We start from the raw sequence: 54,842 nt of genomic DNA, 5'->3' as shown, positions 1-54,842 counted from the left end.
AACGCGTCAGCATCCTGTTTGTTTGCATGGGCAATATCTGCCGGTCGCCGCTGGCGGAAGGAATCTTTCGCCATACCGCGGCAGGGGCCGGGCTCTCGGACAAGTTTGCCATCGATTCGGCCGGAACGGGCGGCTGGCACGAAGGCGACCCTCCAGACCGGCGATCGGCCGCAACAGCCAGACAGCACGGGATCGACATATCCGCACAGAGGGCACGCCGCATCCGCAGCGAAGACGTCGCGGCATTCGATCTGGTTATCGCGATGGACCGGAACAACGTGGCCGAGCTTCGGCGCGCATCACCGAACGCCCGCAACATCCCACCTTTTCGGCGACATCGCCCTCGGCACCGGCGAGGATATTCCGGACCCCTATTACGGTGGTCCGGAAGGCTTCGAGCATGTCTATGCCAGGCTCTTGGCAGGCTGCATGAAGTTGCTCGGCGAACTCGGCGCCGACAGCGCTTCATGGAGCGGGAAGACCTCTTCCGTCAGATAAGGCCCGCCGCCGACCGAATCCCGCGAAGAGAGCAGGACGAAGCGCGGCACGGTGAAGGTCGAAGTCTGGAAATTGCCGCGGCCCGACAGGTAGTGAACCACGTCATCGACGCGCGACGACTTCAGGCGGGCAAGCGTCACATGCGGCGTAAACTTGCGGGGATCGGGCGGAAGGCCGATCCTCTGGCAGATGCGCTCGATCTCGCCCTGAAGCGCATACATCTCGGGAGAGGGCGAAACACCCGCCCAAACCGAATGCGGCTTCTTGGAACCGAAAGCGCCGATACCATCGAGCCTGATCTGGAATTCCGGGCGGTCGATCCTGTCCAGCCGCTCGACGATCTCGTCAGCGGTGCGGCCATCGACATCGCCGATAAAGCGCAAAGTGACGTGGTAATTCTCCACATCGATCCATCGGGCACCGGGAAGACCACCGCGCAGCAATGAAAGGCTCATCGCCGCATTGCGCGGAATTTCGAGGGCGGTAAAAAGTCTCGGCATAACGAGCACTCCCCGAATCTTTTGCAGGTGCTAACACGGAATCACGCAATGGTGAGCCGCGCAAGCCCCTATTTCTTCACAGTAGAAATCGTCCCGATGAAATTTGTGACAGCAGGCTCCATCTTCTGAACCATGACATCCACTCCCTTGGAATTAGGGTGCATACCGTCCTCAAGCTTAAGGCTGGGGTCTAGCACAACGCCATCGAGGAAAAAGGCGTAGAGCGGAACCTGATGTTTTTGCGCCAGTTTCTCGAAGATGGGATTGAACCGAGCAGCATAGTCCGCCCCCATGTTCGGCGGCGCGATCATGCCAGCAAGCAGGACAGGAATACCTCTGTTCTTTAGCCGGGCAATGATTTCATCAAGGTTTCGCTCGGTTTCCTCGGGCGCAATCCCCCGAAGCGCATCATTGGCGCCAAGCTCCAGGATGACGCCGCTCGTTCCGTCGGGAACCGACCAGTCGACCCGTGCAAGCCCGCCGGTCGAGGTGTCGCCGGAAACGCCGGCATTGGTGATCGCGACATCGACTCCCTTCGCTTTGAGTGCGGCCTGCAGCTTCTCGGGAAAGCCGTCTCCCGGCGGCAACTGGAACCCGGCCATCAGGCTGTCACCGAAGCCAACGAGGTTGATTGTCGCGGCATTTGCCAGTGTAGCGGCAAGCAGAGAGCCCACAATGACAGCGATGTGAAGCAGGCCAACTTTAAATCTCATTCCGCTTTCCCTAAATTGTCGAAGTCTTTGGGATTTATATAGGGCTATTTTCTTTGGCAAAAACCATCATCGAGCTGAAGCACGCGGATTTGACCTTGGGCAACGCCGCGGCATCGGTCCACGTGTTGAAAGGCATCGACCTCACGATCGAGGCCGGCGAATCCGTCGGCATCGTCGGGCCATCGGGATCCGGCAAGTCGACGCTGCTGATGGTTCTTGCCGGTCTCGAAAGGCTCGATAGCGGCGAAATCCGCATTCAGGACACGCCGCTCCACGCTATGAGCGAGGATCAGCTGGCTGATTTCCGTGGTCGGAACATTGGCATCGTTCTCCAGTCGTTCCACCTGATTGCCAACATGACGGCGCTCGAGAATGTCGCGGTGCCCCTCGAGCTTGCAAACGTCCCGAACCCGTTCGAGATCGCTCAGCGCGAATTGCGCTCCGTTGGCCTCGGCGAGCGGCTGAACCACTATCCGGGCCAGCTTTCCGGCGGCGAGCAGCAGCGCGTAGCGATCGCCCGGGCGCTGGCGCCGTCTCCCGCTCTTCTGATCGCCGACGAACCGACCGGCAATCTCGACACCGAAACCGGCCGCCAGATCGCCGATCTGCTGTTCGCAAAGCAGGCCGAGCGCGGCATGACCCTGCTGCTCGTCACCCATGACAATGCGCTCGCCAGCCGCTGCTCGCGGCAGATCCGCGTGCGCTCCGGCAAGATCGAAGGCGACAGCCCGGCACGCCAGTCTGCGGCAGTCCTCGCATGACCCTGATCACGCCGCGCGCGTCACTCGCCTTCCGCCTGGCCCTTCGCGAGCTGCGCGGCGGCCTCAGGGGCTTCTACATCTTCCTCGCCTGTATCGCGCTCGGCACCGGCGCGATCGCCGCCGTCAATTCCGTCTCGACCTCGATTACCGACACCATCGCGTCGCAAGGGCAGGAACTTCTTGCCGGCGACGTCCGCTTCGAGCTCAACAATCGCGAGGCATCGCCGGATGAGATGAATTTCCTGCGCGGCTTCGGCAAGGTCTCGATCTCGACGGGGCTGCGTTCGATGGCGAGAAAACCTGACGGTTCCGACCAGGCGCTGGTCGAGGTCAAGGCCGTCGATGACGCCTATCCGCTCTATGGCACGTTCCAGTCGGAGCCCGATTATCCGCTGGCAGCCCTGCTCTCCGACCAGAGCGGCACCTACGGCGCGGTCGCGGCTCCACTTCTGCTTCAGCGCCTTGGCCTTGCCGTCGGCGACGAAATTCTGCTCGGCAACGCAACGCTCAGCATCACGGGAACCGTCAAGACAGAGCCGGACGCGCTCTCCGAGGGCTTCGGCTTCGCGCCACGGCTGATCGTCAGCCGCGCCGCGCTGCAGGCTTCGGGACTGATCCAGACCGGCAGCCTCGTCGAGCACGCCTACAAGATCAAGCTGGATGATCCCCGCGACCTTGGTGCGGTGCGCGACCGCGCCGCCAAGGAGTTTCCTTCCGCCGGCTGGTCGATCCGCGCCAGCGACCGCGCTGCGCCATCGCTGACGGAGAACATCACCCGTTTCTCGCAGTTCCTGACGCTGGTCGGCCTTACCGCGCTGATCGTCGGCGGCGTCGGCGTTGCCAACGCGGTCCGGGCCTTTCTCGACTCCAAGCGGACGACGATCGCCACCTTCAAATGCCTTGGCGCGCCCGCGTCGGTCGTGGTGCTCGTTTATCTGTTCCAGATCGCCATCATCGCCTTCGCTGGCATCCTGATCGGTCTGGCGCTCGGCGCCATCTCGCCTGTGATCGCCGCCCAATTCCTGGCACAGTTCCTGCCGGTCTCGACGGCACCGGCGCTCTATCCGGGCGCGCTGCTGCTGGCCGCTGTCTTCGGCATCCTGACGACGCTGGCCTTTGCCATCCTGCCGCTGGGGCATGCCCGCGAAGTTCCGGCGACGGCTCTGTTCCGCGAACAGGGCTTCGAAGCCCGTGCCCTTCCCTCCTGGCCCTATATCCTGCTGGCCGGCGTCTTCATGGCAGCACTTGCGGGGCTGGCGATCGTCACCGCCTACGACCGCTTCATCGCCGTCGTCTTTGTCGGCGCCATCGTCTTCGCCTTCGTGATTCTGCGCGCCGTGGCCGCCCTGATCGCCTGGCTGGCAAAACGCAGCCCGCGCGTCAGTTCGCCGGCGCTGCGTCTGGCAATCGGCAATATCCACCGCCCCGGCGCCTTGACGCCCTCTGTCGTGCTCTCGCTGGGCCTCGGGCTGGCGCTCCTGGTAACGCTGACGCTGATCGACGGCAATCTGCGCCAGCAGCTGACTGGCCGCATGGCCGGCGGCGCACCGAATTTCTTCTTCGTCGATATCCAGAGTGCCCAGGTGGAGAGCTTCCGCAATCTGATCAAGCAGCAGGCGCCCGAGGGCAAGCTGGTCGAAGTACCGATGCTGCGAGGCCGGATCCTGGCCTTCAACGGCGAAGACGTCACCAAGCGCAAGGTGCCGCCGGCAGGGCAATGGGTCCTGCGCGGCGACCGCGGCATCACCTATTCCGAAAACATCCCCGAGAATGCCGCACTCACAGAGGGCAGCTGGTGGCCAAAGGATTACAGCGGCAAGCCGCAGGTTTCCTTTTCCGCCGAAGAGGCAGGCGAACTCGGCCTCAAGATTGGCGATACCGTCACCGTCAACGTGCTGGGCAGAAACATCACCGCGCGGATCACCAACCTGCGCAAGGTCCAGTGGGAATCACTATCGCTGAACTTCGTGATGGTCTTTTCGCCGAATACGTTCCGCGGCGCCCCGCATGCCTGGCTGGCAACGCTGACCGATCCCTCGGCAAGCGCGACCGAAGAGACGGCGATCCTGAAGGCCGTCACCAACACCTATCCGACGGTGACAAGCGTCCGCGTCAAGGATGCGATCGATATCGTCAACCAGCTGGTCGGACAGCTTGCGACCGCGATCCGCGCGGCGGCTTCCGTCGCACTCATTGCCTCTATCCTGGTGCTGGCAGGCGCGCTCGCCGCCGGAAACCGGGCCCGGACGCACGATGCGGTGGTGTTGAAAACGCTAGGCGCAACGCGCGCCATGCTCATCCGCGCCTTCAGTTACGAGTATCTGATCCTCGGCGCGGCCACCGCCATCTTCGCGCTTCTGGCAGGCGGCGTGGCAGCATGGTTCATCGTCAGCCGTATCATGCGGCTACCCTCCGCCTTCCTCCCGGATGTCGCGGGTCTGACGATCGTCACCGCCCTGGTGCTGACCGTGGGGATCGGCCTGATCGGAACCTGGCGCATCCTCGGCCAGAAGGCGGCACCCGTTCTGCGCGAGCTCTAGGGCTGGCACTGGTAATGCAGCGCCCAATAAAATAGCTTCACCTTACGGCGATTTAACCCCGCCGCCGGTTGCAAGGGCCTTGTTTGCAAAGGGCGAAGGCCTCATATTGACCGCAGGCATGCTGGAGCTCCGCAGCGGCGCCCGGGTCGCAAAGCCCGACACCGTATTCACATCGGAGCTTGTAAGAGGAAACTATGGCTGACCTTCGTAACTACCAAAGCCGGGCGCAGACTGGCGAGATGATCGACCAGGGGCTGCGCTCCTATATGCTCAAGGTCTACAACCTGATGGCGCTGGGTCTGGCGATCACGGGTGTAGCCGCATTTCTGTCATTCCAATTCGCCTTTGCCGACGGTCAGCTGACCGCCTTTGGCCAGGCCATCTATCTGAGCCCGCTGAAGTGGGTCGTCATCCTGGCTCCTCTGGCCATGGTGTTCTTCCTGAGCTTCCGGATCAACCGCATGAGCGTTTCGGCCGCGCAGACCACCTTCTGGATCTACGCCGCGCTGGTGGGTCTGTCGCTTTCGTCTCTGCTGCTGATCTACACCGGCCAGAGCGTGGTGCAGACATTCTTCATCACCGCCGCCTCGTTCGGCGCACTGTCGCTCTACGGCTATTCGACCAAGCGTGATCTCTCGGCCATGGGCTCGTTCCTGGTGATGGGTCTGTTTGGCCTGATCATCGCGTCGGTCGTGAACATCTTCCTGGGCTCGTCTGCCCTTCAGTTCGCGATCTCCGTGATCGGCGTCCTGATCTTCGCCGGCCTGACGGCCTACGATACGCAGCGGATCAAGGAAATGTACTACGAAGCCGATGGTGCCGAAGTCATGGGCCGCAAGGCGATCATGGGCGCGCTGACGCTCTACCTCGACTTCATCAACCTGTTCATGTTCCTTCTGCAGTTCATGGGTAACCGCAAGTAGGACGGAACTGTTGACGGCCAGACCGTCTGGCCGAATGCGAGACAACCGAGCCGCCTGCAACAGAGATGTTGCAGGCGGTTTTGTTTTTCGGAGTGTGGATTGGCGCTGTGGTCACGCAGCTGGCAATTAGCGGCCAGCCTTGCGCGTCTTAAAGCTTGCGCGCCGCCAGGCGCCGACGGTCGAGCGCAACATGGTCGGAGCCGCGCTTCGTCAGGCGGAATTGCCGCTTCTGGAACTCGCCGCGAATCTCGATAAAGCCCTTCTCCTCGGCTTCGTTCAAGGTCTTCAGGCTGGTGCCCTCAGGGGGAGACTGCCAATCAATGCCGACGGCAGCGTGCAGCAAAACCAGAATCTTGATAATGGCGTTTCTCCATGGCTGACGCATGCGGCCGATCTGCCGCCTGACGCAAAGGCCTGTTCCGCGAAAGCTGTTCTCTAGAAGCTCCGGCGGGTTCGGTCAACTCGCCGGCTTGGCGGCCACCACGTCGCTGTCATCGGACAGCTTGCCAAGACAGGAAGTCAAGGAACGATCACAACAGCGACGGACCAGCGCGATCATTTTGAATGCTCCCGTGCGACCCCTTGCTTTTCCTGTTGCCAAATCTCGCGCCGGATGGTTTTCAGCCTGAACCACATTCCAGACATCGGCCGTCGAATGACCGTTCATTTCCGCAATATCTCCGCTTCCGACCTCGATGCCATCACGGCGATTTACCGTGAGGCGGTGCTGTCAGGCGTCGCCAGCTACGAGATTGCCCCGCCGGAACGCCAGGAGATGGCCACGCGGCTGGCTGCCATAACGGGCCAGGGCTACCCCTATCTCGCCGCCATTGACGAAGACGGCGTGCTGCTGGGCTATGCCTATGCATCCGCGTTCCGCACCCGCCCGGCTTACCGATGGATGGTCGAGGATTCGATCTATCTGGCGCCGGAGGCCCGGGGAAAGGGCGTTGGCAAGGCGTTGCTCGCGGAGCTGATTGCCCGCTGCACGGCGCTTGGCTTCCGGCAGATGGTCGCCGTGATCGGCGGAGCCCATCCGGCATCGATCGCGCTGCATCGTTCATTGGGTTTCGAGGAAACCGACCTGCTCAAGGGTACCGGCTACAAGCACGGCCGCTGGCTGGACACCATGCTCATGCAGCGGCAGCTGGGCGAGGGAAAGGATACCGATCCGGACCCGTCGGCCTATCCAGGCACCCTTTACAAGGGCTGACGGCTATTTGTCGACGAGCTTCAGCACCTTGTCGAACACCTTCAGAACCTGCTGCAGCTCGTGGCCGCGCTTCAGGATCATGCCGTTGGTGTTGACGACGGAATAGGCGCCCTGCTTGTTGGCAAGCTTGGGGTCTTTCTCGATGGTGAAGAGCGGCATTTCGCCGGAGCGCTTGAAGACGGAGAACACCGCCTTGTCCTTCATGTGGTCGATGGCGTAGTCTTTCCACTCGCCCTCGCCGACCATGCGGCCGTAGATCCACAGGATCGCATCCAACTCTCGCCGGTGAAAGGTCACCGGCAACGGATCCTTGTTCTGCTTGTATTCTTTAAGATCGACGACGACTGAGGAACTATTGTCGGCGGAACGGTGATCGCCATGCCGCAAATCCGGCTGATCTGTCATCAGTCTCTCAAGGCCTCTCGCTTATGACAGGAGAGTGACAGTTTGCCCGACCCGCCGCAAATTGCAAGTGCGGCCAGTCATCACATTAAGCATATGCTATGCAATCTCCGGAGCGCCGCAATTCAGTCAAAACAGCGCCTCATTTGCAGGGGAAATTCCGCTCACCGATTTGGCGCCAGCGCGCCAAAGGGCCCGGCTGAGCGTATCGACCTTAACCCCAGCCCCGAATACGATTAGCCGGGCCGCCCCGTTTTCCATCCTGAACGGATGAAACTTTCAGATATTTTTCCCGGCCATGACGACGGTTGCGCCCAGGATCGCGGCCGGATCACCGTCAGCCGTAGCAGCCTGTAACAGGATTGCACAGCCTTCGAGGTCGGCCTTTTGCAGAACCGTTGCAGGTAAAGTCAGGCTTGTTGCCTTTCCGTCCCACATTCCGACAGTTTCAATGTCGCTGACGCTGTTGATGTAGGAAATCTTCTGGCCGCTGTTTTCGCCCTTCTCGACGTCGATGGTCTTTTCCTTGTCGAAATAGACCATCACCACATTGGCTTTCCCCTGGCCGGCGCCAATCTTGATCTCAAGCTCATCGCCTCGCATCTGCGCATCGATAGGGACATTCAGCCCCTTGCCGTCGGTCGAGAAGCCGTCGATCTTTCCGTTGATCGCCGAGAGATCGGAACCAGTCATATGATCACGGCCGTTGACGACGACCTGCGGCGTGTAAACGTTGCTGCGGCCGAGCATGCGGGCATAGCCGTACTGACGCTCGGTGTTCTGCTTGGAACTCAGCGTGTCGGTCCAGCCGAGATAGTTCCAGTAATCGACATGATAGGCGAGCGCGATCACATTGCCCTGGCCAACGATCTTGCGAAATGCGGCATCGGCTGGCGGACAGGATGAGCAACCCTGCGAGGTAAACAGTTCAACGACGCCCTTCGGCTTGCCGTCTTCGGCTTGAAGTGGCGCTGCGAGCACCAGACCGGCAATCAGCGAAATCAAAAAACGCGGCGACATTGCAACCTCTTTATCCAGGACATCGGGCGAACGAAGGCCGCGCGGCCTGATTGACGACCGTAGAGATAATCCTTCCGGTTCCAAACGGGAAGTAACGAAGGGGTGAGACATCCCCACCCGCCATCGCAGCCGGAACACATCGCCGTGAGCCCCGTCCCCGCAAAGAAAAACCGCCGGAGATTGCTCCCCGGCGGCAATTATCGTGTGCTTGTCTTAAGAATTAAGCAGCGAGGTCGCGCAGAACCGTCTGCAGGATGCCGCCGTTGTTGAGGTAGATCACCTCGTCGAGCGTATCGACGCGCGACAGCAGCGGGACGTCCTTCACCGAACCATCGCCATAAGTGATCTTGGCGATCTTCTTCTCGCGCGGCTTGATGTTCTCGAGACCTTCGATGGTGACGATTTCATCGCCCTTGAGGCCGAGGCTTGCCCAGGTCGTGCCTTCTTCGAAGACGAACGGGATGATGCCCATGCCGACCAGGTTCGAGCGGTGGATACGCTCGAAGGACTGGGCGATGACGGCCTTGACGCCGAGCAGGTTGGTGCCCTTCGCAGCCCAGTCGCGCGACGAGCCGTTGCCGTATTCGACACCCGCGAAGATGACGAGCGGAACGCCCTCGGCCTTGTACTGCATGGCCGCGTCGTAGATCGATTCCTCTTCCTTCGACGGGTAATGGATGGTGTAGCCACCTTCCTTGCCGTTCGGGCCGAGCATGTGGTTGCGGATGCGGATGTTGGCGAAGGTGCCGCGCATCATCACTTCATGGTTGCCGCGGCGCGTGCCGTACTGGTTGAAGTCAGCAACACCGACATTGTGCTCGATGAGGTAGGCACCGGCAGGAGACGCCGCCTTGATCGAACCGGCCGGGGAAATGTGGTCGGTGGTGATCTTGTCGCCGAAGAGACCGAGAACGCGCGCACCCTTGATGTCGGAAATGCCCGTGCCGGTCTTGCCCATGCCGACGAAATACGGCGGGTTCTGAACGTAGGTCGAGTTGTCGTCCCAGGCATAAGTCTGGCCCGGAGGAACCTGAACGGCCTGCCAGTTGACGTCGCCCTTGAACACGTCGGCGTACTTGGTTTCGTAAAGTTCGCGGGTGACGTATTTCTGGATGAATTCCTGGATCTCGTGCGAGGTCGGCCAGATATCCTTCAGATAGACCGGGTTGCCGTTCTGGTCTTCACCGATCGGCTCCTTGGTCAGGTCCTTCTGGACCGTGCCGGCAAGCGCATAGGCGACGACGAGCGGCGGGGAAGCGAGGTAGTTCGCCTGAACGTCAGGAGAAATACGGCCTTCGAAGTTGCGGTTGCCCGAAAGGACGCCCGAAACGATCAGACCCTTGTCGTTGATCGTCTTCGAGACCGGTGCCGGCAGCGGACCGGAGTTGCCGATGCAGGTCGTGCAGCCGAAGCCGACGAGGTTGAAGCCGAGCTTGTCGAGATCGGCCTGCAGGCCCGACTTCGCCAGATATTCGCCAACGACCTGCGATCCAGGTGCGAGCGAGGTCTTGACCCACGGCTTGGTCTTCAGGCCCTTGGCAACGGCGTTGCGGGCGAGAAGGCCGGCAGCGATCAGAACCGACGGGTTGGAGGTGTTGGTGCAGGAGGTGATCGCAGCAATGGCGACGTCGCCATGACCAAGATCGAAATCGGTGCCTTCGACCGGGTAGCGGTTCGAGAGCTGGCCTGGCTTCTTGTAGTCGGCGTCCATCGAACCGGCGAAACCGGCAGCGATGTTTTCGAGCGGGATGCGGCCTTCCGGGCGCTTCGGGCCGGCCATGGCAGGTACGACGTCGCCGAGGTCGAGTTCCAGCGTATCGGTGAAGACGAGGTCGGAACCATCGCCATCGCGCCACATGCCCTGAGCCTTGGAATAGGCTTCGACGAGCGCGATACGCTCCTTGGTGCGGCCGGAAACGTTGAGATAGTTGATGGTTTCGCCGTCAACCGGGAAGAAGCCGCAGGTCGCGCCATATTCCGGACCCATGTTGCCGATCGTCGCGCGGTCGGCGAGCGGCATGTTGTCCATACCCGGGCCGAAGAATTCGACGAACTTGGAAACAACGCCCTTCTTGCGCAGCATCTGCACGACCATCAGCACGAGGTCGGTCGCGGTAACGCCTTCCTTGAGCTTGCCGGTCAGCTTGAAGCCGATGACCTCAGGCAGAAGCATCGAGACCGGCTGGCCGAGCATGGCCGCTTCGGCTTCGATACCGCCAACGCCCCAGCCGAGAACGCCGAGACCATTGATCATCGTCGTGTGGCTGTCGGTGCCGACGCAGGTATCCGGATAAGCGATCGTTTCGCCATCCTCTTCCTTAGTCCAGACGGTCTGGCCGAGATATTCGAGGTTGACCTGGTGACAGATGCCGGTGCCCGGAGGAACGACGCGGAAATTCTTGAACGCCTGCTGGCCCCACTTCAGGAAGCGGTAGCGCTCGCCGTTGCGCTGGTATTCCAGCTCGACGTTCTTGGCAAAAGCCTGCGGCGTGCCGAATTCGTCGACGATGACGGAGTGGTCGATGACGAGATCGACGGGAACCAGCGGGTTGATCTTCTCGGGGTCGCCACCGAGTGACACCATCGCGTCGCGCATTGCGGCGAGGTCGACGACGGCGGGAACGCCGGTGAAGTCCTGCATCAGCACGCGCGCCGGGCGATAGGCGATTTCGTTTTCGACGGTGCCCTTGTTGTTCAACCACTCGGCAACGCCGAGGATGTGCTCCTTGGTGACCGACTGGCCATCTTCGAAGCGCAGCAGGTTCTCCAGCAGAACCTTCATCGAATAGGGAAGCTTCGAAACGCCCGGAAGACCATTCGCCTCAGCCTTGGGAAGGCTGTAATAGACGTAGTCCTTACCATCGACAGTGAGGGTGGAGCGACAATTGAAGCTGTCAAGAGACTTAGACACGAGATACCCCGTTTCTGATAGCCAACACAGTCGTGCGAACGCCTATGCACTTAATGCACATCAGGATGCGGGTACGGCCATTTCCGCTGTCCGCACGTGGAAAGAATATTCCATGTTCGGCGCAAGGATGAAGTTCACGCCGACCGCTGGCGTGGTTGCGGGTCTTATAGATAATTTCTAAGAATGGTGCCAGATACTGCGTGGCCCATTTCGGACATTTTTTGCGTCGCGATGACTAAAATCTTAATCAACGGAAACGCCATGCGTCTGACTGCCGAAAATCTCTCAGCGCGCCGCGGCGAAGACCTGATTTTCAAGGATATCTCGTTCCGCATCGAAGCCGGCGAAGCACTGGTTTTGACAGGGAAAAATGGATCAGGAAAGTCCACTTTACTGCGTGTTATGGCGGGACTTCTGCGGCCCGAAACCGGCAGCGTCCGCTTCACTGATTCGCAGGGCTCTTCAGAACATCGCGCCAGCGAAATCAGCCACTATCTCGGCCACCGCAACGCGATGAAAAGCGAGCTCACGGTCGCCGAAAATCTGACCTTCTGGCAGGACTTTCTCGGCAACGCTTCCGGTGGCGAGGGGCTATCGGTTTCCGACGCCGCGGAGGCCGTCGGCCTGCCGGGCATCACCCACCTCCCCTTCGGCTATCTCTCCGCCGGTCAGCAACGCCGCTTCGCCTTCGCCAAATTGCTCGTCGCCTACCGCCCGGTGTGGATCCTGGATGAACCGACTGCTGCGCTCGACACGAGTGCAGACAAAATGTTTGCGGCGCTGATTGCCGCGCATCAGGAGAAGGGCGGGATCGTGCTGGCCGCGACGCATCAGCCGCTGGGGCTGGAAAATGCAAGGGAATTGCGGATGACCGGATTTGCCGGGGTGGATCAGGGGGTGTGGGGATGAAGAATACAGTCAGCCCCGGCGCCAGCATTACCCCCCTCTGCCCTGCCGGGCATCTCCCCCTCAAGGGGGGAGATCAACCTGTTGCGACGGCCCCGCTAAATAGTGACAAGAGAGCGAGCGGTCGCGCCCAGCCAATCTCCCCCCTTGAGGGGGAGATGTCCGGCAGGACAGAGGGGGGTACTCCACGCTCAACCGGCAACGAGGGCCACCTCCAATGACCGCCCTCTTCCTCCGCGACCTGAAGCTCTCCATCCGCGCCGGCGGCGGCGCGCTCATCGGCGTCTTGTTCTTCCTGACCGTCGTCGCCGTCATCCCCTTCGGCGTCGGCCCCGATCTCAACCTGCTTTCCCGCATCGGCCCAGCCATTGTCTGGATCGGCGCGCTGCTATCGGCCCTTCTCGGCCTCGACCGCTTGTTCCAGGCCGAGCGCGACGACGGATCGCTGGATCTTCTGCTGATGCAGGAAACACCGTTGGTGCTGACCGTCCTCGTCAAATGCCTCGCCCACTGGACCGCCACCAGTCTGCCGCTGGTTATCGCCTCGCCGCTGCTCGGCCTCTTCATGAACATGAACGAAACGGCGATCGGCGCCACGATGCTAACGCTGCTGGTCGGCTCGCCCGCCATCACCTTCATCGGTGCCGTCGGCGCAGCCGTCGCGGTTGCCCTGCCGCGCGGCGGGCTGCTGGTCTCGATCCTCGTGTTGCCGCTCGCCATTCCAGTGCTGATCTTCGGCGTCAGCGCCAGCTATGCCGCCGTCGAGGATCCGGCACCTTTCCTGCCGCCCTTCCTTATTCTCATCGCATTGACGCTGTTCTTTGCGGTCATCGGCCCGGCAGCGGCAGCGCTGGCACTCAGAAACACGTCGGATTGATCATGGCGTTGACCGGCATCAATTGCGGGAAGAACCCGTTCAAGGTAAAGAACCGCTCATGAGCGAAACAAGCCTTGCCATCAGCAAATTCAGCGACCTCGCGAACCCCACGCGGTTCCTGGCGCTGGCACAACGCGTCATTCCCTGGATGGCCGGCATCACAGCTCTCTGTCTGGCCGTGGGGCTGTATCTCAGCTTCGCGACCGAAGGCGACTACCAGCAGGGCGAAACCGTCCGCATCATGTACATCCATGTGCCCTCCGCCTGGCTGGCGATGATGTGCTACACGGTGATGAGCATCTCGGCGATCGGCACGCTCGTCTGGCGCCACCCGCTGGCCGACGTCGCAGCCAAATCCGCGGCACCCCTCGGCGCCGCCTTCACCCTGCTTGCGCTCGTCACCGGTTCGCTATGGGGCAAGCCGATGTGGGGGACCTGGTGGGTATGGGATGCCCGCCTGACTTCTGTCTTCGTGCTCTTCCTCATGTATCTCGGACTGATCGCGCTGAACCGCGCGATCGACGATCCCTCGAAGGCCGCCCGCGTCGTCGCCGTGCTGATCCTCGTTGGCTTCGTCAACATCCCGATCATCAAGTTCTCGGTCGAATGGTGGAACACACTGCATCAGCCGGCAAGCGTCATGCGCCTCGATGGCCCGGCGATCGATCCGGAATTCCTGCGCCCGCTCTTCGTCATGGCCATCGGATTCACGCTGCTGTTCTTCACGCTGCACATCATGGCGATGCGCAACGAGATCTGGCGCCGCCGTGTCGCCGCGCAGCGCAGGCTTGCGGCCCGTCTGGCAAGCCGCGAGGACTGATCGATGTCTCACGCTTTGTACGTCTATAGCGCCTACGGCTTTGCTGCCGTGATCACCATAGCCGTCACGCTCTGGATCTGGGCCGATGGCCGCGCCCGTCAGAAGGAACTCGCCGCTCTGGAAGCGTCCGGCATCCGCCGCCGCTCGGCACGGCCGAAGGGCAGCGAATGAGCGCGCCCGAAACCCAGCCGGCAGCCCGCCGCGGCCTCAGCCGCTATGTCGTGGCATTGATCCCGCTCGTCGTCTTCGGCGGCATCGCCGCCACCGCCGGGAAAATGCTCTACGACCAGGATTTCCACGGCAAGGACATTTCCGAGATTCCCTCGGCGCTGCTCGGCACCAAGGCACCATCGCTGAACCTCGCCCCGCTTGAAGGCTCGAACCTTCCGGCACTCACCGATGCGGCCGTGAAGGGCAAGCTGACGCTCGTCAACGTCTTCGCCTCCTGGTGCATCCCCTGCCGCCAAGAGCATCCGATCCTGAAGCAGCTGGCCGCCGACGGCAGGCTGAACATTGTCGCCATCAACTACAAGGACAAGAGTGCGAACGCGCTCCAGTTCCTGAACGAGCTCGGCAACCCCTTCAACGCCATCGGCGTCGATCCGAACGGCAAGGCGGCGATCGACTGGGGTGTCTATGGCGTCCCGGAAAGCTATCTCGTCGGCCCAGACGGCACGATCCTCTACAAGCGCGTCGGCCCCTTCGATGAGATCAGCATGAAGGAAGGGCTGTTTCCGGCAATGGAGAAGGTGCTGGGAAAACCGGCGTCCTAAACCGCACTCTGCCAGGCCTTCACGGCCTCGACCGGCCAGACCAGCATCAAGACATTGAGCGTCAGATTATCCCGGATCATATAGCCGGTGAAAATCTCGAAGAAGATGGCGATCGCCACCGTCAGCGCCACAGGCGCACGCGCCGCGAAGAAGAAACCGACGACCATGAAAACGGCATCCATCGCCGAATTGAGAATGCTGTCGCCGTAGTAATCGAGCGAGATCGTCGCGGCGCGATAGCGGTCGATAATGATCGGCGAATTCTCGAGCAGTTCCCAGCCGGATTCGATCACCAGCGCAAGCAGCAATCTCGCGCCGATCGGCTTGTTGCGCAGCACGAGATGCGCCAGCCCATAAAACAGGAATCCGTGAATGATATGCGACGGCGTGTACCAGTCGGAGAGGTGCTGCGAATTGCCGCTGGAATTGACGGTGCCTTCCCAGAGCTTGACGTAGCCGCAAGTGCAGATCGGCGTGCGGCCCATGAAATATTCGGCCACAATCTGCGCCAGAAGCACGCCAATGCAAGCGATGAACCAGAAGTTTTGATGTTTCGTCCGCTCAGCCGTGCCGTCGAAGCTCACTTGTCGGTTTCTCCGGCAGGCTGCACCGTGTGTTTCAGGATCAGCGGCATCTGCGCCATGGTGAAGATGATGGTAACAGGCATCGTGCCCCAGACCTTGAAGGCGATCCAGAAGTCATCGGAGAAATTCCGCCATACGACTTCATTGAGCACGGCCAGAAACAGGAAGAAGATGCCCCACCGCAGCGTCAGCTTGCGCCATCCCTCAGCATCAAGCTGGAAGGCGGCGTTGAACACATAGCCGAGCAAGGACTTGCCCAAGGCAAGGCCGCCCAGCAGCGCTACACCGAACAGCGCATTGACGATCGTCGGCTTCATCTTGATGAAGGTTTCGTTCTGCAGATAGATCGACAGCGAGCCGAAGATCAGCACGACGATACCCGAGACGAATGGCATGATCGGCAGATGGCCGAGGATGATCTTCGAGGCAACCAGGGAAATGACGGTCGCCGCCATGAACAGGCCGGTGGCGACGAACAGTGGACCACCAAGCTCGCTCAGAGCCGGAAACCGGTCGACCAGCCACTGGCCGCGCAGATTGGCGAAGAAGAAGATCAGCAGCGGCCCGAGCTCGAGCGCCAGCTTCAGCAGCGGGTGATGCCGCTCGGCGGAAGAGGGCGTGATATCGCTTTCGGTGGTCATGCGTGCGTCGAACCTATTCGTTTGTCAGGCGCGGCATGCGCGCCCTTCTCGTCATATCTGTGGCATCATTGCCCGAGACCGGCAATGGCATGGGCAAAATCCTCGGCCTCGAACGGCTCCAGATCGTCCACACCCTCACCGACGCCGATGAAATAGACGGGCAGCTTATGCTTGGCGGAGATCGCCACGAGGATACCGCCGCGCGCCGTGCCGTCGAGCTTGGTCATGATCAGGCCGTTGACGCCGGCGACATTGCGGAAGATTTCCACCTGGTTGAGGGCGTTCTGCCCTGTTGTCGCGTCCAGCGTCTGCAAAACGGTGTGCGGCGCGTCGGGATCGAGCTTGCCGAGCACGCGCACGATCTTTTCCAGCTCCGCCATCAGCTCGGCCTTGTTCTGCAGGCGTCCGGCGGTATCGATGATCAGCACGTCGCATTTCTTCGCCTTGGCCTGCTCGAAGGCATCATAGGCAAGACCGGCGGCATCGGCGCCCAATTTCGTGCCGATAAATTCCGACTTGGTGCGGTCAGCCCAGATCTTCAGCTGCTCGATCGCCGCAGCGCGGAACGTATCACCGGCGGCGACCATGACCTTCAGCCCGGCGCCGGAGAGCTTGGCGGCCAGCTTGCCGATCGTCGTCGTCTTTCCGGTGCCATTGACGCCGACGACAAGGATGACATGCGGCTTGTGGCTGAGATCGAGCTGCAGCGGCTTGGCGACCGGCTTCAGCACCTTGGCGATCTCGCTGGCCATGATCCGGCTGACGTCTTCGCCTGTTACGTCCTTGCCGTAGCGCTCGGACGCCAGCGTATCGGTGACGCGCATCGCCGTCTCGACGCCAAGGTCGGCCTGGATCAGCAGGTCTTCGAGGTCCTGCAGCGTTTCGTCATCGAGCTTGCGTTTGGTGAAGAGCGCGGCGATCTGGCCGGTGAGCTGCGAGGAGGTACGGGCAAGGCCGGCTCGCAGGCGCTGGAACCAGGTGAGCTTGGGCTGCGGGGCGAGTGGTTCGGGTTCGGAGGCGGCAGTGCCGGTGGCGAAGCCCTTGGGAAGGATGAGCGACTCGGCTGGTGATGCCTCGGCGGCCGTGGGTGACGATTCGTCGAGGTCGGTGGGCGGGGTACCCCCCTCTGCCCTGCCGGGCATCTCCCCCTCAAGGGGGGAGATCGGCTGGGCGCGCTCGCTCGCTTCTGGAGCTATTTCGTTTTCCACCGAAACCGCTGCAGTTTCCGGCTCGGCGCTGTCAGCGAGCTCTTCGGGCGCTATGCTGGCACCAGCGGCCGCCTCGACCTCCAGCTGATCTCCCCCCTTGAGGGGGAGATGTCCCGGAGGGACAGAGGGGGGTGTTTCCGCAGGTATTGTGCTTTGGTCTTCAGTTTGGGCCTCAGCTTCCGCCTGCAACAGCGACAACGGCACGACACCGATATCACCCAGCTGCTCGGCATCCGGCAGGATCGCTGGCTCTTCCTCCTCTGGAGCTACCGTCTCAGCCTCGGCAACATCCGCAACCGGCCCACCGGCCGTATCCACCTCTTCCGGCAGAACCGGATCGGCAGCGACAGGCAGCTCGTCCTTCACCGGCTCGACGACAGGCGCAAGCTCGTCGGGCTTTGCCTCCTCGAGCGGCTTGCCGAAAGTGAAGACCTTTTTGATGAAACTGAACGCCATTTGAATTCCGTAAACTCAGGCGGCTTCCGTCGCCGTCAATTGCATGTCGAGGTGCTTGCCGTTGTGGCCGGTGATCTCGGCCTGCAGTAGGGAGCGCGGGCGAAGGCCGGGAGCGGTGGCGAGCGTGAAGTTTTCCGTATGTGCCAGACCGTTGTTTTCCACCAGCAGCCACTGCCGCGTTCCGACCATTCTGTCCAGATGGGAGCGATGCAGCGTCTGTCCAGTGGCGCGCAGCCGCGCGGCGCGGTCCTTGATCAGCGAACGATCGAGCTGCGGCATGCGGGCGGCGGGTGTTCCGGGACGCGGGCTGTAAGGGAAAACGTGCAGATGCGCGATATCAGCCTCTTCCGCGAGGCTGGCGGCATTGGCGAACATCTCCTCGGTTTCAGTCGGGAAACCGGCAATCATATCCGCACCGAAAGCCATTTCCGGGCGCAGGCGCCGCACCTGAGCCACAAAATCGAGCGCATCGGCGCGGCTGTGCCGCCGCTTCATGCGCTTCAGGATCATGTCGTCGCCATGCTGCAGCGACAGATGCAGATGCGGCATGAAGCGCGGCTCGTCGGCGATCAGGTCGAAGAGATGCTGGTCTGCCTCGATACTGTCGATCGACGAAAGCCGCAGGCGGCGGATATCGGGAAGCTGCTTCAGCAATGTCTTGGCGAGCAGTCCGAGCGTCGGCTGGCCCGGCAGATCGGCGCCATAGCTGGTCGCATCGACACCCGTCAGAACGATCTCGCTGTACCCGCCCTCGACCAGGTTGCGGGCCTGATCGACGACAGCCCCCATCGGCACCGAACGCGAGTTTCCGCGGCCATAGGGGATGATGCAGAAGGTACAGCGGTGATCGCAGCCATTCTGCACCTGGATGAAAGCGCGAACATGGCCGTCGATGTGCTTGACCATCTGCGGCGCCGTCGCCTTGACGCTCATGATGTCGTTGACGCGCAGCTTCTCTTCCGCCTTGACGCCGAAATCCGGCAGCGCGCGATAGGAGGCGCTCTTCAGCTTTTCTTCATTTCCGAGGACAGCATCGACCTCGGCCATCTCGGCAAAGACTTGGCTTTCGGTCTGCGCCGCGCAGCCGGTCACGATGATGCGGGCATGAGGATTACCGCGCCGCGCGCGGCGGATCGCCTGGCGTGCCTGGCGCACGGCCTCGCCGGTGACGGCGCAGGTATTGACGAGGATGGCATTGTTGAGCCCGGCCTTCTCGGCCTCCGCCCGCATCACTTCGGATTCGTAGGTATTGAGACGGCAGCCGAAGGTGATGACCTCGACGCCGCTCACCGCGCCTCGGCTCCCTGCTCCGCATCGCGTGCCCAGCTGCCTGTCTTGGGATCGACCATGCCTGACCATTCCCATTCGGCCGGGCCGGTCATGATGACGTGATCGTCGCGCTCGCGCCACTCGATCGAGAGCGATCCGGCATTCGGGCTGCTCGCAACCTTGATCGTCACATCTCGGCCCGTGCGGCCGGTGCGGGCGGCGGAAACGGCAGTGGCGCAGGCCGCCGAACCGCAAGCAAGCGTCAGGCCAGCGCCGCGTTCCCACGTGCGCGTGGTGATCGAAGACGGCGAGGTGACCTCAGCCAGGGTGATATTCGCCTTTTCAGGGAACATCGGGTGGTTTTCGAGCAGCGGCCCGAAACGGCCGAGATCGAAGGACATCACGTCCTTGTCGACCCAGAAGATCGCATGCGGATTGCCCATCGAGGCAACCGACGGTGAATGCAGCACCGGATTGTCGATCGGCCCGATCTGCAGTTCGATCCGGCTCGTATCGTAGAATTCTTCGGCAAGCGGGATCTTGTCCCATTCGAAAACGGGCTTGCCCATATCGACGGAAATCGTCCCATCCGCCTGCTCAACGGCATTGAGGATCCCGGCCACCGTCTGGAAGGTGAAGGCCTTCTTGCCGGTCTCGGCGGCGAGTGCCTGCACGACGCAGCGCGTGCCGTTGCCACAGGCCTGGGCCTTCGAGCCGTCGGAATTCAGGATATCGATCCAAGCGTCCGTACCCTGAGCCTTCGGATCATGGATCGCCATGATCTGATCGAACTGCGTTGCCGGATCGGCGTTCAGCGCAATCGCCGCAGCGGGCGTCACGGCATCCGGACGTCCACGCATATCGACAACCAGGATCTTGTTTCCAAGCCCGTTCATCTTCGCGAATTCGACCGTTGTGCTCATTGCTGCTGCTTCCATTGCTTTCGGCCTGTATATGGCGGAAATGCGGGGGAATTACCAGTAGGCCGCCGATAGCTCAAGCCTTGGGAACGTCGAACACTTCGCCTGCCCTCAGCGGCCGAAAACGGCCAGGCGCGATGCCGCGCGCCGCAAGCGCGGTCTCCAGCGCCTCGACTGGCGCATCGATTGCCTCGTTCGTCAGCTGGAACGTCGCGAAGTGGTGCCCTGCCACATAGGCGGCATTGGCGAGCTCCATGCCCTCCACCGCCTCTTCCGGGTTTTGATGCTGCCCCTTCATGAACCAGCGCGGCTCGTAAGCGCCGAACGGTAGGATGGCGAGCCGGAAGCCACCATGTTTCTCGCGGACGGCGCGGTAGTTGATGCCATCGTGAAAGCCGGTATCGCCGACATGGTAGATCTTGCCTGCCGGCGTCGAGATGACGAAGGCCGCCCAGAGCGCCATGCGCCTGTCACGCGTGCCGCGCGCCGACCAGTGATGGCAGGGCTCGGCATCGATGGTGACGCCCTCCCGATAGGAAAGCCGGTCGCCCCAATCCATATCGGAGATCTTCGCCTCGGGAATGGCGCGGTAGATGATCGTATCGTTGCCGAGAGGTGTCACGAAATGCGGGCCGTGCACCTCAAAGAGCCGCTTCAACGTCCTGATATCGAGATGATCATAGTGATTATGCGAGACGAGCACGATATCGATGGGTGGCAAATCCTCGAAACGGATGCCGGGGGGTGAAACGCGCCGCGGCCCGGCGAAGGAGAAGGGGCTGGCGCGATCCGACCAGACAGGATCCGTCAATATATTGAGCCCAGCGACCTGGATCAGCATCGTCGCGTGGCCAACCATGGTCACCCGCAAATCCTCGTCGCTGACGCGTTCTACGGGCTTGGCGGGCGGAAACGGGCTCTGCACCGCCTTCGGCCAGCGAAAACGCCCGCCGCCGAACTGCCAGCGCATCAATTCGCGAAAACCGAGCGGCTCGATCCCATCAGGATTGAAAAAATGGACGCCATCGAAATGGCCGGAGACCGGGCCGTGGTAATAGGCATTGCGCATCTTGGCGTCGGGCATGAACGGATGGACTCTCGTGTCGGGAGGATGCATTTGGGAAGGCGCAGGCGGTTTGAGAAGGACCGGAAGCGTGAATTTGCCCGCTCTGGCTTGACTTTCCGGCCGCTTTCCTGTTTACCGCGCCTCAATTCTGCGACGAGCGACATGACTCCGAGCCGCCGACCGGGACCTGATCCCGGAGGTCCACACCCGACAGCGCGATGCGCCCTCGGGTGCTTTTTGGCTTTGCGTCTTGTTTTCGTCAAGGAAAAGCACGAGGTTTCCGGCATATCCGGAAACACAAGGAAGAGCCTATGTTTGAAAACCTCCAGGACCGTCTTGGATCCATTCTCAATGGACTGACAGGCCGTGGCGCGCTTTCGGAAGCCGATGTTTCCGCTGCGCTGCGCGAGGTTCGCCGTGCCCTTCTGGAAGCCGACGTTTCGCTCGAAGTCGTCCGTGGCTTCACTGACCGCGTTCGCGAAAAGGCCGTCGGCGCCGAAATTCTGAAATCGATCAAGCCCGGCCAGATGGTCGTCAAGATCGTCCATGACGAGCTGATCGAAATGCTCGGCGGCGAAGGCGTGGGCGTCGATCTGCACGCCGTTGCCCCCGTCGTCATCATGATGGTCGGCCTGCAGGGCTCCGGCAAGACGACGACCTCGGCAAAGATCGCCAAGCGGCTCACCGACCGCGACAAGAAAAAGGTGCTGATGGCGTCGCTCGATACGCGCCGTCCCGCCGCCCAGGAGCAGCTGCGCCAGCTCGGCGTCCAGACCGGCGTCGATACGCTGCCTGTGATCGCTGGCCAGTCGCCGACCGATATTGCCGCCCGCGCCGTCCAGGCCGCCAAGCTTGGCGGCCACGACGTCGTCATCCTCGACACCGCCGGCCGCACGCATATCGACGAGCCCTTGATGGTCGAGATGGCCGACATCAAGAAGAAGTCGAACCCGCATGAAATCCTGCTGGTCGCCGATTCGCTGACCGGTCAGGACGCCGTCAATCTCGCCCGCAATTTCGACGAGCGCGTCGGCATCACCGGTCTCGTGCTTACCCGCATGGACGGTGATGGCCGTGGCGGTGCCGCCCTTTCGATGCGCGCCGTCACCGGCAAGCCGATCAAGCTCATCGGCGTCGGCGAGCGCATGGGCGAGCTGGAAGAATTCCATCCCCGCCGTATCGCCGACCGTATCCTCGGCATGGGCGACATCATCTCGCTGGTCGAGCGCGCCGCCGAAAACATCGATGCCGAAAAGGCAGCCGCCATGGCTGCCAAGATGGCCAAGGGCAAGTTCGACCTGAACGACCTCGCCGACCAGCTGCGCCAGATGCAGAAGATGGGCGGTATGGGCGGCATCATGTCGATGATGCCCGGCATGTCGGGCATGAAGGACAAGATGGCTTCGGCCGGCCTCAACGACAGCCTGTTCGGCCGCCAGCTCGCCATCATCTCCTCGATGACCAAGGCCGAGCGCGCCAATCCCGATATGCTGAAGCATTCGCGCAAGAAGCGTATCGCCGCGGGCTCCGGCACCGATGCCTCCGACATCAACAAGCTTCTGAAAATGCACCGCCAGATGGCGGACATGATGAAGATGATGGGCGGCAAGGGCAAAGGCGGCCTGATGAAGCAGATGATGGGCGGCCTCGCCGGCAAGATGGGTCTTGGCGGCATGGGTGGCGGAATGGGCGGCATGCCCGACCTCTCGAACATCGACCCGAAGCAGCTGGAAGCGCTCCAGAAGCAGGCTGAAGCGGCGGGTCTTGGAAAGCCGGGCGGCGGCATGCCGGGCCTCGGCGGACTTCCGGACCTGGGTGGCGCGAAGCTGCCGGGTCTGGGTGGCGGTTTCCCGGGGCTTCCCGGTTTGCCCAAGAAGAAGTGAAAGGGTCGCCTGAACGATGATTGATCCTGAAATCAAAGCCCAGCTTTCGAGCTACCGCCAGTCGATCGACAATATCGACGCGGCACTCGTCCACATTCTGGCCGAACGCTTCCGCTGCACCAAAGAGGTCGGCGTTCTCAAGGCCAAGTACCAGCTGCCGCCGGCCGATCCGGCGCGCGAGGAATACCAGATCGAACGCCTTCGCCGCTTGGCCAAGGATGCCAATCTGGATCCGGATTTCGCCGAGAAGTTCCTGAACTTCATCATCAAGGAAGTCATCCGGCATCATGAGCAGATCGCTGCGGACCACGCCGCAGCAAAATGAACCTGCCGCCCTACGAAGCGGTCAAGAAAAGCCTAAGGAGTAAATGACATGGCACTGAAAATTCGTCTCGCACGCGGTGGTTCCAAGAAGCGCCCGTACTACCACATCGTTCTCGCTGACGCCCGTTCGCCGCGCGATGGCCGCTTCCTGGAGAACCTCGGTTCCTGGAACCCGATGCTCGCCAAGGACAACGACGCGCGCATCAAGCTCGACAACGACCGTATCAAGCATTGGCTCGATCAGGGCGCACAGCCGACCGACCGCGTTCTGCGCTTCCTGAACGAAGCTGGTCTCGCCAAGCGCGACACCAAGAACAACCCGGAAAAGGCAAAGCCAGGCAAGAAGGCTCAGGAGCGCGCTGCTGAGAAGGCTCAGAAGATTGCTGACGCCGCCGAAGCTGCAGCTTCCGCAGAATAATCCGCAAGGATTTCGTTTCGAACGGGCGGCATGGCGACATGCCGCCCGTTTTCGTTTTCATTCCGGCGCACTTCGTTTATGAGAGGCTTGAACTCGGATCGATGCAGACTTCGGATGAAGGACACCATGACAAAGCTTGAGAACCCCGTGCTGATGGGCACCATAGGCGGCGCGCAGGGCATCCGCGGGGAAGTTCGTGTCAAGCCTTATACGGCCGACCCGACGGCACTCGGCGATTACGGCCACCTGCACAGCCTCGATGGCCGCGTCTTCGAGATTCTCGAGCTGCGCGAGATGAAGAACATGGTCGTCGTCCGCTTCCGCGGCATCAACGACCGCAACGCCGCCGAGGCGCTGAACGGCCTCGAGCTCTATATGGAACGCGACAATCTTCCGGACGACGAACTGGAAGAGGACGAGTTCTACTATGCCGATCTCGAAGGCCTGGAAGCGCTCGACGACAAGGGCGTCAGCTACGGCACGATCACGGGCGTTTTCGATTTCGGCGCCGGCGATCTGCTGGAACTCAAGGGCCCCGGCAAACGCCCGGTGCTGATCCCCTTCTCCGAAGCTTCGGTGCTGGAGATCGACCTCGAAGGCGGCACGATCCGCATCGACCCGATGGCAGCCGGCTTGATCGACGATCCGGAAGACATCTCCAAGCTCGCCACCGGCAAGCCGAAGAAAAAGAAGTAAGCCATGGCCTTCCGGGCAAGCGTGCTCACCCTCTACCCGGAGATGTTTCCGGGCCATCTCGGCTTTTCGCTGTCAGGCAAGGCGATGGAGCGCGGGCAGTGGTCGCTCGATGCCGTCCAGATCCGCGATTTCACCGCCGACAAGCACCGGACGGTCGATGATACGCCCGCTGGCGGCGGCGCCGGAATGGTGCTGAAGCCGGATGTGCTCGCCCGCGCCATCGATACGGTCTCGGAAAACGACACCCGCCCGCGCCTGCTGATGAGCCCACGCGGCAAACCGCTGACGCAACAGCGCGTCCGCGAACTTGCCAGTGGCGATGGCGTCATCATCATCTGCGGCCGCTTCGAAGGCGTAGACCAGCGCGTCATCGAGGCACGCCAGCTCGAGGAAGTCTCGATCGGCGACTATGTGCTCTCAGGCGGCGAACCGGCGGCGCTGACGCTTCTCGACGCCATCATCCGTATCCTGCCCGGCGTCATGGGCAACGATCTCTCGGGCCTGCATGAAAGCTTCGAAGGCGGTCTGCTGGAGCATCCGCATTATACGCGTCCCCAGGAATGGGAAGGCCGCGAGATTCCCGCGATCCTGACCTCGGGCAATCACGGTGCCATCGAGAAATGGCGGCATGAACAGGCCGTCGCCCTGACCAGGAAACGACGGCCCGACCTCTTGGAAGAATAGGCGCCCGGAGACCAGGCGCCTTGTTTGTCAGGTGGCGGCGCCAACGGCAGAGCCGCGCGTGCTCATCCTCAGCACGTAATAGACCAGGCCACCGATGCCGACGCCGAAGAACCAGCCATAGGTACCCCACCAATCCGGCAGGATCGATGTGAAGGTCGGCAGGATCGACGAAAACACCACGCCGACGATGAATGCGATGAAGGCGTTCGCATGCCAGCCGTTCTGGAAGCGGAATTCGCCGTCTTCCCGGTAAAGGGCCGCGACATTCAGTTCGCCCTTCCGGATCAGATAGTAATCCACCATCATCACCCCGAAGATCGGCCCCATCGTCGAGCCGATGAAGTTGACGAAATGCGCCGCACCCGTCTCCCAGGGCGCGAACGGATAAAGCACCAGCGCGATCAGAGCCGCGATATAGCCGCCCCGCTTGAAGCTGATCTGCCGCGGGAAGACGTTCGAGAAGTCGAAGGCCGGAGACACGAAGTTGGCAACGACGTTGATGCCGAGCGTCGCGACCGCAAAAGTCAAAGCCGCCAGCAGCGCCAGGAACCAGCTGTCGAACTTCGCCGAGATCGCTTCCGGATGCAGCAGCACCTCGCCATAGACGGTGAAAGCCGCCGTCGTTGTCACGCCAGCAACGAGGCAGAAGGCGAGAAGATTGATCGGAAGGCCCCAGAGGTTGCCCTTGCGCAGGGTCTTGGTGTCCTTGGCGTAGCGCGAGAAATCGCAGAAGTTCAGATAGAGCGCTGCGAAATAGGTGATCCATGTCGCGGCAACGGCGGCCAGCGCCGGGAACGAACCGGGTTCGCCGGGCACGCCTGCATCCTTGGTCTTCTCAAGCAGAACATCGCGCGGGATTTCGCTGCCGAAGGAGAAGGTCCCCGCCTTGACGACGAGATAGACCGCAAGCACCAGCATCATGATCCAGACCGCAGGCCCGGCCCAATCCTGAAACTTGCGGACGGTTTCCATGCCGCGCTGGATGATCAGCAGCTGCAGCGCCCAGATGATCACATAGCAGATCAGCTCCAGCGTCGAGTGACCGAGCATATGGCTGTTCTGGTGGAAGGCGAGAATGCTGTCGTTGCGGATAAGGAGCGCAACGATCGCGCCCGAAGCCGCCGCCGTCTGCGCGCCATACCAGAAGCAGGCAACGACGGCGCGCACCAGCGCCGGGAGGTTGGCGCCGAACGTGCCGAAGGAAGCGCGGGCGAGAACTGGAAAGGGTACGCCCGTCTTGACGCCGGCATTGCCGACAAGGCTCATCAGGCAGAAGATGACCAGCGAACCGATACCGATCGCAATCACGAAATTGATGAAGCTGCCGCACAGCAGGAAAAGACTTGCGGCGAGGTAATAACCCCAAAGACTATGGACGTCGGATGTCCAAACGTTGAAGATACTGAAGGCGCCCCATTTCCTCTCTTCTGCAGGCGCCAGGTCCTCGTTATACAACGAAGGCGATGGATTGCTTATCGACATTCATTCCCCTCCAAATTCCCACGGGTCATGATTTGGCCCGAATCAGAATCTGCTCCTAAATTAGGCATTCGACAAATATTTAATCAGGGAACTCGCTGCCTTGATTGCGCGCAGCATCCGGCGGCAGGCATACGAGACCGGCGATCATTGCGGTTTTTCAGAGCGGGAGGGGTGACAAAGCCTGCGCGATAGGGTATGCGCACGCCCGGAATGGGAAAAAATCCCATCAACCACGTAAAGAAAAGCAGACGAATTCGCTCCTGCCTTCACCGGCATATATCCGAGGCTTCGCCAAAGATAGATCGTAGAGCGCTCTGGCTGTTGAACCAACAAAGAGGTTGAGTCATGAACGTCATTCAGCAGCTTGAGGCCGAACAGGTCGCCAAGATCGAAGCCAAGCGCACCCTGCCTGAATTCTCCCCGGGCGACACCGTCCGCGTCAACGTGAAGGTCACGGAAGGTACGCGTACCCGCGTCCAGGCCTACGAAGGCGTTTGCATCGCCCGCTCTGGCGGCGGCCTGCAGGAAAACTTCACGGTCCGCAAGATTTCCTACGGCGAAGGCGTCGAGCGCGTATTCCCGGTTTATTCGCCGATGATCGAAAGCGTCGAAATCGTTCGCCGCGGTAAGGTCCGTCGCGCCAAGCTCTACTACCTGCGCGACCGTCGCGGTAAGTCTGCCCGTATCGTTGAGGACACCGGCGTTCGCGCCCGCAAGCTCAACGACGCCGAGCGCGCCGCCGTTGCCGAGGAAAAGGCACGTCTGGAAGCTGAAAAGGTTGCAGCAGCACAGGCTCTCGCCGCCGAAAAGGCAGCAGCCGAAGCCGCTGAAGCAAAGGCAGCTGCAGAAGCAGCAGCCGCTGCTGAGCCTGCAGCAGAATAAGTTCTGCCCAGCGCAAAATTCTTGCATGAAAAGGCGGTCTTCGGGCCGCCTTTTCTGTTTTAGAGCCGCAGCCGCGCACTGGCCGCTCTTGCCATCGCCTTCTCTTCTATGACAGTTTCCGCCAGCCACATTTTACCGGGGATTTTCAGCATGCTTTTCCGCCGCACCATTCTCGCGGGCCTCGCGGCCCTTTCTCTTGCACCGCTCGCCGCTGCTACGGAAAGCCTGCCCGATCTCGGCGGCAAGTCGGTCGTGGTTGTCACCGAAAACGCCTATCCCCCGCTGCAGTTCGTCGATCCGAAATCCGGCAAGCAGATCGGCTGGGAATATGATGCGATGAACGAGATCGCCAAGCGGCTGAATTTCAAGGTCGAGTACCAGAACACCAGCTGGGACGCGATGATCCAGGCGGTCTCCGACAATCAGTACAACATCGGCATGACCGGCATCACCATCAAGGACGACCGCAAGGCGAAGGTCGATTTCTCCGACCCCTACATGCGCTCGCAGCAGTTCATGCTTGTCCGCGCCGATGAAAGCCGCTTCACCGACGGCAAGACCTTCGGCGCCTTCAAGGATGGCCTGGTCGGCGCCCAGCCGGGCACCTCGCCCTTCTATACCGCCGTCTACGAAATCCTCGACGGCAACGAGCAGAACCCGCGCATCAAGCTCTTCGAAACCTTCGGCGCCACCGTTCAGGCCCTGAAGACCGGAGACGTCGATACGGTGCTGACCGACGGCGTCGCCGCCAAGGGCTATGTGGATGCCTCGAACGGCACACTCAAGGTCATCGGCGGCCCGCTCGGCACCGAGGACTTTGGCTTCATCTTCCCGAAGGGCTCGGACCTCGTTGCCCCGGTCAACGCCGCCATTGCCAGCCTCAAGGCCGACGGCACGCTCGACGCGCTGAACAAGAAGTGGTTCCTCGACTACAAGATGGGCCAGTAATTCCGGATCATCGCAGATGGCGCCACACCCATCCCCGCGATCCGAGAAGGGCGACTATCCCTGGTGGCTGGTCGCCCTTGCCGTTATCGGCATCATCCTCGCCATCGTCATTGTCACCAACGGCATTTATGCGCAGGTCTTCCAGACCGTCTTCAACGGCGTCTGGATCACTGTTTTCGTCACCATCGTCGCCTTTGTGCTGGCAACGATCCTCGGCCTTGGAATCGCACTCCTCGGGCTGTCCGACAGCAAGGTGCTGCGGCAGATCTCGCGTTTCTATATCGAGATCATCCGCGGCATCCCCATGCTGGTGCTGCTGTTCTACGTCGCCTTCGTCGGCGCGCCCGGCATTGTCGCTGCCTATAATTTCCTGATCACGCCACTGGTGAAATCGGGCATAGCCGAGCCCATTCTCGTTCGCGACCTGTCGCTGATGTGGCGGGCGATCATCGCGCTGATGATCGGTTATTCCTCCTTCATCGCCGAAGTCTTCCGCGCCGGCATCCAGTCCGTCGATCACGGCCAGATCGAAGCCGCCAAGGCGCTCGGCCTGTCGCGCTATCACCGCTTCCGGCTCGTCATCTTTCCGCAGGCGATCCGCGTCATCTTCCCGCCGCTCTCCAACGACTTCGTCTCGATGGTGAAGGATAGTTCGCTGGTCTCCGTGCTCGGCGTCTCCGACATCACGCAGATGGGCAAGGTCTATGCCTCCGGCTCCTTCCGCTTCTTCGAGACCTATTCGATCGTCACCTACATCTACCTGATCCTGACGATCGGCCTGTCGCTGGGGTTGAGACAGGTGGAGCAGCGGATGCGCCGCAGGCACGGGCGATAGTCCTGACGATTCGAATTGCCGTTTATGAGAAAAATCGCTATATCCAGCCTCATGGAAAGCAAGTTCAAGTGCACAGGCGCGCATATTTTCGTGCTGCAGGACCATTATCGCCTGCCGGCGCGGTTCTTTGCGTGCGTTTCGGGCGCTCTCAACAGCCGACTTCGTTGATCGAATGACGGCCGGCGGGCTTTTCCGCCATTTCCTTTTTCCATTGCATCCAAAAACGGACATACCGCTATGAGCGCACTGCGTACCCTTTACGACAAGATCTGGGACGATCACCTAGTCGACGAACAGGCCAATGGCACCTGTCTTCTCTACATCGACCGCCATCTGGTCCATGAAGTCACCTCCCCGCAGGCTTTCGAAGGCCTGCGCATGACGAACCGCAAGGTTCGTGCGCCGGAGAAGACGCTGGCGGTGGTCGATCACAACGTTCCGACCTCTCCCGATCGCCACCTCGGCATCAAGAACGAGGAAAGCCGCATCCAGGTCGAGCAGCTGGCGATCAATGCCGCCGAGTTCAACGTCGAGTATTACTCGGAGAACGACAAGCGCCAGGGCATCGTCCACATCATCGGACCGGAACAGGGCTTCACCCTGCCGGGCATGACGATCGTCTGCGGCGACAGCCACACATCGACGCACGGCGCCTTCGGCTCGCTTGCCCACGGTATCGGCACCTCTGAGGTCGAGCATGTTCTCGCCACCCAGACGCTGATCCAGAAGAAGGCGAAGAACATGCTGGTGCAGGTCGACGGCCAGCTGCCGCCGGGCGTCACCGCCAAGGACATCGTTCTCGCCATCATCGGCGAAATCGGCACGGCCGGCGGTACCGGCTACGTCATCGAATATGCCGGTGAAGCCATCCGCGCGCTGTCGATGGAAGGCCGCATGACGATCTGCAACATGTCGATCGAAGGCGGCGCCCGCGCCGGCCTGATTGCGCCTGACGAGATCACCTTCGAATACCTGAAGGACAAGCCGCGTGCGCCGAAGGGCGCCGAGCGCGAACAGGCGATCGCCTACTGGAAGACGCTGAAGACCGACGAAGGTGCCCATTTCGACCGCATCGTCAAGCTCAACGCCGCCGAACTGCCGCCGATCGTCTCCTGGGGCTCCTCGCCTGAAGACGTCATCTCGGTTCAGGGCATCGTTCCGAACCCCGACGATATCAAGGACGAAACCAAGCGTACCTCCAAGTGGCGCGCGCTCGACTATATGGGCCTGAAGCCCGGTACGCCGATCACCGACATCAACATCGACCGCGTCTTCATCGGCTCCTGCACCAACGGCCGCATCGAAGACCTGCGCGAAGTTGCCAAGGTCGTCGAAGGCAAGACCGTTGCCTCCACCGTCAGCGCCATGATCGTCCCGGGCTCCGGCCTTGTGAAGGAACAGGCGGAGAAGGAAGGCCTCGACAAGATTTTCAAGGCGGCCGGCTTCGACTGGCGCGAGCCGGGTTGCTCGATGTGCCTCGCGATGAACGACGACCGCCTGAAGCCGGGCGAGCGCTGCGCCTCGACCTCCAACCGCAACTTCGAGGGCCGCCAGGGCTTCAAGGGCCGCACCCATCTCGTGTCGCCCGCCATGGCTGCTGCTGCGGCGATTGCCGGCCACTTCGTCGATATCCGCGAATGGAACTGAGCCTTTAGGTTCAGGACGTGAAAAGGGCGGCCTCGAGCCGCCCTTTTTTGTTTCTGAATAATATCAGAACGTCGCCGTGTAGGGATCCGGCCCCATCCGGGCGCCCTTGTCATCAAGCTTGGCGATCGCGGCCATATCGTCTGCATCCAGCTTGAAATCGAAGACGTTGAAATTCTCTTCAATGCGTGACGGCGTTACCGATTTCGGGATCACCACCAGTCCGGTATCGATATGCCAGCGGATGATCACCTGCGCCGGCGTCTTGCCATGCTTCTTGGCGATCTCACCGATGACGGAATTGGCGATGAACTTGCCCTGCCCGAGCGGGCTCCAGGATTCCGTTACGATGTTGAGCTTCTTGTGCGCCTCCTGCGCCGCCTTCTGCTGGAAGTCGGGATGCAGCTCGATCTGGTTGATCACGGGCACGACGCCGGTATCGCCGATGATGTGCTCCAGATGATCCGGATAGAAGTTCGACACGCCGATCGAGCGTGCCCGGCCCTCTTCCTTAATTTTCACGAAGGCCTTCCAGGTCTCGCGGTAGAGGCCGCGATGCGGCGACGGCCAGTGGACGAGGTAGAGATCGACATAGTCCATGCCGAGCTTCTTCAGGCTGCCGTCGAAGGCGCGAAGCGTATTGTCATAGCCCTGATCGGGGTTGCGCAGCTTGGTGGTGATGAAAACGTCCTTGCGGTCGAGACCGGAGGAGCGGAGGCCTTCGCCAACGCCCTGTTCGTTGTCGTAGCCGGACGCCGTGTCGATATGGCGGTAACCGGCCTGCAGCGCCTTCAGCACCGTCGGCGCGGCGATATCCTGCGGCGTCTGCCAGACGCCCAGGCCTACCTGCGGAATGGAATGACCGTCATGGAAAGTAATGATGGGTTGATTGGCCACAATATGTCTCCGTCAATTTGAAAGCCGGCGCGCCCGAGGCAGCGCGACGTCGAGAAGCCATATAGGACGGCGGCCAAGAATTATCACCCCTTGAGATTCAGAGAACCCGAACGACCGTGCCCTTGCGCATGTGGGGCAGCATGCGGCGCATGTCCTGCGGCTTGACGGCAACGCACCCGTCCGTCGGCTGGTAGCCGGGGCGGATCAGGTGGAAGAAGATCGCCGAGCCGCGATAGCGCGCCCGCGAAGACACGTTCCAGTCCATGACGAGGCAGACGTCGTAAAGGCCGTCCTTGCGCTTCAGTTCCTCATGGCTCGGTTTGAACGGCGCCTTGACCAGGCGGTTATAGTTGGCGTTCTCCGCCTGATCGCACCAGAGCATGCCGGCACGGATGCGCGAAAGCGCAAGCGGTGTCGCGATCCGCTGTGGACGCTCGCCGCGCCGGAAGCCGTACAGCAGCTTCATCGAGGCCACCGGCGTTGCCCCATCCCCCTCGCGCTTCAAGACGCTACGGCCCGTCCGGCCGATCGCTGCAGGCACGACGATAGGCCCGCACTGCACCAGCGCCCGGCTCTTTTTTCCCGGTTGAGGCCTGACAAGGATGGTGGAGATACGCTTTGCCGCTCTCTGCCTTGTTTTTTCCATTATTGTCACATGTTTTTGTTTTGCTTGGATGTTCGATGAAATCATATCGATCCGGGCGCTGCAACCGCGCGTCTTGCGCTCTTTGCCAATCATCGAATTTGGCGTAGGACTTGTAAGACGGAACCTGAGGAACAAAGCCGCATGACCGCACGCACCATTCTTCTGGTGGATGACGATGACGACCTCCGCGAAACCCTGACGGAGCAGCTCGCGCTCTATGAGGAATTCACGGTTCTCCAGGAATCGACCGCCGGCAAAGGCGTGCAGGCTGCCCGTGGAGCACCGATCGACCTTCTGATCATGGACGTCGGCCTGCCTGACATGGACGGCCGCGAAGCCGTCAAGCTGCTGCGCAAGGGCGGCTTCAAGGCACCGATCATCATGCTGACCGGCCACGACACCGATTCCGACACCATTCTCGGTCTTGAGGCCGGCGCAAACGATTACGTGACGAAGCCCTTCCGCTTCGCCGTCCTGCTCGCCCGCATCCGCGTGCAGCTGCGCCAGCACGAGCAGAGCGAAGACGCGACCTTTACGGTCGGTCCGTATCTCTTCAAGCCCAGCCAGAAGCTGCTGACCGCCGAAAACGGCCAGAAGATCCGGCTGACGGAAAAGGAAGCGGCGATCATCCGCTATCTCTATCGCGCCGAACAGAAGGTCGTGACCCGCGACGTGCTGCTCGAAGAGGTCTGGGGCTACAATTCCGGCGTCACCACGCACACCCTGGAAACCCACGTCTATCGCCTGCGCCAGAAGATCGAGCGCGACCCGTCCAATGCCGAAATCCTCGTCACCGAGAACGGCGGATACAAGATCATACCGTGAGGCAGATGCGCAGATGGCGCTGACAGACGACATCCACACGCTCTCGCAGCTGCCGCTCTTCAACGGCATGTCCGACGACCAGCTCCGCCTGGTCGCCTTCGGCGCCGATCGTCGTGTCATCTCCACCGGCCAGATGCTGTTCCGCGAAGGCTCTCCGGCGGAGAGCGCCTATGTGGTCACCAGCGGCGCGCTGGAACTCACCGTGATGGACAAGGATGGGCATCATCGCGTGCAGCGTGTCGCGGGACCCGGAACACTGCTTTCCGAACTTGCGCTGGTGACGCTGGTGGAGCGCAAATATACCGCGGTCGCCCGCGAGGATACCGGCATCATCCGCATCACTCGCTCGCTCTTCCATCGCCTCATCGAGGAATATCCGGAAGCCGCCAAACTCATCGAAAACCGTATCCGCGACAACATCGCGGAGCTCGCTGCGCGCGCCACGGCGCAGCTCCACCGCTTTTCCTGATCAGAGATTGAAGTAGGCCGTCACGGGAACGTGGTCGGATGGCTTTTCCCATCCGCGCGCTTCCTTGAGGATCTCGACACGCTGCAGCAGCGGCCCAAGATCGGATGATGACCAGATGTGGTCGAGCCGGCGGCCCTTGTCGGCCGCTTCCCAATCCTTGGCGCGGTAGCTCCACCACGTATAGAGCTTCTCATTGGCGGGCACATGCTGGCGCATCAGATCGAGCCAGGCGCCGCGCTTGATGACCTCAAGCAGCCCCTCGGTCTCAACAGGCGTATGGCTGACGATCTTAAGCAACTGCTTGTGCGACCAGACGTCGTGCTCCAGCGGCGCGATGTTGAGATCGCCGACCAGGATCGAGGACGTGTTGGGCTCGGCATTGGCCTTCAGCAGCTTCATCTCATCGACGAAATTGAGCTTGTGAGCGAATTTCGGGTTGATTGTGATGTCAGGCTCGTCGCCGCCTGCAGGCACATAGAAATTATGCAACCGGATCCGGCGCCCGCCACGTTCGAAGATACCCGAGATATGCCGCGCATGGCCGACATCGCCGTAGTCGAAGCGGTGATCCTCGACGATCGGCAGCCGCGATGCGATCGCCACGCCATGATAGCCCTTCTGGCCGTGAAACAGGATGTGCTCGTAGCCCATCGCCTTCAGCGGCGCCAAAGGGAACAGTTCGTTCGGAACCTTGGTTTCCTGCAGGCAGAGAATATCGGGCTGATGCTTGAGCAGGAATTTCTCGACGATCGGCATCCGGAGACGGACGGAATTGATGTTCCAGGTCGTGATCGAGAAGCTCATGCCAATGCCTTTCATCGAGGGGTGAAAAGGCTCTAGAGCAAAGCCGCGCCGGAGGAAACGGGCGACAAAAGAAAACGCCCGGACAAAGCCGGGCGTCGCCTCAATGAGATGAGATCGGCAGGATCAGTCGCGCGAGGCGGCCGTCCCAGGAATGCTTTCGTAAGGCACCCGGAACACCTTGTCGTCGAACTGCACGCCGGTCTTGACGTTGAACACCATCACGGAGGTGTCCTTGCCCTGGTTGTCGGTGATCGTCCACTGGCGCAGGTCATAGGTCTTCGGATCGAACATCATGGTGATCGTCGAATTGCCGAAAACGGTATTGTTGCCAAGCGCGATCGTCGTCAGGTCCGACTCTTCCTTGACGCTCTTCACCGAACCATCGCTGAGATTGATCTTCTGTGCCAGCAGCAGGCTGAGCGGCGTCTTCGACAGCGGATAGAGGTTCCAGGTCTTGAGCTTCAGATTGCCGATCGCGACATTCTTGCCGTCGGCAATCACCCGGATTGGCGACGGGTCGTCGTAGTTGAAGCGCAGCTTGCCGGGCCGTTCGATGAAGAACTTGCCACCCGTCTGCTCGCCGCGCGGACCAAACTGCACGAACTCGCCCTGCATGGTACCGACGCTCGAAAAATGGTCGGCGATCGCCTGTGCCGTCGAAGAGCCCGCGGCTGCCGCCTGAGCAAAAGCATTGAACGGTAATGCGGCCGACAAGGCGCCGAGCGCCATCGCGCCCAGCATATGGCGGCGCGTCAGCGAAAAGCCGTTCAGGAATGAATCGGAGTTGTTCATCTAGGTCTCCTTTATGCGACCTGCTTGCTGCCGAAAGGCGGCGTCTTCATGGCGCAGACGCATAGCTGCGAGAGGTAACGTTTTCGAGGCGATCAGGTTTCCGTGAAGCCGTTGCCTCGAAAGATTTTTTCGCGTGTCAGCGATCGAGTATATCACTTTCCGTCGGAACGAGGATCTCGCGTTTACCAGCATGGTTGGCGGGACCGATGATTCCTTCCTGCTCCATACGCTCGATCAGCGATGCAGCACGGTTATAACCGATGCCGAGACGGCGCTGAACATAGGACGTGGATGCCTTGCCATCGCGCAGCACGATGGCCACCGCCTGGTCGTAGGGATCGTCGGAATCGGCAAGATTGGAGGTGCCGGCCGGGCCGCCACCGTAGTCACCGTCTTCGTCGTCGTCGGCCGTGATCGCATCGAGATACTGAGGCGCGCCCTGCGTCTTCAGGAACGAAACGATCTCCTCGACTTCCATATCGGCCACGAACGGGCCGTGGACACGCTGGATGCGGCCGCCGCCGGCCATGTAGAGCATGTCGCCCATGCCGAGCAGCTGTTCTGCGCCCTGTTCGCCAAGGATGGTGCGGCTGTCGATCTTCGACGTCACCTGGAAGGAGATGCGGGTCGGGAAGTTCGCCTTGATCGTACCGGTGATGACGTCGACGGACGGACGCTGCGTCGCCATGATGACATGGATACCAGCGGCACGCGCCATCTGCGCCAGACGCTGCACCGCGCCTTCGATATCCTTGCCGGCGACCATCATCAGGTCGGCCATTTCGTCGATGATGACGACGATATATGGCATCGGCTGCAGATCGAATTCTTCCGTCTCGTACATCGCCTCGCCGGTATGGCGGTCGAAGCCGGTCTGCACGGTACGCGAGATCTGCTCGCCCTTGGCAAGCGCCTGCTCGACGCGGGCATTGAAGCCATCGATATTGCGGACGCCGATCTTCGACATCTTCTTGTAGCGCTCTTCCATCTCGCGGACGGTCCACTTGAGCGCAACGACGGCCTTCTTCGGATCGGTAACCACGGGCGACAGCAGATGCGGGATGCCGTCATAGACGGAGAGTTCCAGCATCTTCGGATCGATCATGATCAGGCGGCACTGTTCCGGCGTCATCCGGTAGAGCAGCGACAGGATCATCGTGTTGATGGCGACCGACTTGCCCGAACCGGTGGTACCGGCGACCAGCAGATGCGGCATCTTGGCGAGGTCAGCGATGACGGCTTCGCCGCCGATCGTCTTGCCAAGCGCCATGGCGAGCTTCGCCTTGGAGCCCTCGAAATCACGCGAGGCGATCAGCTCGCGCAGATAGACGGTCTCGCGGGTCGAATTCGGCAGTTCGATGCCGATGGCGTTGCGGCCCGGCACGACGGCGACGCGGGCAGCGATCGCGCTCATCGAGCGGGCAATATCGTCGGCAAGGCCGATGACACGGGACGACTTGATACCCGGAGCAGGCTCCAGTTCGTAGAGCGTGACGACGGGGCCAGGACGGACATGAATGATCTCGCCCTTGACGCCGAAATCTTCGAGAACGCCTTCGAGCATCCGGGCATTCTGCTCCAGCGCATCGGCGGACAGCGTGCTGTCGCGGACGACATTCTTCGGCTCGGCCAGAAGATGCATCGGCGGCAGCTGGAAACCTTCGGGACGGATGAAGCTGCCCTGCGATTCGCGGTCAAGACGCGCACCTGGCTTCGGGCGCGATGCTGCAGGCGTCACCCGCGGCTCCTGCTTGCCACCGGAACGCGCCGGGGCGCGCATCATCCAGCCGTCTTCGTCGTCATCAGGCAGGATATCGGCGGGGCGGGGCGGCATGTCGGTGTCAAACGCATCATCGTCGTCATCGTCATCGAGCGAAATCGACGGCGCGGAGACGATACGGCGCTGCGAGGCCGCACCCACATCCATCGACGGGTCCATGCGCTCGCCGCGGCCGGCAGGCGCCTTGGCGCGCACCGGCTCGTTGAGCTTGCCGAATTCGTCATCGTTGAAATCGTAGGGCGATTCGAAGTCGCTCTGGCGGCGCTTGCGCGGACCCATGCCGAAGAGCCGGCGCATACGCGCCTGACTCATGTACCAGGCATGCGTCAGCGCGCCGAAGGCAAGCCAGCCACCTTCATCGTCACCATCATCCTCATCGGCTTCGCCAACCGAACGCGCCTTGGAGCGCGTTTCGTTAAAGTCCTCGGCAATATCGTCATCTTCTTCGGTGCGGCCAACCAGACCGGCCGCAAACAGCATCATCCAGACGGTCGGCACCGCGAAGACGCAGCCGACGGCGGTTGCGAATGTTCCGGTCGGATAGGCGCCGACGAACAGCGCCGGGAAGCGCAGAATCATGTCGCCGATGACGCCGCCGATACCGTTCGGGATCGGCCAGGTGAGTGGTGGCGGAAAGCAGCCGATGACGGCAGAGGAAAGCACCGAGCCGAGCGCCCACGCACCGCCGCGCGCCGGGATGCGGCTGATATGACGGCCGGAGATCATCGCCAAAGCCCAGGCAACGACTGGCAGAAGCGCACTGACGCTGGCAAGCCCGAAGAACTGCATCGCCAGATCGGCAAAAGCAGCGCCGCTATAGCCGAGGATATTGCTCGGCGCATTGCCTGTTGCGTAGGAATAGCTCGGGTCGGCGACGTTCCATGTGGCCAGCGCCGCAACGGCAAGCGCCAGCATCAGGAAGATCGCAAAGCCCAGAAGAGCCTGCGCCTGCCTGAACAGGAACCCTGAAAGGGAGAAACGGTCCGGCCGGCTATCGATCGCCGGCGACGTGCTTCTTGCCATATGTCCTACCGTCCATGTGCTGCGGCGCGAATCGCTCGCGCAATTCACGCAGAATGCGTCTCTTCCACCTAACCAGAGGACGGTTAAAGCGGTGTTAACCATGACATCAGGGTATTAGTATGTTGAAAATAAAAGGGCCCGAACCTTGGAAGGTCCGGGCCAAAATGCGGTCTATGTTTTCGATAGGCCGCGACGGGCTGTTCAGCGGCGCCCTTTTTTTTGCCGGGCGCCGCAATCCCTTGATTACGAGTGGTAGGCAGCTTCGCCATGGGTCGCGAGGTCGAGACCTTCGCGCTCGGCTTCGACGGCAACACGCAGGCCGACGATGAGGTCGACGACCTTGTAGAGGATCGCCGAACCGACGCCGCACCATACGATGGTGGTGGCGATAGCCGTCAGCTGGGTGACGACCTGGCCGCCCATCGTTACACCTTCGGCATAACCGACGCCGCCGAGCGACGCGCTGGCGAAGATGCCGGTGGCGATAGCACCGAACATGCCGCCGACGCCGTGAACGCCGAAGACGTCAGCCGTGTCGTCATAGCCGAACTTGTTCTTCACGACCGAGACGAAGAAGTAGCAAAGCGGCGAAACGATCAGACCCATGACGATCGCGCCCATCGGGCCGACGATGCCGGCAGCAGGCGTGATGGCAACGAGACCAGCGACCATGCCGGAAGCGCCACCGAGCATCGATGCCTTGCCGCGCGTAAGCGTTTCGACGATTGCCCAGGAGATGACGGCAGCAGCGGTGGCAACGAAGGTGTTGACCGTTGCGAGCATGGCGCCGCCCGAAGCTTCGAGGTTGGAGCCGGCGTTGAAGCCGAACCAGCCGAACCAGAGCATCGAGGCACCGACCATGGTCAGCGTCATCGAATGCGGAGCCATCATGTCCTTGCCGTAGCCGGTACGCTTGCCGACCATGATCGCGCCGATCAGACCGGCAACGCCGGCGTTGATGTGAACGACCGTGCCGCCTGCGAAGTCCAGCGCGCCCATCTTGAAGAGCAGGCCGTTGGCGTCCCAGACCATATGAGCGATCGGGAAGTAGACGAAGGTTGCCCAGAGCGCGCAGAACAAAACGACTGCCGAGAACTTGATGCGTTCGGCAAAGGCGCCGACGATCAGGGCAGGCGTGATGGCAGCAAAGGTCATCTGGAACATCGCGAAGATGAACTCAGGAATGACAACGCCCTGCGAGAAGGTCGCAGCCGTCGTATCTTTGGTGACGCCGGCAAAGAACATCTTGGCCGTGCCGCCCCAATACGGGCTTTCCGATCCGCCGAAGGCGAAGGAGTAGCCGTAGATGACCCAGATCAGCATCAGAACCGCAGCGACCATCGTGCACTGCATCAGAACCGAAAGCATGTTCTTGGCGCGAACGAGACCGCCGTAGAACAGTGCCAGGCCAGGCAGGATCATGAAGAGAACCAGCAGCGTGGAGATGAACATGAAGGCGGTGTCGCCCTTGTCGGCGACCGGAGCAGCAGCGGCGGCAGCGGCCGGAGCGGCCGTCGTCGCGGCGTCCTGTGCAAAAGCAGCGACCGGCGCCAGAAGCGCAGCCGATGCAGCGCCGAACCGCGCAAATGTGGAAGAAAACTTCGAAATTGACATTGGTAAAAAGCTCCTTGCTCAGCGGTTCTTAGAGCGCTTCGGTATCGGTTTCGCCCGTGCGGATGCGGACGGCGTGGTCGATGGAGTAGACGAAGATCTTGCCGTCGCCGATCTGGCCGGTCTTGGCCGACGATGCGATGGCTTCGACCGCCTTGTCGACGATCTCGGTGGCGACTGCGATTTCGATCTTGAGCTTCGGCAGGAAGCTGACCGCATATTCGGTGCCGCGATAAATTTCAGTATGTCCCTTTTGGCGCCCGTAGCCCTTAACTTCGGTCACGGTCAGGCCTTGGATGCCGATCGCGGTGAGGGCTTCGCGGACCTCATCGAGCTTGAACGGCTTGATAATGGCCATCACAATTTTCATCTGGTTTCCCATCCTTCGTTATCCTCGGCACGGAGCCGACTCTCCTTGCCACTGACGTTTGCGAGCAGCGACCGGGGATATACATTCAAGGGGCGTGCCAGATTCGAGGCGCGTTATAAGTTATTGAAAAGTAAAGACGATATCGAGGGATGCCAATTTTGAGGCATTTGGCGGCGCAATAAAAGCTTAAATAATGCGCAAAACTGCGAATATGCACATTATTTATTCATCTGCCTTTTTCCGAATCAACCCCTCCTGGGCGACCGACGCAATCAGAACACCCGAGCGCGTAAACAGGCTACCGCGTGTCAGCCCGCGAGCACCCGAGGCAGAGGGGCTATCCTGGGTGTAGAGCAGCCAGTCGTCGAGTTTGTCCGGCCGGTGAAACCACATGGAATGGTCGAGGCTTGCGACTTGCAGCGTCTGATCGAAAATCGACGTCCCATGCGCATAAAGGGATGTGTCGAGCAGCGTCATGTCGGAGAGATAGGCGAGCACCGCTGCCTGATAGAGCCTGTCATCCGGCACCGGGCCTGTGGCGCGCACCCAGACGTCCTGCCGTGGCTCCAGCTTCTCGCTCGAGAAATAATGCGTCAGCGAAACCGGCCGGATCTCGATCGGCCGCTCGCGCTCCCAATACTTACGGATCGCAGCCGGCGCGTGAGCAAGGTACTGATCCTTGATCTGCTGTTCGCCGAGAAGCTTTTCCGGCGGCGGCACATCCGGCATTCCGGCCTGATGGTCGAAGCCCGGCTCCTCGATCTGAAACGAGCAGGAAAGCGCGAAGATCGCCTTGCCGTGCTGGATGGCGACGACGCGGCGGGTATTGAAGCTCGATCCGTCGCGAATGCGCTCGACCTGATAGATGATCGGCACCGAAGGATCGCCTGGACGCATAAAATAGGCGTGCAGCGAATGCACGATCCGCCCGGGCTCGATTGTCCGCTGCGCCGCCATCAGCGCCTGGCCGATCACCTGCCCGCCGAAGACTCGCTGCCAACCGACCTGCGGACTGCGGCCGCGAAAGATGTCGATTTCGATCGGCTCGAGGTCGAGCGTCGCGAGAAGGGTTTCCATGGCGGTCGGTTTTGCCGCAGCTGCGGTCATTTGCGTGCCCCCGGCAGTAGGAAGTAAGGGAGCGATGATCTATATAGATCGCGATTGTATTCACAAGGCTGAGGAGTGGGCGATGCTTGATATGCTGGTTGTTGGCGGTGGCTATGTGGGCCTGTCCGCGGCGGTGGCGGTCAAGCAGGCGGCGCCGCATCTTGATGTTGCCGTCGTCGAGGCAGCACCCGAGCATGTCTGGCAGAAGGACATGCGGGCGTCCGCCATCATCGCCGCCGCCGCCAAGATGCTGGAGGTTTTCGGCATTTGGGAAAATATCCGCGGCGAGGCCCAGCCGATCACCAAGATGATCGTCACCGATTCCAAGACATCGGATCCCGTTCGTCCGGTGTTCCTGACCTTCGACGGCGAGATCGAAGATGGCAGGCCCTTTGCGCATATGATCCCCAATGCGGTGATGGTCCGCGAGTTGCGCGGCGTCTGCGAGCGGCTCGGCATCGAGATCCGCCATGGGCTCAGCGCCACCGGGCTGAAGACCGGCGAAAATAACTCGACGGTGGAGCTGTCGGACGGCAGCAGCATCGAGGCGCGCCTGGTGGTCGCCTGCGACGGCGTGCGTTCCAAACTGCGCGACCTCGCCGGCATCAAGACCGTCAGCTGGGACTACGGGCAATCCGGCATCGTCGCGACCGTCGAGCACGAGCGGCCGCATAACGGCTGTGCCGAGGAGCATTTCCTGCCCTCCGGACCCTTCGCCATCCTGCCGCTGACCAAAAATCGCTCGTCCCTCGTCTGGACCGAAGGCACCAGCGATGCCAACCGCCTCGTCGCCGGCGACGATCTGATTTTCGAGGAAGAGCTGGAGCGCCGCTTCGGCCACAAGCTCGGCGCGCTGAAGGTGATCGGCGTCAAACGCGCCTTCCCGCTCGGGCTGACGCTGGCCCGGTCATTCGTGGCGCCGCGCTTCGCGCTTGCCGGCGATGCCGCCCACGGCATTCACCCGATATCGGGCCAGGGCCTCAATCTCGGCTTCAAGGATGTCGCCGCACTTGCCGAAACCATCGTCGAAGCCGATCGCCTCGGCCTCGATATCGGCTCGATCAACATTCTGGAGCGCTACCAGACCTGGCGCCGTTTCGACACGTTCCGTATGGGCGTAACGACGGATGTTCTGAACCGGCTGTTTTCGAATGATATGACGCCGGTCCGCATCGCCCGCGATGTCGGCCTCGGCATCGTCGATCGGCTGCCCGGCCTGAAGTCGTTCTTCATTGGCCAGGCGGCGGGAACGACCACCAAGTCCAATCCGCGCCTTCTCGCCGGTGAAGCGATCTAGTCGTCCAGCCTTCGGGCCTCGGAAACCAGCATGATCGGGATCCCGTCGCGGATCGGATAGGCAAGCCTCGCCTTTTCCGAGACCAGCTCATTGAGCTCCCGGTCATAGCTCAACCTGCCTTTCGTCAACGGGCACACAAGCAGTTCCAGAAGCTTCGGATCGACGCGGCTGAGTTTTTCGTCCATTCCGGTTGCTTACTGCAAAACCGTGTCGGAGTCACCGAAGACCCGCGCCAGAACGATCTCGGTAATGGCAATCAGCGTTTCCGCTCGCGTCTTCAGGTCGGGCGCCTCCAGCAGCGCCTGCTTTTCGGCCGGGCCGAAGGGCGACATCATGGCCAGCGAATTGACGAGCGTCAGATTGCTCGCGCGTTCGACGCTGTCCCAATCCGCTTCCAGCTTGTTGGCATCGAGATAGGCCCTGAAGGCCGAAAGAAGCGCTGAGCGATCGACAGCATCCTCTTCGTCGCGCGCCGAAAGATCGGAAATGAACGGCGCGATCCGGAAGGTACGAAACGGCTCGTGCGTCACCTTTTCGCCGATCAGCCGGAAGCGGCAGATGCCGGTCAGCGAGACGATATAGCGGCCATCGCCGGTCTCTGCGAAAGATGTGATCCGGCCGACACAGCCTACGGGTGCAAGATTGCACTCGCCGCTCTTGTCATCGGTCTCGACGAGCGCCGGCTGCACCATGCCGATCAGCCGGTTTCCGGCCATCGCCGCATCGAACATCGCGAGATAACGCGGCTCGAAAATGTTTAAGGGGAGTTGCCCGGTCGGCAGGAGGAGAGCGCCGGTCAGGGGGAAAACGGCGACGGTTTCCGGCAGATCACCGGGTTTCAAATATCTCGCATTCCCGACTTGCATGAAATTTCGTCCCGCATTCTTCAGGCAGGAAAAATCGGAGCCCTTGCCATCCCTTTTGAATGTGGTGCCCCCGCTCAAAAACGCAAGGGCACCCGCCTCAAGTTAGGAGAACAGCATCGCGGAAAGCTTGCGCCGCGCAGCGATAGTTGCCGGGTCCTTGAAGCCCCAGACATCGAAGAACTGCAGCAGTTGGCGCCGCGCGCCGTCGTCGTCGAAAGTGCGGTCCTTGCGCATGACCGTCAGCAGATGCTCGGCCGCCTCGTCGCGGCGTCCCTCGACGTTGCGGATCTTGGCGAGCTTCACCCGTGCTTCATGGTCATCGGGATTACCGGCAAGCACCTGCTCCAGCGCAAAGGGGTCGCCGAGCTTGCGGGCCTCCTCGATCTGATCGAGCTTCTTGAGAACGGCCTGGATGCCGGCATCTTTGGCAAGCTCCTCAGGCAGATCGGTCAGCGCCTCGCGGGCGCGCTCATGCTGGTTGGCAGCAATCATGCATTCCGCCATGCCGGCAAGCGCCTTGGCATTTTCCGGATCGGCCTGCATCACCGCGCCGTAGAGCTGCGCCGCGCCGTTGACATCGCCCGAAGTCAGAAGACCGGCTGCCTCTTCGAGCACAGCTTCGATCTCGGCCGCCTGATCGGCACCGGCAGGACCTGCAAGACGATCGATGAACTGGCGAACCTGGCTCTCCGGCACCGCACCCATGAAGCCGTCAGCCGGACGACCGCCGACGAAGGCGATGACGGCGGGAATCGACTGGATGCCGAGCTGGCCTGCAATCGACGGATGATCGTCGATATTCATCTTCACCAGCTTCACCCGCCCCTGAGCCTCGTTGACGACCTTTTCCAGAACAGGCGTCAGCTGCTTGCACGGGCCGCACCACGGCGCCCAGAAATCGACGAGAACCGGCTGGTTGCGCGAGTCCTCGATGACGTCTTTCGTGAAGTTCGCCGTCGTCGTGTCCTTGATATAGCTGCCCGCTGCCGCCGGCGCGGAAGCAGCCTGCGGCGCACCGCCGCCATAGGTCGCCGTTGCCGACATCGTGCCGTAGGACGTGCTGTAGGGGTTGTCGTTGCCGCTCATAGGTATCTCCCGCCAATGCCGGTCGCGCCCGGCTTTTTTCTAGCGCTAAAATCGTATGTCAGGCCGTGACTTTCAAGACAAGCGGCTTGTGACCCGTCGCTTCCATGAAGCGGATGAGATCGGCGCTGGCAATGGAGGTCGTCGCATCGTTGGAAAGCGGATGGCAGTTGACGATCTCTTCCTTCATCAGATCGGCATCGAGAACGAAGGTGACGTTGCTGCCGGTATCGTTGATCGCCCCGAACGCAGTGACCGATCCCGGAATCACGCCCAGATATTCCATCAGCTTTTCCGGCTTGCCGAACGAAACCTTGCTGGCAGCACCGATCAGCGTGTGCACCGTCTTCAGATCGACGCTCGCATGCTCTTCGACGGTCAGCAGAAAGAACTGGTCCTTCTTGTCCTTCACGAAGAGGTTTTTCGTATGGCCGCCTGGAATCTCGTCGCGCAGCGACACAGATTCGGCAACTGTGAACACCGGCGCATGATCCTTCGTGGCATGCTGGATGCCGAGCTCGTCGAGAAAGGCAAAAAGCTCGTCGCGGGTCTTCGGCTTCGTATCGGTCATTGCGCCATCCATCTCACAAAAATTGCGGGCAGGCGCTTTGATTAAGTCCGGGCCTCAGCTTTTGCAATGCGCGCGATCGACGCTTTCGCCCGGATTTGCGGCATTTTCGGAAGTTTTTCCAAAGGCTTACAATTTTTCTTCGCCTCGCCGTCATTTCCCTGTTGCATTTGAAAATCGTTTGGGCGATATAGCGCCCGTCGCCGCAAGGTGGCGCCCACGGTCCTCACAACTACCACAGGCCATGGGATTATGAGCGGGTGTAGCTCAGTGGTAGAGCACAACCTTGCCAAGGTTGGGGTCGAGGGTTCGAACCCCTTCGCCCGCTCCAAACTTCCTCCAGGACACAAAATTGAAGAGAAAGCGCTCCAGCGCTCTGCCGGTCTTCGCCCTGTTCCCAGCCGACGATCCATTCAAGCCGCACACCGCCTTTCAAAAAGGTTTGATTTGCGCGCAACGCGTTGCCATGTTGAAGCAGGGCGAAAATGAATGGTTTGAGTATGCTGCAACGACTCGACGATACGGATGCTGCGCTGATCGACAGGCTGCAACAATCCGCCTTCAACTACTTCCTGAAACACACGAACCCTGACAACGGGCTTGTCGCCGACACGTCGGTCGATGGTGTGCCGTGCAGCATCGCTGCCGTCGGCTTCGCGCTGTCGTCCTATACGGTCGGCGTCGAACGCGGCTGGCTCACCCGGGCGGCAGCGGTTGAGCGGACACTGGCGACCGTGCGGTTCTTTGCCGGAAGCCATCAGGGCCGGGAACGCCACGCGACCGGTTATCGCGGCTTCTATTACCACTTCCTGCACATGGATACCGGTCACCGCGCCTGGAACAGCGAGCTGTCGACCATCGACACGACGTTGCTGGCCGCCGGCATGCTGACGGCCGCCGCCTATTTCGACCGCGCCGATGACAGCGAGCGGGAAATCCGCGATCTCGTCAAAACCATCTACGAGCGCATCGACTGGACCTGGGCGCTGAACAAGGGCCAGACCATCTCGATGGGCTGGAAGCCCGCCAGCGGCTTCCTGCGCTGGCGTTGGCAGGGATATGACGAGGCGGTGCTGCTCTATACGCTGGCGCTCGCCTCACCCACGCACCCGATCCCGCAGGCGAGCTACGACGCCTTTACCTCGAGCTATTCCTGGATGCTTCACAAGGAGCAGGCCTATCTTTATGCCGGTCCACTGTTCATTCATTTCTTCTCGCATGCCTGGATCGATTTCCGCGGCATCCAGGACCGCCCGATGGCGGTGCGCGATTGGGACTATTTCCGCAACACGCAGGTTTCGATCGCCGTGCAGCGCGATTACGCCGTGCGCAATCCCGGGCATTTCGTCGGCTACAACAAGGACGTCTGGGGATTGTCGGCGTCCGATGGCCCGCCGCCGAGCCGCCATATGCGCGGCGGACGCCATCCGAAGGTGCTGGGCTATGCGGCGCGCGGCGCGCCGCTCGGGCCTGATGACGGCACGATTGCGCCGTGGGCAGCACTCGCATCGCTTCCCTATGACCGTCAGGCGGCGATAGACGGCACCAAGGCCCTGCTCGAGACCTATCCCGATCTCATCTACGAAGGCCGCTTTCCGGGTGGCTTCAATCCGACCGTGAAGACCAAGCGGCCCGAGGGCTGGGTGGACGACCGCTGCGTCGGCATCGACCAGGGCTTGCTGGTGATGACGATCGAGAACGACCGCTCGGATTTCATCTGGAGCCTGATGCGGCAATCGCCGGTTATTCGCCTTGGGCTGGAGCGTGCCGGCTTCACCGGCGGCTGGCTGGAACAGAGCGACGAAATCGATGCGAGCCGGAAGACGGCTTAGCGGACGCTGAAAACGTGGGCCTTGCCAGCGATGTCGAGACGGACGCGATCGCCGGTCTCCGGCAAGGCGACGCTCGATGTCTTGATGAGAATGGGCGGCAGCGCCACACCTTCCAGTGAGACGGCGACCGTGCAGGTCGCGCCACCGAATTCCACTTCAACCACCCGCCCGTGATAGGCGGGCTGGCTGTCATCGGGAACGACGCGGATCTGCTCGGGCCGCAGCATGATCTCGGCCTTGCCCTGATGATCGCCATCGACGGCAACCTTGCCCAGCGCGCAATCGGCAAATCCGTTGCGAACGATAGCGGGCAGCATGACGGCATCACCCAGAAACAGCGCCGTCTCGCGATCTCTCGGCTGCAGATAAAGCTTCTGCGGCGAACCGGCCTGCACCAGCTTTCCATCACGCAGCACCGCCACCTGATCGGCAAAGGACAGCGCCTCACCCTGATCGTGCGTGACGAGAATGGTGGTGATCCCGGCCGCCTGCAACACGCGGGCAACGGCCTTGCGCATGTTTTCGCGAAGACCGGTATCCAGCGCCGAGAAGGGTTCGTCGAGCAGCATCAGCCGCGGCTTGCGACCGAGCGCACGCGCAAGAGCGACACGCTGCTGCTGGCCGCCTGAGAGCTGATGCGGGCGGCGCGTCAGCATGTTGCGGTCGAGCTCGACCATATCGAGCAGCTCGAGGATCCGCTTGTCGCGATCGGCCGCACCCCGTTCGAAGCCGAAGCCGATATTGTCGGAGACGCTCAGATGCGGAAACAGTGCACCGTCCTGCGATACGATGCCGATGCCGCGCTTATGGGCGGGCACGGCGGACGGGCCATTGGCGAGAACTTCGCCATCAAGGCAAACCTTGCCCTGATCCGGACGCTCGAAACCGGCAATCAGCCGCAGGAGCGTGGTCTTGCCGGAACCGGACGGTCCGACGACCGCGGTGCGGCTGCCCGCCGGCACATCCAGCGACACATTGTCGAGCGCCGTCACCGGGCCATAGCGCTTGCTGGCGGATTGGATCGAGAGCAGCGTCATTGTCCGGCAGTCCGTTTCGATTGAACGTAGAGAAGCAGCGTCAGCGGCAGCGACAGGATGATCATCATCACAGCATAGGGCGCTGCGGAGACATAATCGATCTCGCTGGTCAGCGACCAGAATTTCGTCGACAGCGTTTCGACGCCGTTTGGCGACAGCATCAGCGTCGCCGTCAGCTCGTTGGTGATGCCGAGGGCGACAAGCGCGATGCTGGCGGCAAAGCCCGGTGCGGCGAGCCGCATGGTGATCTGGCGAACGGCTTGCGCCGGCGTGCGGCCAAGGCCCATCGCCGCCCGTTCCAGCTCCACCGGCGCCTGCGCGATGCTGGCGCGCAGGCCAACCATGGCACGCGGCAGGAACAAGAGAACATAGGCGACGGTCAGCGTCGCGAACGTCTGGTAGAGCGGCAGCACGAGGCGCACGGTAATTGTCACCAGCGCCAGCGCCACGACGACGCCGGGCAGCGAGCCGACATAATAGTGGCAGGCTTCGAGGAAGCGTTGGAAGCGCCCGGGTGCTCGGACCGAAAGCCATGCCATCGGCACGGCAGCGATCGTCGTCAGAATGCCGCCGGCGACCGCAAGCACGATCGTCTGCAGAAAAGCATTGCCGACGGTATCGATACGCCAGATCTCCGCACCGCCGAGATAGAGCCAGCGTCCGAGCGTCACCAGGGGAACACCGAGCGTCAGGACGGCAACGACGACGGGGAGCAGAATGGCCGGAACCACGAACCATCCGAGCCTGCGCCGGTCGGCCGGCCGCGCCGAACCGGAACCGACCCGGGCATAACGCTCGTTGCCGCGAACCAGAATTTCGAGGCCGAGCAGGAACAGGCAGCAACCAACCAGCACGCCGCCCAGCATGTTGGCGGCAGGGCTGTTATAAGCCGACTGGAACTGATCGACGATCGCCGTCGCGAACGTGTCGAAACGGATCATCACATATAGCCCGTATTCCGACAGCAGATGGAGCGCGATCAGCAGCGAGCCGCCGCAGATTGCCAGCCGCAGCTGCGGCAGCACGGTCCGGAAAAACACCTGCCATGGGTTCAGCCCGAGAGAAGCCGCCGCATCCTCGATGGCCGGATCGAGCCGCCGGAGAGCGGCTGCCACGGGCAGATAAAGAAACGGATAGTAAGCGAGCACCGAAACGAAGACGCCGCTTTCCAGCCCGCGCATGCCGGGCACGAGGCTGATCCAGGCATAGCTGTGCACGAAGGCGGGCACCGCAAGCGGCGCGACCGCAAGCCATGACCACAGACGTGAAAACGGAATATCGGTCCGCTCGGTCAGCCAGGCGAGCGTCACCGCAAGCGCGATGGATAGCGGAATCGTCAGCGCTTCGAGAAGCACCGTGTTGACCATCAGCTCGCCGACGCGCGGCCGGAAGACCAGCGCCTTCACCGTGTCCCAGCCGACGTCATAGGTGATCCAGGCGATGAAGCCGAGCGGCACGAGGCTGAAGGCAGCGACGACCGTTGCGAAGACAACGACGGAAGCGTGCGGCATGCGCCCGCGAAGGGAAGCGATTGTGCTGACCGGCGCTTCATTGCCGGCAAGGCCGGTCACGAGCGATCTGTTGTCTTGCAGCAAGGCCGACGCCTTTGTGACGCTGAAAAAGGAAGGCAACCGCCTCGTCAGGAAGCGGTTGCCATGAGCGATCATGCCCTAGGGTTTTCTTGAGCCAAAAGCAATAGTTTTGACTCCTGGGCCCTGCGGCAGATGGGCTTAGATGAGACCGGCGGCCGTCATCATCTCGACGACCTTCTTGCTGTTCAGCTCGGATGCTTCGACCTTCGGCGCGTTCAGCTCCTTGAGCGGAACGAGCTTGGCGTTGGATTCACCACTGACGGCATATTCATAGGAGGTGCCGTCCTTGAGGATGGCCTGGCCTGCCTTGCCGGCGATGAACTTCAGGAACGCCTGGGCTTCCTTCATGTGCTGCGTCGACTTGAGAATGCCGCCGCCGGAGATCGAGACGAAAGCGCCCGGATCCTGGTTCTTGAAGTAATGCAGGCCGACATTGGCGCTGTTTTCAGCGGTCTTTGCCTGATCACCGAACCAGTAATAGTGATAGATGATCGCGCCTTCGACTTCACCGGCATTGACTGCCTTCAGCGCAACGCTGTTGCCCTTGTAAGGCGTCGCATTGTCCTTGAGGCCCTTCAGCCAGGCAGCGGTCGCGTCCTCGCCCTTCAGCTGCAGCAGCGCGCTGACGATCGCCTGGAAATCGGCGCCGGCAGGAGCAGCACCCCAGCGGCCCTTCCAGGCCGGGTCGGCGAGGTCGAGCATCGACTTCGGCAGCTTGTCTTCGGTCAGCTTGCGCTTATCATAGGCAAATACCGTCGAGCGGGCAGCAATACCCGTCCACATGCCGTCGGCAGGCCGATATTCGGCCGGAACCTGATCCAGTGTCTCCTTGTCGACGGGTGCGAACAGGCCAGCGCCATCGACCAGGGTCATCGCAGGAGAATTTTCGGTGAGGAACACGTCAGCCGGCGAGGCGTCGCCTTCCTGGATGATCTGGTTTGCGAACTGCATGTCGCTGCCCTGGCGCATGGTGACCTTGATGCCGGTCTCCTTGGTGAAGGCATCGATCCACTCGCGGCCGAGGCTTTCGTGCTGCGCGTTATAGACGACAATACCCTCGTCCTGGGCGTAAGCGCCGGAAGCGAGCGAGGTTGCGGCCAGAAGCGACGCGGCAAGCGCCAGCGCAGAACGGCGCGTGATGGAATTGGTCATGATGCCCTCCATGGCATTGGCACCCTGCTGGGGGTGTGGGGTGCTGCGCGGCACCCTATATTTTTCCTGACTTCAATTTTCAAGTTTGCTTCACGAGACCGCGATCACAAATACTTGAAATTATTGATCAAGTTTAGAACGATTCTATACCGCAGCGATGTCCGCGATCACGTCATCATCGACATCGATGCCGTTTTCGATCGCCGCCCGGCGTGCATTCTGCCCACGCCGTCCGGGCAGACGGACGCCTGGATCGGACGAGATTTCGTTGGCAAGCTCCGTTAGCCGCGCTGCCGCAAATGCGCCGCCGCCGGCTTCCGGATTGATGACGATGATCATCTGGCCCAGACCCGGAGCCGCGCCCTTGTCGTCGAAAAGCGATGTCGATTCATAGGAGAAGTTGGAGCCGGTCAGCGGCGCAGCCAGGATCTCGACCATCATCGCCAGCGCAGCCCCCTTGGCTTCGCCCGACGGCACCATCGTGCCGTCCAGAGCTGCCACGGCATCCGTGGTCGCCTGACCATCGCGGTCGAAAGCCCAGTCGGCAGGGATCGGCACACCCTTCTGACGGGCGGCCATGATCTTGCCGCGGGCAACGCGCGAAAGCGCCAGATCGATGACAACCGGGTCCTGCCCGGTCACCGGCGCCGCAAAGGCAATCGGATTGGTGCCAAACAGCGGTTTGCGCCCACCCCATGCGGCCATCGCTGCGGTCGCATTGGCAACCATGAGGGCAACAAGGCCGGCTTCCGCGAAACGCTCGACCGTCAACGCCAGAACACCTGCATGGTGCGAGCGGCGGATGGCACCCATGGCGATACCCTGCGTCCGAGCCATCTCCGTCAGCACGGGTACCGCAAGATCAAATGCCGGATAGGCATATCCATGACAGGCATCGACCTGGATGACCGACGGATAGGGCTGATAGAGAATCGGCCTGGCGATGCCATCGACCTTTCCGGACTTTGCCTGAGCAGCATAGGCGGCAACACGCCGGAGCCCGTGCCCGCTCTGCCCGGCCGCTTCGGCGGCAACGAGCGCACGCGCCACGGATCGCGCATTGCCCTCCTCAACCCCGCTGCGTTTCAACGACTCGATAACCAGCGTTTCGGCAGCGGCGAGCGTCAGATGCATGGAAAGAACCTTGGCGAAAAACAAAAAGGGCGACGACGGTGTTACGTCATCGCCCCCGGTGCTGCAATGCGGCTGCGTTATTCGACGTCGAACTTCACGCCCTGCGCCAGCGGCAGTGTCTTGCCGTAGTTGATGGTGTTGGTGGCGCGGCGCATATAGGCGCGCCAAGCGTCCGAACCGGATTCGCGGCCGCCACCGGTTTCCTTTTCACCGCCGAACGCACCGCCGATTTCAGCACCCGAGGGGCCGAGATTGACGTTGGCGATACCGCAATCCGAACCACGGGCCGAGACGAAGGTTTCCGCCTCGCGCATATCACTGGTGAAGATCGACGAGGAGAGGCCCTGCGGCACGGCATTATGCAGCTCGAGCACCTCGTCAAAGTCGCTGTATTTCATGACGTAGAGGATCGGCGCGAAGGTTTCATCGACAACGGGACCCGTCTGCGACGGCATCTCGACCAGAGCCGGGCGAACGTAGAAGGCTTCGCCAGCGCCGTTTTCGACACGTTCGCCGCCAGTGATCTTGCCACCCGCTGCATTGGCAGCAGAGAGAGCCGACTGCATTTTCTCGTAGGCAGCTTTGTCGATCAGCGGCCCAACCAGCGTGCCGTTCTCCAGCGGGTTGCCGATGGTGACCGAACCATAGGCCTTCTGCAGGCGCGGAACGAGCTTGTCATAGACGCTGTCGTGGACGAAGAGGCGGCGGAGCGTCGTGCAACGCTGACCGGCCGTGCCCATCGCCGAGAAGGCGACGCCGCGCAGCGTCAGGTCGAGATCGGCAGTCGGGCAGATGATGGCCGCGTTGTTGCCGCCGAGCTCCAGGATCGCGCGGGCAAAGCGCTGCGACAGACGCGGACCGACGGCGCGGCCCATAGCCGTCGAGCCGGTTGCCGAAACGAGCGGAACCTTGGGGTGATCGACAAGGGCTTCGCCGACATCACGGCCGCCGATCAAGAGCGTTGCCAGATTGGCCGGCGCCGAGCCACCTTCGGCGACGAAACGCTTCAGCGCCTTCTCGAACAGCGCCTGCGTCGCCAGCGCCGTCAGCGGCGTCTTTTCCGACGGTTTCCAGACGACCGAATTGCCGCAGACCAGCGCAAGCGCTGCATTCCACGACCACACAGCAACCGGGAAATTGAAAGCCGAGATGATGCCGACAACGCCGAGCGGGTGCCAGCTTTCCATCATCCGGTGCTCGGAGCGCTCGGTGGCGATCGTCAGGCCGTAAAGCTGACGGGAGAGACCGACGGCGAAATCGCAGATGTCGATCATTTCCTGAACTTCACCGAGACCTTCGGAGGTGATCTTGCCGACTTCGATCGAAACGAGGCGGCCGAGCGCGCCCTTGGCGGCGCGCAGCTCCTCGCCGAGCAGACGGACGAGCTCGCCGCGCTTCGGCGCCGGGACCGCTCGCCATTCGGCGAAAGCCTTGTGAGCGGCGTCGATCGCCTGCTTGGCGCCGGCAACACTATCTTCTTTCAGGGCACCGATTTCCTTGCCTGTGACCGGCGAGGTGACGCGCAGCGTTCCGCCGGTATAGCGGGCGGCATCGACGCCGAGTTCGGAAAGCAGCTTCTTGGTTTCGGCTGCGAGGTCGAGGCTAGCGATGGTCATGTGTTTCCAACCTTCTTGTTCTTAAAAACGCGCATCGGCGAAGTGGGCAACCTGGGCGCCGGCTTCGTACCACATTTCCTTCAGCGCCCGGAACCCCGGCTCGCGCGGATCCGTCAGCGGCAAGGGCAGCTCGGCCTCGCTGATGCGGCCCAGAATATGTTCGGCGAGCGTCCGGCCGAAAACCGTGCCAGGGGCAATGCCGCGGCCATTATAGCCCGAGAATCCGACGACGTTATCGGCAAACTTGTGGAACCGCGGCAAAGCATTGTCGGTCATGCCGATCTTGCCATACCACTCGCATTCGAACTCGACCTCGCCGATCTGCGGGAAGAGCTTGCGCATAGAACGCTGCGCCCAGCCCTTGTGAACCGCGGTACCGGTATTGCGAAGCGCCCCGACGCTGCCGAAGACGAGACGGCCTGCCTGATCCATCCGAAACGACGACAGGATTTCCTTGGTATCCCACACGCCTTCGCGGCCGGGCAGGATCGACTTGCGCAGATTGTCGCCAAGCGGCGTGGTCGCGAGATTGAAATAGGGGAGATGCACCTGTTCGGTGCGCACCTGTTCCCAGGGGCCGGTGCTATAGGCATCCGTCGCGACGATGATCCAGTCGGCGGTAACGGTCCCCTGTTCGGTGCGGACGACCCATTTCGCACCCTGACGCTCCGTCGCAATCACCGGGCTTACCGTGTGCAGGGAAACACCGGCTTGCACGGCAGCCCGCGCCAGCCCACGAGCATAGGCGAGCGGCTGCAGCGTTCCGGCTCGCATATCCAGAAGCGCTCCGGCATAGGCATCGCTACCGACCCGGCGCGCCGTCTCCGCTGCATCCAGCACGGTCACAGGCGCACCACGCTTGCCCCACTGCGCCGCCCGGTTCTCGATCTCCTTCAGGCCCTCGGAGCCGACGGCGCAGTGCAGAGTTCCGTTCGTTTCGAGCTCGCAGGAAATGTCATGCTTGGCGATCAGCTCCATCACCAGGCGCGGCGCATTGCCGAGCATGTCGAGCAGCCGCTCGCCATGAACCGGCCCGAGCACACCGGGAAGATCATCAGGCATCACCCACATGCCGGCATTGATCAGGCCGACATTGCGCCCGGCGCCGCCAAAGCCGATTTCCTTGGCTTCGAGAAGAACGACCCTGCTGCCGGCCTCCGCCAGATGCAATGCCGAAGAAATACCGGTATAGCCGCCACCGACGACAACCACATCGGCCTGCACGGATCCGGTCAGCGGCGCGGTTACAGGCGGCTGGGGCGCAGTCTTTTCCCAAAGTCCATGCGAGCGCGGATCATTCAGCATCGGTCAATCCATCCAAAGGCGAAACCGCCGTTAATCTAGCGCCGCGACGGCAACCGCGAAAGCACTCTCCGATGCCTTCATAGCAGGCACCTCACCGCGAATGGATGGTTTCCATCAGGCCTCGAGTTCATTCCGAATATGCGCGACAGATTTCTTTACAAACCGGTTTTCACCGTGAATATCGACGTTTCGGAAACAGGTCATTCTGAAATGGACTGAACCATGCTCGCATCCCGCCG

55 protein-coding genes, 1 tRNA gene and 1 pseudogene (2 of these 57 cut by a window edge) are annotated in these 54,842 nt (G+C 61.6%); 25 read left to right on the top strand and 32 right to left on the bottom strand.

The annotated features are described in order from the left end of the window. Window positions 1-498 (top strand): annotated as a pseudogene (locus AC1DNK_RS11825) (low molecular weight protein-tyrosine-phosphatase) (it extends 4 nt beyond the left edge of the window). Here the strand turns inward: AC1DNK_RS11825 and thpR are convergent. Beyond that, window positions 405-998 (bottom strand): RNA 2',3'-cyclic phosphodiesterase, encoded by a 594-nt coding sequence (gene thpR / locus AC1DNK_RS11820; protein WP_112517775.1) that lies wholly within the window; start codon window positions 996-998, stop codon window positions 405-407. The pseudogene AC1DNK_RS11825 and the gene thpR overlap by 94 nt on opposite strands. A gap of 68 nt (window positions 999-1,066) precedes the next feature. Then, window positions 1,067-1,711, bottom strand: a complete 645-nt coding sequence (locus AC1DNK_RS11815; protein ID WP_477941418.1) for an arylesterase — start codon at window positions 1,709-1,711, stop codon at window positions 1,067-1,069. Window positions 1,712-1,764: 53 nt separating this feature from the next. Between AC1DNK_RS11815 and AC1DNK_RS11810 the strand changes: the two genes are divergently transcribed. From AC1DNK_RS11810 to AC1DNK_RS11800, 3 genes are all read left to right on the top strand, one after another. Next, window positions 1,765-2,472: an ABC transporter ATP-binding protein gene (locus AC1DNK_RS11810; protein WP_477941217.1), complete on the top strand. Its 708-nt coding sequence runs from the start codon at window positions 1,765-1,767 to the stop codon at window positions 2,470-2,472. After that, window positions 2,469-5,012, top strand: coding sequence for an ABC transporter permease (locus tag AC1DNK_RS11805; protein ID WP_477941216.1), 2,544 nt, complete (start codon window positions 2,469-2,471; stop codon window positions 5,010-5,012). The genes AC1DNK_RS11810 and AC1DNK_RS11805 overlap by 4 nt, the downstream gene beginning before the upstream one ends. A gap of 194 nt (window positions 5,013-5,206) precedes the next feature. Next, window positions 5,207-5,935 (top strand): Bax inhibitor-1/YccA family protein, encoded by a 729-nt coding sequence (locus AC1DNK_RS11800; RefSeq protein ID WP_477941215.1) that lies wholly within the window; start codon window positions 5,207-5,209, stop codon window positions 5,933-5,935. Between the two features lie 148 nt (window positions 5,936-6,083). On the opposite strand, the gene AC1DNK_RS11795 is transcribed toward AC1DNK_RS11800, so the two are convergent. Together AC1DNK_RS11795 and AC1DNK_RS11790 are read right to left on the bottom strand one after the other, a co-directional pair. Then, complete coding sequence (locus AC1DNK_RS11795) at window positions 6,084-6,320, bottom strand: hypothetical protein (protein WP_207225207.1); 237 nt, start codon at window positions 6,318-6,320, stop codon at window positions 6,084-6,086. Window positions 6,321-6,392: 72 nt separating this feature from the next. Continuing rightward, window positions 6,393-6,602 carry a hypothetical protein gene (locus tag AC1DNK_RS11790; protein ID WP_477941213.1) on the bottom strand — a complete coding sequence of 70 codons (210 nt, stop codon included), beginning with the start codon at window positions 6,600-6,602 and terminating at the stop codon, window positions 6,393-6,395. On the opposite strand from AC1DNK_RS11790, the gene AC1DNK_RS11785 reads away from it, so the two are divergent. Beyond that, a complete protein-coding gene (locus AC1DNK_RS11785; RefSeq protein ID WP_477941212.1) occupies window positions 6,591-7,148 on the top strand; it encodes an N-acetyltransferase family protein in 558 nt (185 codons plus the stop codon). The genes AC1DNK_RS11790 and AC1DNK_RS11785 overlap by 12 nt on opposite strands. 3 nt (window positions 7,149-7,151) lie before the next feature. On the opposite strand, the gene AC1DNK_RS11780 is transcribed toward AC1DNK_RS11785, so the two are convergent. From AC1DNK_RS11780 to acnA, 3 genes are all read right to left on the bottom strand, one after another. After that, the gene (locus AC1DNK_RS11780) at window positions 7,152-7,553 is read right to left on the bottom strand and encodes a DUF2794 domain-containing protein (RefSeq protein ID WP_112517780.1); all 402 of its coding nucleotides are present in this window, start codon (window positions 7,551-7,553) and stop codon (window positions 7,152-7,154) included. A gap of 276 nt (window positions 7,554-7,829) precedes the next feature. Then, window positions 7,830-8,570 (bottom strand): DUF1223 domain-containing protein, encoded by a 741-nt coding sequence (locus AC1DNK_RS11775; protein WP_112385827.1) that lies wholly within the window; start codon window positions 8,568-8,570, stop codon window positions 7,830-7,832. A 220-nt stretch (window positions 8,571-8,790) separates the two neighbouring features. Continuing rightward, on the bottom strand, window positions 8,791-11,481 hold the full coding sequence (gene acnA, locus AC1DNK_RS11770) for an aconitate hydratase AcnA (protein ID WP_112540475.1): 2,691 nt from the start codon (window positions 11,479-11,481) through the stop codon (window positions 8,791-8,793). 261 nt (window positions 11,482-11,742) lie between these two features. Between acnA and ccmA the strand changes: the two genes are divergently transcribed. The 5 genes from ccmA (at window position 11,743) to AC1DNK_RS11745 (ending at window position 14,857) form a co-directional block, all read left to right on the top strand. Then, window positions 11,743-12,390 carry a heme ABC exporter ATP-binding protein CcmA gene (gene ccmA, locus AC1DNK_RS11765; protein WP_477941209.1) on the top strand — a complete coding sequence of 216 codons (648 nt, stop codon included), beginning with the start codon at window positions 11,743-11,745 and terminating at the stop codon, window positions 12,388-12,390. Between the two features lie 214 nt (window positions 12,391-12,604). Next, complete coding sequence (gene ccmB / locus AC1DNK_RS11760; RefSeq protein WP_112385831.1) at window positions 12,605-13,264, top strand: heme exporter protein CcmB; 660 nt, start codon at window positions 12,605-12,607, stop codon at window positions 13,262-13,264. 58 nt (window positions 13,265-13,322) lie between these two features. After that, window positions 13,323-14,084 carry a heme ABC transporter permease gene (locus AC1DNK_RS11755; protein WP_477941207.1) on the top strand — a complete coding sequence of 254 codons (762 nt, stop codon included), beginning with the start codon at window positions 13,323-13,325 and terminating at the stop codon, window positions 14,082-14,084. Window positions 14,085-14,087: 3 nt separating this feature from the next. Continuing rightward, window positions 14,088-14,255 carry a heme exporter protein CcmD gene (ccmD, locus tag AC1DNK_RS11750; protein WP_477941206.1) on the top strand — a complete coding sequence of 56 codons (168 nt, stop codon included), beginning with the start codon at window positions 14,088-14,090 and terminating at the stop codon, window positions 14,253-14,255. Next, the gene (locus AC1DNK_RS11745; protein ID WP_477941204.1) at window positions 14,252-14,857 is read left to right on the top strand and encodes a DsbE family thiol:disulfide interchange protein; all 606 of its coding nucleotides are present in this window, start codon (window positions 14,252-14,254) and stop codon (window positions 14,855-14,857) included. Before ccmD ends, AC1DNK_RS11745 begins: the two co-directional genes overlap by 4 nt. Here the strand turns inward: AC1DNK_RS11745 and AC1DNK_RS11740 are convergent. From AC1DNK_RS11740 to AC1DNK_RS11715, 6 genes are all read right to left on the bottom strand, one after another. Then, the gene (locus AC1DNK_RS11740; RefSeq protein WP_477941202.1) at window positions 14,854-15,441 is read right to left on the bottom strand and encodes a DUF2585 domain-containing protein; all 588 of its coding nucleotides are present in this window, start codon (window positions 15,439-15,441) and stop codon (window positions 14,854-14,856) included. The two genes, AC1DNK_RS11745 and AC1DNK_RS11740, sit on opposite strands and share 4 nt — an antisense overlap. Then, on the bottom strand, window positions 15,438-16,082 hold the full coding sequence (locus tag AC1DNK_RS11735) for a septation protein A (RefSeq protein WP_477941200.1): 645 nt from the start codon (window positions 16,080-16,082) through the stop codon (window positions 15,438-15,440). The genes AC1DNK_RS11740 and AC1DNK_RS11735 overlap by 4 nt, the downstream gene beginning before the upstream one ends. 65 nt (window positions 16,083-16,147) lie before the next feature. Continuing rightward, a complete protein-coding gene (gene ftsY, locus AC1DNK_RS11730) occupies window positions 16,148-17,746 on the bottom strand; it encodes a signal recognition particle-docking protein FtsY (RefSeq protein ID WP_477941199.1) in 1,599 nt (532 codons plus the stop codon). Between the two features lie 15 nt (window positions 17,747-17,761). Further along, window positions 17,762-19,036 carry a tRNA (N(6)-L-threonylcarbamoyladenosine(37)-C(2))-methylthiotransferase MtaB gene (gene mtaB / locus AC1DNK_RS11725; RefSeq protein ID WP_477941197.1) on the bottom strand — a complete coding sequence of 425 codons (1,275 nt, stop codon included), beginning with the start codon at window positions 19,034-19,036 and terminating at the stop codon, window positions 17,762-17,764. Then, a complete protein-coding gene (dapF, locus tag AC1DNK_RS11720) occupies window positions 19,033-19,938 on the bottom strand; it encodes a diaminopimelate epimerase (RefSeq protein WP_477941195.1) in 906 nt (301 codons plus the stop codon). Before dapF ends, mtaB begins: the two co-directional genes overlap by 4 nt. Window positions 19,939-20,011: 73 nt before the next feature. Next, window positions 20,012-21,019 (bottom strand): MBL fold metallo-hydrolase, encoded by a 1,008-nt coding sequence (locus tag AC1DNK_RS11715; protein WP_477941194.1) that lies wholly within the window; start codon window positions 21,017-21,019, stop codon window positions 20,012-20,014. 293 nt (window positions 21,020-21,312) lie between these two features. On the opposite strand from AC1DNK_RS11715, the gene ffh reads away from it, so the two are divergent. The 5 genes from ffh to trmD all read left to right on the top strand — a co-directional run bounded on the left by ffh (window position 21,313) and on the right by trmD (window position 25,006). After that, a complete protein-coding gene (gene ffh / locus AC1DNK_RS11710) occupies window positions 21,313-22,884 on the top strand; it encodes a signal recognition particle protein (RefSeq protein WP_477941192.1) in 1,572 nt (523 codons plus the stop codon). Between the two features lie 16 nt (window positions 22,885-22,900). Then, a complete protein-coding gene (locus tag AC1DNK_RS11705) occupies window positions 22,901-23,209 on the top strand; it encodes a chorismate mutase (RefSeq protein ID WP_112385841.1) in 309 nt (102 codons plus the stop codon). A 48-nt stretch (window positions 23,210-23,257) separates the two neighbouring features. Further along, the gene (rpsP, locus tag AC1DNK_RS11700) at window positions 23,258-23,626 is read left to right on the top strand and encodes a 30S ribosomal protein S16 (protein ID WP_112385842.1); all 369 of its coding nucleotides are present in this window, start codon (window positions 23,258-23,260) and stop codon (window positions 23,624-23,626) included. A gap of 126 nt (window positions 23,627-23,752) precedes the next feature. Further along, on the top strand, window positions 23,753-24,322 hold the full coding sequence (gene rimM, locus AC1DNK_RS11695; protein ID WP_112386059.1) for a ribosome maturation factor RimM: 570 nt from the start codon (window positions 23,753-23,755) through the stop codon (window positions 24,320-24,322). Between the two features lie 3 nt (window positions 24,323-24,325). Beyond that, window positions 24,326-25,006: a tRNA (guanosine(37)-N1)-methyltransferase TrmD gene (trmD, locus tag AC1DNK_RS11690; RefSeq protein ID WP_477941190.1), complete on the top strand. Its 681-nt coding sequence runs from the start codon at window positions 24,326-24,328 to the stop codon at window positions 25,004-25,006. Between the two features lie 27 nt (window positions 25,007-25,033). Here trmD and AC1DNK_RS11685 read toward each other — a convergent pair whose 3' ends face one another. Next, a complete protein-coding gene (locus tag AC1DNK_RS11685) occupies window positions 25,034-26,488 on the bottom strand; it encodes an NCS1 family nucleobase:cation symporter-1 (RefSeq protein ID WP_112385844.1) in 1,455 nt (484 codons plus the stop codon). Between the two features lie 345 nt (window positions 26,489-26,833). Between AC1DNK_RS11685 and rplS the strand changes: the two genes are divergently transcribed. The 4 genes from rplS to leuC all read left to right on the top strand — a co-directional run bounded on the left by rplS (window position 26,834) and on the right by leuC (window position 30,800). Beyond that, window positions 26,834-27,370 carry a 50S ribosomal protein L19 gene (gene rplS, locus AC1DNK_RS11680; RefSeq protein ID WP_477941189.1) on the top strand — a complete coding sequence of 179 codons (537 nt, stop codon included), beginning with the start codon at window positions 26,834-26,836 and terminating at the stop codon, window positions 27,368-27,370. A 150-nt stretch (window positions 27,371-27,520) separates the two neighbouring features. Then, window positions 27,521-28,318, top strand: a complete 798-nt coding sequence (locus AC1DNK_RS11675; RefSeq protein WP_477941187.1) for a transporter substrate-binding domain-containing protein — start codon at window positions 27,521-27,523, stop codon at window positions 28,316-28,318. 16 nt (window positions 28,319-28,334) lie between these two features. Then, on the top strand, window positions 28,335-29,153 hold the full coding sequence (locus AC1DNK_RS11670; protein ID WP_477941185.1) for an amino acid ABC transporter permease: 819 nt from the start codon (window positions 28,335-28,337) through the stop codon (window positions 29,151-29,153). A gap of 237 nt (window positions 29,154-29,390) precedes the next feature. Further along, entirely contained in the window at window positions 29,391-30,800 is a 1,410-nt protein-coding gene (leuC, locus tag AC1DNK_RS11665; RefSeq protein ID WP_477941184.1) for a 3-isopropylmalate dehydratase large subunit, read from the top strand. A gap of 63 nt (window positions 30,801-30,863) precedes the next feature. Here leuC and AC1DNK_RS11660 read toward each other — a convergent pair whose 3' ends face one another. Together AC1DNK_RS11660 and AC1DNK_RS11655 are read right to left on the bottom strand one after the other, a co-directional pair. Further along, window positions 30,864-31,694 carry an aldo/keto reductase gene (locus AC1DNK_RS11660; RefSeq protein WP_477941182.1) on the bottom strand — a complete coding sequence of 277 codons (831 nt, stop codon included), beginning with the start codon at window positions 31,692-31,694 and terminating at the stop codon, window positions 30,864-30,866. Window positions 31,695-31,791: 97 nt separating this feature from the next. Then, a complete protein-coding gene (locus tag AC1DNK_RS11655; RefSeq protein WP_477941180.1) occupies window positions 31,792-32,340 on the bottom strand; it encodes a L,D-transpeptidase family protein in 549 nt (182 codons plus the stop codon). 141 nt (window positions 32,341-32,481) lie between these two features. Here AC1DNK_RS11655 and AC1DNK_RS11650 point away from each other — a divergent pair, with 141 nt between their 5' ends. Then, window positions 32,482-33,165, top strand: a complete 684-nt coding sequence (locus AC1DNK_RS11650) for a response regulator transcription factor (RefSeq protein ID WP_112385851.1) — start codon at window positions 32,482-32,484, stop codon at window positions 33,163-33,165. Between the two features lie 13 nt (window positions 33,166-33,178). After that, window positions 33,179-33,634 (top strand): cyclic nucleotide-binding domain-containing protein, encoded by a 456-nt coding sequence (locus tag AC1DNK_RS11645; RefSeq protein WP_112517796.1) that lies wholly within the window; start codon window positions 33,179-33,181, stop codon window positions 33,632-33,634. Here the strand turns inward: AC1DNK_RS11645 and AC1DNK_RS11640 are convergent, their stop codons facing one another. From AC1DNK_RS11640 to tesB, 6 genes are all read right to left on the bottom strand, one after another. Further along, window positions 33,635-34,438 (bottom strand): exodeoxyribonuclease III, encoded by an 804-nt coding sequence (locus AC1DNK_RS11640; protein ID WP_477941178.1) that lies wholly within the window; start codon window positions 34,436-34,438, stop codon window positions 33,635-33,637. Window positions 34,439-34,561: 123 nt separating this feature from the next. After that, window positions 34,562-35,230, bottom strand: a complete 669-nt coding sequence (locus AC1DNK_RS11635) for an outer membrane lipoprotein carrier protein LolA (RefSeq protein ID WP_112385854.1) — start codon at window positions 35,228-35,230, stop codon at window positions 34,562-34,564. 136 nt (window positions 35,231-35,366) lie between these two features. Continuing rightward, window positions 35,367-38,033 carry an FtsK/SpoIIIE family DNA translocase gene (locus AC1DNK_RS11630; protein ID WP_477941176.1) on the bottom strand — a complete coding sequence of 889 codons (2,667 nt, stop codon included), beginning with the start codon at window positions 38,031-38,033 and terminating at the stop codon, window positions 35,367-35,369. A gap of 243 nt (window positions 38,034-38,276) precedes the next feature. Then, window positions 38,277-39,647, bottom strand: coding sequence for an ammonium transporter (locus tag AC1DNK_RS11625; RefSeq protein WP_112385856.1), 1,371 nt, complete (start codon window positions 39,645-39,647; stop codon window positions 38,277-38,279). A gap of 28 nt (window positions 39,648-39,675) precedes the next feature. Next, window positions 39,676-40,026, bottom strand: coding sequence for a P-II family nitrogen regulator (locus AC1DNK_RS11620; protein WP_162698828.1), 351 nt, complete (start codon window positions 40,024-40,026; stop codon window positions 39,676-39,678). A gap of 210 nt (window positions 40,027-40,236) precedes the next feature. Continuing rightward, window positions 40,237-41,121: an acyl-CoA thioesterase II gene (tesB, locus tag AC1DNK_RS11615; RefSeq protein WP_112517798.1), complete on the bottom strand. Its 885-nt coding sequence runs from the start codon at window positions 41,119-41,121 to the stop codon at window positions 40,237-40,239. Window positions 41,122-41,155: 34 nt separating this feature from the next. Here tesB and AC1DNK_RS11610 point away from each other — a divergent pair, with 34 nt between their 5' ends. After that, window positions 41,156-42,418 carry a ubiquinone biosynthesis hydroxylase gene (locus tag AC1DNK_RS11610; protein ID WP_310296403.1) on the top strand — a complete coding sequence of 421 codons (1,263 nt, stop codon included), beginning with the start codon at window positions 41,156-41,158 and terminating at the stop codon, window positions 42,416-42,418. On the opposite strand, the gene AC1DNK_RS11605 is transcribed toward AC1DNK_RS11610, so the two are convergent. From AC1DNK_RS11605 to AC1DNK_RS11590, 4 genes are all read right to left on the bottom strand, one after another. Beyond that, complete coding sequence (locus AC1DNK_RS11605; RefSeq protein ID WP_112385859.1) at window positions 42,415-42,603, bottom strand: Trm112 family protein; 189 nt, start codon at window positions 42,601-42,603, stop codon at window positions 42,415-42,417. The two genes, AC1DNK_RS11610 and AC1DNK_RS11605, sit on opposite strands and share 4 nt — an antisense overlap. A gap of 9 nt (window positions 42,604-42,612) precedes the next feature. Further along, complete coding sequence (locus AC1DNK_RS11600) at window positions 42,613-43,284, bottom strand: LON peptidase substrate-binding domain-containing protein (RefSeq protein ID WP_112385860.1); 672 nt, start codon at window positions 43,282-43,284, stop codon at window positions 42,613-42,615. Between the two features lie 102 nt (window positions 43,285-43,386). Next, window positions 43,387-44,370, bottom strand: coding sequence for a thioredoxin (gene trxA / locus AC1DNK_RS11595; RefSeq protein WP_477941173.1), 984 nt, complete (start codon window positions 44,368-44,370; stop codon window positions 43,387-43,389). A 58-nt stretch (window positions 44,371-44,428) separates the two neighbouring features. Continuing rightward, window positions 44,429-44,938, bottom strand: coding sequence for a prolyl-tRNA synthetase associated domain-containing protein (locus AC1DNK_RS11590; RefSeq protein ID WP_112540508.1), 510 nt, complete (start codon window positions 44,936-44,938; stop codon window positions 44,429-44,431). Between the two features lie 253 nt (window positions 44,939-45,191). Between AC1DNK_RS11590 and AC1DNK_RS11585 the strand changes: the two genes are divergently transcribed. After that, window positions 45,192-45,266 (top strand) — tRNA-Gly (locus AC1DNK_RS11585). A gap of 169 nt (window positions 45,267-45,435) precedes the next feature. Continuing rightward, the gene (locus tag AC1DNK_RS11580) at window positions 45,436-46,767 is read left to right on the top strand and encodes a glucoamylase family protein (protein WP_477941415.1); all 1,332 of its coding nucleotides are present in this window, start codon (window positions 45,436-45,438) and stop codon (window positions 46,765-46,767) included. Here AC1DNK_RS11580 and AC1DNK_RS11575 read toward each other — a convergent pair. The 6 genes from AC1DNK_RS11575 to AC1DNK_RS11550 all read right to left on the bottom strand — a co-directional run bounded on the left by AC1DNK_RS11575 (window position 46,764) and on the right by AC1DNK_RS11550 (window position 54,603). Continuing rightward, entirely contained in the window at window positions 46,764-47,804 is a 1,041-nt protein-coding gene (locus AC1DNK_RS11575) for an ABC transporter ATP-binding protein (protein ID WP_477941171.1), read from the bottom strand. The genes AC1DNK_RS11580 and AC1DNK_RS11575 overlap by 4 nt on opposite strands. Beyond that, complete coding sequence (locus tag AC1DNK_RS11570; RefSeq protein ID WP_477941168.1) at window positions 47,801-49,471, bottom strand: ABC transporter permease; 1,671 nt, start codon at window positions 49,469-49,471, stop codon at window positions 47,801-47,803. The genes AC1DNK_RS11575 and AC1DNK_RS11570 overlap by 4 nt, the downstream gene beginning before the upstream one ends. 63 nt (window positions 49,472-49,534) lie before the next feature. Then, on the bottom strand, window positions 49,535-50,548 hold the full coding sequence (locus AC1DNK_RS11565) for an iron ABC transporter substrate-binding protein (RefSeq protein WP_477941166.1): 1,014 nt from the start codon (window positions 50,546-50,548) through the stop codon (window positions 49,535-49,537). Window positions 50,549-50,692: 144 nt separating this feature from the next. Continuing rightward, window positions 50,693-51,682, bottom strand: a complete 990-nt coding sequence (locus tag AC1DNK_RS11560; RefSeq protein WP_477941164.1) for an Ldh family oxidoreductase — start codon at window positions 51,680-51,682, stop codon at window positions 50,693-50,695. A gap of 77 nt (window positions 51,683-51,759) precedes the next feature. After that, window positions 51,760-53,298 carry an L-piperidine-6-carboxylate dehydrogenase gene (gene amaB, locus AC1DNK_RS11555; protein ID WP_477941162.1) on the bottom strand — a complete coding sequence of 513 codons (1,539 nt, stop codon included), beginning with the start codon at window positions 53,296-53,298 and terminating at the stop codon, window positions 51,760-51,762. Between the two features lie 21 nt (window positions 53,299-53,319). Continuing rightward, window positions 53,320-54,603: an NAD(P)/FAD-dependent oxidoreductase gene (locus AC1DNK_RS11550; RefSeq protein WP_477941161.1), complete on the bottom strand. Its 1,284-nt coding sequence runs from the start codon at window positions 54,601-54,603 to the stop codon at window positions 53,320-53,322. A gap of 222 nt (window positions 54,604-54,825) precedes the next feature. Between AC1DNK_RS11550 and AC1DNK_RS11545 the strand changes: the two genes are divergently transcribed. Continuing rightward, window positions 54,826-54,842 carry the 5' end (the start) of a LysR family transcriptional regulator gene (locus AC1DNK_RS11545; protein WP_477941159.1) on the top strand. 874 nt of this gene lie beyond the right edge of the window, so only the first 17 of its 891 coding nucleotides appear in the window; the start codon lies at window positions 54,826-54,828; its stop codon lies off the right edge, out of view.

This window comes from Rhizobium sp. 01N424 (genome assembly GCF_056399485.1).
Note: the sequence above shows the minus strand (reverse complement) of the source record. Positions and strands in the feature narration are given on the sequence as shown.

Excerpts from the sequence above, each read along its gene's own strand:
- thpR (WP_112517775.1), bottom strand. The coding sequence starts at position 998 with ATGCCGAGACTTTTTACCGCCCTCGAAATTCCGCGCAATGCGGCGATG.
- AC1DNK_RS11815 (WP_477941418.1), bottom strand. The coding sequence starts at position 1,711 with ATGAGATTTAAAGTTGGCCTGCTTCACATCGCTGTCATTGTGGGCTCT.
- AC1DNK_RS11805 (WP_477941216.1), top strand. The coding sequence starts at position 2,469 with ATGACCCTGATCACGCCGCGCGCGTCACTCGCCTTCCGCCTGGCCCTT.
- AC1DNK_RS11800 (WP_477941215.1), top strand. The coding sequence starts at position 5,207 with ATGGCTGACCTTCGTAACTACCAAAGCCGGGCGCAGACTGGCGAGATG.
- AC1DNK_RS11795 (WP_207225207.1), bottom strand. The coding sequence starts at position 6,320 with ATGCGTCAGCCATGGAGAAACGCCATTATCAAGATTCTGGTTTTGCTG.
- AC1DNK_RS11785 (WP_477941212.1), top strand. The coding sequence starts at position 6,591 with ATGACCGTTCATTTCCGCAATATCTCCGCTTCCGACCTCGATGCCATC.
- AC1DNK_RS11790 (WP_477941213.1), bottom strand. The coding sequence starts at position 6,602 with ATGAACGGTCATTCGACGGCCGATGTCTGGAATGTGGTTCAGGCTGAA.
- AC1DNK_RS11780 (WP_112517780.1), bottom strand. The coding sequence starts at position 7,553 with ATGACAGATCAGCCGGATTTGCGGCATGGCGATCACCGTTCCGCCGAC.
- AC1DNK_RS11775 (WP_112385827.1), bottom strand. The coding sequence starts at position 8,570 with ATGTCGCCGCGTTTTTTGATTTCGCTGATTGCCGGTCTGGTGCTCGCA.
- ccmA (WP_477941209.1), top strand. The coding sequence starts at position 11,743 with ATGCGTCTGACTGCCGAAAATCTCTCAGCGCGCCGCGGCGAAGACCTG.
- ccmB (WP_112385831.1), top strand. The coding sequence starts at position 12,605 with ATGACCGCCCTCTTCCTCCGCGACCTGAAGCTCTCCATCCGCGCCGGC.
- AC1DNK_RS11755 (WP_477941207.1), top strand. The coding sequence starts at position 13,323 with ATGAGCGAAACAAGCCTTGCCATCAGCAAATTCAGCGACCTCGCGAAC.
- ccmD (WP_477941206.1), top strand. The coding sequence starts at position 14,088 with ATGTCTCACGCTTTGTACGTCTATAGCGCCTACGGCTTTGCTGCCGTG.
- AC1DNK_RS11745 (WP_477941204.1), top strand. The coding sequence starts at position 14,252 with ATGAGCGCGCCCGAAACCCAGCCGGCAGCCCGCCGCGGCCTCAGCCGC.
- AC1DNK_RS11735 (WP_477941200.1), bottom strand. The coding sequence starts at position 16,082 with ATGACCACCGAAAGCGATATCACGCCCTCTTCCGCCGAGCGGCATCAC.
- ftsY (WP_477941199.1), bottom strand. The coding sequence starts at position 17,746 with ATGGCGTTCAGTTTCATCAAAAAGGTCTTCACTTTCGGCAAGCCGCTC.
- dapF (WP_477941195.1), bottom strand. The coding sequence starts at position 19,938 with ATGAGCACAACGGTCGAATTCGCGAAGATGAACGGGCTTGGAAACAAG.
- AC1DNK_RS11715 (WP_477941194.1), bottom strand. The coding sequence starts at position 21,019 with ATGCCCGACGCCAAGATGCGCAATGCCTATTACCACGGCCCGGTCTCC.
- ffh (WP_477941192.1), top strand. The coding sequence starts at position 21,313 with ATGTTTGAAAACCTCCAGGACCGTCTTGGATCCATTCTCAATGGACTG.
- AC1DNK_RS11705 (WP_112385841.1), top strand. The coding sequence starts at position 22,901 with ATGATTGATCCTGAAATCAAAGCCCAGCTTTCGAGCTACCGCCAGTCG.
- rpsP (WP_112385842.1), top strand. The coding sequence starts at position 23,258 with ATGGCACTGAAAATTCGTCTCGCACGCGGTGGTTCCAAGAAGCGCCCG.
- rimM (WP_112386059.1), top strand. The coding sequence starts at position 23,753 with ATGACAAAGCTTGAGAACCCCGTGCTGATGGGCACCATAGGCGGCGCG.
- trmD (WP_477941190.1), top strand. The coding sequence starts at position 24,326 with ATGGCCTTCCGGGCAAGCGTGCTCACCCTCTACCCGGAGATGTTTCCG.
- AC1DNK_RS11685 (WP_112385844.1), bottom strand. The coding sequence starts at position 26,488 with ATGTCGATAAGCAATCCATCGCCTTCGTTGTATAACGAGGACCTGGCG.
- rplS (WP_477941189.1), top strand. The coding sequence starts at position 26,834 with ATGAACGTCATTCAGCAGCTTGAGGCCGAACAGGTCGCCAAGATCGAA.
- AC1DNK_RS11675 (WP_477941187.1), top strand. The coding sequence starts at position 27,521 with ATGCTTTTCCGCCGCACCATTCTCGCGGGCCTCGCGGCCCTTTCTCTT.
- AC1DNK_RS11670 (WP_477941185.1), top strand. The coding sequence starts at position 28,335 with ATGGCGCCACACCCATCCCCGCGATCCGAGAAGGGCGACTATCCCTGG.
- leuC (WP_477941184.1), top strand. The coding sequence starts at position 29,391 with ATGAGCGCACTGCGTACCCTTTACGACAAGATCTGGGACGATCACCTA.
- AC1DNK_RS11655 (WP_477941180.1), bottom strand. The coding sequence starts at position 32,340 with ATGGAAAAAACAAGGCAGAGAGCGGCAAAGCGTATCTCCACCATCCTT.
- AC1DNK_RS11650 (WP_112385851.1), top strand. The coding sequence starts at position 32,482 with ATGACCGCACGCACCATTCTTCTGGTGGATGACGATGACGACCTCCGC.
- AC1DNK_RS11645 (WP_112517796.1), top strand. The coding sequence starts at position 33,179 with ATGGCGCTGACAGACGACATCCACACGCTCTCGCAGCTGCCGCTCTTC.
- AC1DNK_RS11640 (WP_477941178.1), bottom strand. The coding sequence starts at position 34,438 with ATGAGCTTCTCGATCACGACCTGGAACATCAATTCCGTCCGTCTCCGG.
- AC1DNK_RS11635 (WP_112385854.1), bottom strand. The coding sequence starts at position 35,230 with ATGAACAACTCCGATTCATTCCTGAACGGCTTTTCGCTGACGCGCCGC.
- AC1DNK_RS11630 (WP_477941176.1), bottom strand. The coding sequence starts at position 38,033 with ATGGCAAGAAGCACGTCGCCGGCGATCGATAGCCGGCCGGACCGTTTC.
- AC1DNK_RS11625 (WP_112385856.1), bottom strand. The coding sequence starts at position 39,647 with ATGTCAATTTCGAAGTTTTCTTCCACATTTGCGCGGTTCGGCGCTGCA.
- AC1DNK_RS11620 (WP_162698828.1), bottom strand. The coding sequence starts at position 40,026 with ATGGGAAACCAGATGAAAATTGTGATGGCCATTATCAAGCCGTTCAAG.
- tesB (WP_112517798.1), bottom strand. The coding sequence starts at position 41,121 with ATGACCGCAGCTGCGGCAAAACCGACCGCCATGGAAACCCTTCTCGCG.
- AC1DNK_RS11610 (WP_310296403.1), top strand. The coding sequence starts at position 41,156 with ATGATCTATATAGATCGCGATTGTATTCACAAGGCTGAGGAGTGGGCG.
- AC1DNK_RS11605 (WP_112385859.1), bottom strand. The coding sequence starts at position 42,603 with ATGGACGAAAAACTCAGCCGCGTCGATCCGAAGCTTCTGGAACTGCTT.
- AC1DNK_RS11600 (WP_112385860.1), bottom strand. The coding sequence starts at position 43,284 with ATGCAAGTCGGGAATGCGAGATATTTGAAACCCGGTGATCTGCCGGAA.
- trxA (WP_477941173.1), bottom strand. The coding sequence starts at position 44,370 with ATGAGCGGCAACGACAACCCCTACAGCACGTCCTACGGCACGATGTCG.
- AC1DNK_RS11590 (WP_112540508.1), bottom strand. The coding sequence starts at position 44,938 with ATGACCGATACGAAGCCGAAGACCCGCGACGAGCTTTTTGCCTTTCTC.
- AC1DNK_RS11580 (WP_477941415.1), top strand. The coding sequence starts at position 45,436 with ATGCTGCAACGACTCGACGATACGGATGCTGCGCTGATCGACAGGCTG.
- AC1DNK_RS11575 (WP_477941171.1), bottom strand. The coding sequence starts at position 47,804 with ATGACGCTGCTCTCGATCCAATCCGCCAGCAAGCGCTATGGCCCGGTG.
- AC1DNK_RS11570 (WP_477941168.1), bottom strand. The coding sequence starts at position 49,471 with ATGATCGCTCATGGCAACCGCTTCCTGACGAGGCGGTTGCCTTCCTTT.
- AC1DNK_RS11565 (WP_477941166.1), bottom strand. The coding sequence starts at position 50,548 with ATGACCAATTCCATCACGCGCCGTTCTGCGCTGGCGCTTGCCGCGTCG.
- AC1DNK_RS11560 (WP_477941164.1), bottom strand. The coding sequence starts at position 51,682 with ATGCATCTGACGCTCGCCGCTGCCGAAACGCTGGTTATCGAGTCGTTG.
- amaB (WP_477941162.1), bottom strand. The coding sequence starts at position 53,298 with ATGACCATCGCTAGCCTCGACCTCGCAGCCGAAACCAAGAAGCTGCTT.
- AC1DNK_RS11550 (WP_477941161.1), bottom strand. The coding sequence starts at position 54,603 with ATGCTGAATGATCCGCGCTCGCATGGACTTTGGGAAAAGACTGCGCCC.